This is a genomic window from Streptomyces sp. NPDC003284, from assembly GCF_053589675.1.
Map to the genome: position 1 here is coordinate 56,917 of NZ_JBSFSI010000027.1, position 47,436 is coordinate 104,352.

Consider the following 47,436-nt stretch of genomic DNA (forward strand, 5'->3'; position numbering starts at 1 on the left):
CGGCAGATGGCCGCCGCCCCTGAAAGTCACCCAACGCCAGCTGTTGGGTCTGAACGTCTACGGGCCGAGCTCACACCCCGCGTCACGGCGGCCGCTCGTGCGGACCGGTTACCCCTACTAGTGCACGCACGTCACGGAAGTCCACCCGTGGGAAGGCTCTGTCCGCCGTATCATGACGGCACACGGGAAGGAGCACCGTCCATGAGTGTCGACGCGATCACGCACACCGAGTTCCCCGCGGGATACGTGGTGTTCTTCGGCGCCGACGGAAAGATCATCATGACCCCGCAGAGCGAAGAGCACTCCAGCACGATCAGGTCGATGCAGATCGACTCTCTCGCCCTCGGCCGTCATGCGAAGGTCACCTCGGACGTCTACATCGACTTCCCCGCCGACGAGAACTCCGCCCCCGACCTGGCCATCCTGCGCGAGGACGCGCGCAAGGAGGGCAAGCGCTACAGCTTCGAGGACGTCCTGTTGATCTCGGAGGTCGTGTCCACGTCCTCGGCACGCAAGGATTACGACGACTGCACCGCGAAGTACGGCCGGTACGGCATCCCCGTCTACCTCGTCGTGGATCCCTACGCCCGGGAAGTCGTCCTGCACACCGAGCCCACCTCCAGCGGCTACAGCACCGCCCACACTCGCGCATACGGCACAGGCAAGCTCTCCATCCCCCTGGCCGACGGCCGCACCTTCACCCTCGACCTCGACGAACTGCCCCTGCCGAACCCGGAGCCCGACACTCACTGAGTCTGAGAAAACACGCCCCGAAGCAGGAAGAGGCCCGGCAGCCGGTCGGCCGCGCGCAGGATCATCGAAACCGGACTGAATAGCTCCACTCATTGGGGCGCCCGGGGTCTGGTGATCATTCCCGGTGCTTCCCTGTCCTTCCGGCCTCATTCTGGCCCCAGGAAGGCCCGGCGGCAGGCTGGGCCGGGCCCCGTCGGGCAGGACCCCAGTTCTGAACCCATCCCCCGGCCGAGCAGATCGAGGCCGCGTCTCGCGAGTACGAGGGCGCCATCGGCCAGGCCCGCCGCACCGACCGCGGCGAGCGCGCCGCGAAGAAGGTCCTCGACAAGCTGCCCGCCAGCACCTACGGCACATGGCGCGTCTTCCGCACCCCGTCCTCGCGGTAGGCCCCGGACCTCGCCGAGATCACCCGCATCTTCAAAGCCCACGGCCTTCGGCCCCGTCTCGATGAGGCCCGCACCCCGAGCCGCAAGGTCGAGCTTGCCAAAAAGACGCATTCTACGCGCTTCGCATCAGGGCGGTAATCGGTCTCGGGGGCGGCGTCCCTCGAACGGAGAAGAGCACCTGTTCCGCCCCTGCCAGGGCGACTACCACTGAAAGCAGAACGCCTCGGCCGGTGATTACGTCAACGGCCTTGAGGTCTGTACCCAACTCCTGCATTGGAGGAGCACGGCCATGGCGAAAACAGCAACAAGCGTTACTCCCGTCGGCGTCACCAAGCACCTACCTTCTGTGCCTCCACAGTCCGGAGCCCTCATTGTCGACGCAGAAATGCAGCCTCGTGTCGAGCAGAACTCCCCCCGCATCATGGCTGCCATCAACGACCCCACCACCGGGTTCGAGGTGCTCACCGCTGCGCATGGCATCCAGGTCGTGGAGTTGGAAGGTCCATTCGACGGCCTGTACGGGCACTACCTGCAGCACAAGGACGGCACCCGTCTCCTCGCTGTCCCCGCCGGACAGGACCCTTCCACCCGCCTGTGGGCCGCCCGCGCCCTCCTCGCCCACCAGGGCGTGATGGCGGTATGACCTTCTCCGACTTCGACGAGGTCACCGCCGCTACTCCCACCGCGTTCCTCGGCCGGCTCGCCGCCGTCCTCCCCGAGGCGGTCGACGAGGCGATGCGGAAGGCCCTACAGGACGTGTACACCCCGGAGAAGGCCAAGGAACTCGCGGACGGCATCTTCCTCCGCCTCCGCCAGCTATACACCGGCAACGCCACGGAGGTGACGCTGTGACCGCCACGATCCCCCTCGACCTCGCCCTCACGGTCCGACGCGGGACCACCTCCCCCGGCAAGGCCGCCGACATCCGCGACCTCAGCCCCGCCGACGGCACCGCCGCCCTCGTCTACGACAGGCACCGTGCCGACCCCGGCACCGCCGTCTGGTTCGCCCGCATCTTGCTGCGCCAGCACGGGTACGCCGTCCGCGAGGTGATCCTCGACGGCATGGGCCCGGGCATCACCGCCCTGTTCCGGGAAGCGTCCCGGCTCCGCCTGGACGTCCACCTGGGCAGCGGCAAAGGCACTCCCAGGGTCGTCACCTACGACAACAGCCCGGCCGCATACCAAGTCCCGGCTGGCTGGGACCTGGCGGACGCCACGGACCGGCTGCCCGCCGCGCATGCGGCGGCCCGCCCTCACGTTGTCCGCGTACTGCGCGCCATCGACGTGGAGAAGGAGAACAACGGCGGGCGTATGGACAAGGCCCTCGACGTGGCAGCCGGGATGATCCTGGAGACCGGGAACCCCGACCAGGTGTGGGACACGCTCACCCGGGTCCTCTGCGAGACCGGGTCCGAGCGGGCGGAGGTGCCGGCATGACGACCGCCGTCAACGCCCGTATCATCGGGCAACTCCAGGAAGGGCACGCCGCGATGAACGCGGCTGGGCTCGGCAGCCCCGCACTGGACGACTTCAACAACCTGCTCATCAAAATGATCGCCGAGGCTCCCGACCCAAAGTTCCGTCTCCGCGAGATCGTCGAGCTCCTCGCCCGAGAACGCGGCATGACTGCCGAGTCTGCCTGAGCAGCACCCCGTAGCTGGCCCCGGGCTCAGCGACTCCACCGCTGGCCCAGGGCCTGGGAGTGTCAAGTTCAGGACAGCCCCGTACTTCGCGGCAGGCCGCTGGATCGTCAACCACGTCGATCGTCTGATCGCGGGTCTGGGACGGCCGCCCGTCCAGTGACTTGGACGGTACGGCGAACGTCGTGAGTTACGCGCGGCGAACAGGTGATCCGGTCACGGTTCTCTGGAGGGCGGGCGTGACACGCGACTGACTACGGCCCCAGCCAACGTGGGCATGTCTCTGCAGCAACCACGTCTCCGGCCCAAGATTGCTAGGGGTTTCTGCCTGATCGCAGCGCCGCCCAAGTGGAGGTGACGAGCTTTAGAAACGCGTCGCCCTTCGCCAGGGAGATCTCCGCTACCGAGTGGGCCAGCCGGAGCGCAGTGACGGCGTCCTCCGTCCCAAGTGCTGAGCGCCGGGGCGGCGCGTGCGCCGTGTTCGGGGGTGTGTGCGCCGTGTGCTCTGGTTTGGGCTGATGTTCGAACGCCGTGGAGGGATCGACCGTACCGAAGTGGGGCAGAACTCAACCGACGGCCCCTCCCCCCACGGTTCGTTCAGGGAGTTCCGCATGCTGCAAGGCATCGACGTGAGCGCGTACCAGTCCTCCACCTACGGCACGGACGGCCTCTCCTTCGTCTTCATCAAGGCGACGGAGGGCCGTACGTACGTCAATTCCAGGCTCACCGCCCAGACCAAGCACGGGCGCGACGCCCATCTGGTCGTCGGCTTCTACCACTTCCTGTGGCCCGGCAACATCGCGGCCCAGGCCGAGTACTTCGTCTCGCACGCCCCGGAGCAGCGGGGCGACATCCTGGCCGTCGACTGGGAGACCACCGGTGAGGGCACCCACGCCTCCAACGCGGAGAAGGACTCCTTCATCCGCAAGGTGAAGCAACTGCGCCCGCACAACCGGGTGCTGCTCTACACCAACCGCCACTTCTGGCTGAGCATCGACACCACCTCCTACGCGGGGGACGGGCTGTGGGTCGCCGACTACGTCTCCGCCGGCCACCCCCGCATCAAGGCCAAGTGGCGCTTCCACCAGTACACGGACGATCCCCACGACAAGAACGTGGCGAACTTCTCCAGTGCGTCGGCGCTGCGGGAGTGGGCCAAGGCGTGAGACCGGGAGCCCGGTCCGTGCGGCCGGGTGTCAGGCGCGGAAGTCCGCCGGGCGCTCGGGCGAGGCCGCGGCCAGCGCCTCGGTGACGGCGTCGACGCCCTCGCGCAGGCCGTAGACCGGGGTGCCGGGCTGCTGGCGCCAGGAGTCGTCGAGGGTGCCGGAGTCGACCGTGTCGAAGCCCAGTTCCCCGATCAGCGCCCGTACCTTCGCCTTGGCCGCCGGGTCGTCGCCGGCCACCGGCAGCGCGAGCCGGCCGGGGTCTCCGGCCGGGCGGTGCCGGTCCAGCAGGTCCTGGGCGTAGGTGCCGTTGAACGCCTTCACCACGGGGTGGCCGAGGTGGCGCTCGGTCCAGCGGCTCTCGGTCAGCCCCTCGTCCTCGATCCCGGCGATCCGGCCGTCGCGCTGCGGGTAGTAGTTGTTGGTGTCGATCACGACCGCGCCGTCCGCCGCCTCCTTCAGGAGTCCGGCCGGCAGGTCCGGGACCGCCTTCAGCGGGACGGTGACCACGACGACCTCGGCGCCGCGCGCCGCCTCCTCGGCCCGCACGGGCCGGGCGCCGGTCTCCTCGGCCAGCGCGGTGAGGGTCTGCGGGCCGCGCGAGTTCGCCACGGCGACGTCGTGTCCGAGGGCGGTGAGCCGCCGGGTGAGGTTGCCGCCGATGTTGCCCGCTCCGATGATGCCGATCTTCATCTCAGTTCGCCTCGCTCTTCCGGGGAGACCCCGGAGGCCGGTGTGGATGTCGGTGCCGTGCAAGCGGTCTCCAACCGGGGGACGGCGCGGACTATTCCGGGGACGGCGTGCCGGGCGGGCTCATGCCTCCGGGGTGGGCTCCGACTTCCCGGCTGTCCCTGCTCCCCCGGCCGCCCCCGCTCCGCCGGTCCGCTCGCGCAGCAGGCCGAGGGTGGCCTCCAGGTCGGCGCGGAGCACGGCCGCCGCCGTGTCCGCGTCGCCCGCCGCGACGGCGACGACGAGGTCGTGGTGGGTGTCGGCGCCGGTGTTGGGGTCGTGCACGCGCAGCCCGGTCAGTTCCAGCAGGGTGACGAGGCCGGAGCGCAGTACGGGGACGAACTCCTCGAACAGCGCGGTCAGGACCGGGTTGTGGGCGGCGGCGACCACCCCGCGGTGCAGCGCGATGTCGGCGTCCACGAAGGCCGCGTCGCCCTTCGCCGCCGCCGTGCGCCGGCCCGCCAGGGCGGCTTCCAGCGCGGCCAGGTCCTCGGGCGTGCGGCGCCGGGCCGCCAGGCGGGCCGCCTGCACCTCGACGCCCATGCGGACCTCGTAGACATCGGTGACCGCAGAGCGGCGCAGCCGGGCCGGCCAGTCCTCGGCGGGTTCGGTCGCGATCACGAAGACGCCCGCGCCGTGCCGGGGCCGCACCAGTCCGGCACCGGCCAGCGCGCGCAGCGCCTCGCGGACGGTGGAGCGGCCGACGCCCAGGTCCCTGGCCAGGGTGGTCTCACCGGGCAGCTTGGTGCCGACGGGCCACTGTCCGGCGGCGATCTGCGCACGCAGCCGCTCCGTGGCCTGTTCGACCAGCGGGCTGGGGCGGAGGGCGCCTGGGACCATCGGGTTCTCCCACGGGTGAGGGGGTGAGGGGCCGGCGCCGGGGTGCGCCGGTCCGGGGACTCCGGCGAATTATCACTTGTCTGAGGAGCTGAGGAGTCGCTAGCGTACCGCCATGACGTTCCGCGCTCCGCTTCTTCTCGTCCTTCTCGTTCTTCTCGGCTGCCGCGGCGGGGTCTGACACGACCGGCGCCCCGCCGCGGGGCGCCGTGCCGCCGGTCACCGTCCGACCCGCCGAAGGGCACCAGCAGACGATGACCACCACCCCGAGCACCACCACCGCGCATCCCACCGCCCCGTACGAGAGACCACCGTGGAACCCGCAGCGTCCCGGGCCCATGCCGTACCACCGCTACCGCCCCTTCCAGGAGCGGGTGCGCGTGCCCGTCCCGGCCGGGGGCCGCACCTGGCCGTCCGCCCGGATCGAGCGCGCGCCGCTGTGGGTCCCGGTCGACCTGCGCGACGGCAACCAGGCGCTGGCCGAGCCGATGGACACCCCGCGCAAGCGCCGCTTCTTCGATCTGCTGGTGCGGCTGGGGTTCAAGGAGATCGAGGTCGGCTACCCGTCGGCGAGCCGCACCGACTTCGACTTCGTCCGGCACCTGGTGACCAGCGGCGCCGTGCCCGACGACGTCACACCCGTCGTCTTCACCCCGGCCCGCCGGGATCTGATCGACCGCACCTTCGAGGCGGTGGCGGGGCTGCCGCGGGCCGTCGTCCACCTGTACATGGCGACCTCGCCCGTCTGGCGCGAGGTGGTGCTCGGGCGGGACCGGGACGGGGTGCGCGCGAGCGTACGGGAGGCGGCGGCGCACATGGCGCGGTGCGCGGACGCCCTGCCCGGCGGCGGCGCGCACCTCCGCTTCCAGTTCTCCCCGGAGACCTTCAACCTCACCGAACCGGACTACGTCCTGGAACTGTGCGACGGGCTCACCGAGCTGTGGGACGCGAGCCCGGACCGGCCGGTCACGCACAACCTCCCCGCCACGGTGGAGATCGCCACCCCGAACGTCTACGCGGACCAGATCGAGTACGTGCACCGCAATCTGTCCCGCCGGGACGCGGTGATCCTCTCGGTGCACCCGCACAACGACCGCGGCACCGGCGTCGCCTGCGCCGAACTCGCCGTGCTGGCGGGCGCGCAGCGGGTCGAGGGCTGTCTGTTCGGCAACGGCGAGCGCACCGGGAACGTGGACCTGGTGACCCTGGCGCTCAATCTGTACGCGCAGGGCGTCGACCCGATGGTCGACTTCAGCGACATCGACGCGGTGCGGGCGACGGTGGAGCACTGCAACCGGCTGCCGGTGCATCCGCGCCACCCTTACGCGGGCGACCTCGTCCACACCGCGTTCTCCGGCACCCACCAGGACGCGATCAGCAAGGGCCTGGACGCGCACGCCCGGCGTGCCGCCGAGACGGGCACCGCGCCGGAGCTGGCGCCGTGGTCGGTGCCGTACCTGCCGATCGACCCGGCCGACGTGGGCCGGTCCTACGAGGCGGTGATCCGGGTCAACTCCCAGTCGGGCAAGGGCGGGGTGGCGTATCTGCTGCGCGCGCACGCGGGTCTGGACCTGCCGCGGCGGATGCGGCCGGAGGTGTCGCGGACGGTCCAGGAGGCCACGGACGGCAGCGGGCGCGAGGCGACGCCGACGGAGCTGTACGAGCTGTTCCGCACGACGTATCTGGCGGTGGACGGGCCGATGCGGCTGGACGCCTGGTCGGTGCACCGGGAGCCGTCCGGCGCGCACCGCTTCGTGTGCTCGCTGGCGTACGGCGACCGCACCGGCGACCACGAGGGCACCGGGGACGGGCCGGTGAGCGCCTTCGTGGACGCGCTCGCCGGGGCCGGACTCGCCGTGGCCGTGCTCGACTTCGCCGAGCACCGGTCGGCGGCGCCCGGCGAGGAGGGCGGCGCCGAGGTGACGACCGCGTACGCCGAGTGCCGGGTGAACGGTGCGACGGCGTGGGGCGCCGGGCGGGACGCCTCGTCGCTGGCGGCCGCCGTGCACGCGGTGCTGGCCGCCGTGAACCGGGCCGCGCGGTGACGGGCGCGGGGTGAGGTGACGTGGAAGGGGCGCCCGGCGGTGGTCCGCCGGGCGCCCCTTCCGTACGGGTCACTTGTTCAGGAAGGCCCAGAACTCGTCGAAGGACAGGACCTTGTCGCCGTCGAGGTCCCGCGTCTTGATGATCGCCTCCGCCACCGACTCGGTGACGTTCCAGTCGCCTCCCTGCGCGAGGGCGGTCTTGAACTCGGCGGCGGTGACGAACCCGTCGCCGTCCGCGTCCAAACGGTTGAACTGCTCGCGTGCCTCGTCGATGTCCGCCACCGATCCGCCCCTCTGTGTCGCTTCGCGTCTGCTGTACGGCCGGATACGGCCGGATTCGGCCGAATGCCGTACCGGCCGCTGCCGTACTGACGCAGGTCAGATTAACGGTCCGGCCGGATCCGCGACGCCGCGGCCACCCGCGGGGGACACCGGGGGCGGGGTCAGCGGAAGACGCCCGTGTGGCCGAGCGAGTAGCGGCCGGGCTGCGGATAGACGGCGAGGCCGTGCGGTCCGCTGCCGACCTTGATGCGGGCCAGCTGCCTGCCGGTGCGGGTGTCGATGGCGTACACCTCGGAGTTGTAGCGGCCCGACAGCCAGAGCACCTTGCCGTCGGCGGAGACGCCGCCCATGTCGGGGCTGCCGCCGTGCGGCAGGCGCCACTTGGCGGTGAGCCTGTCCTTGGCGAAGTCGAAGACGGAGACGGTGCCCTCGCCGCGGTTGGAGATGTACATCACCCGGGAGTCGCGGCTGACGTAGAGGCCGTGGGCGCCCTTGCCGGTGTGCAGGAACGCGGGCTTGGCGAAGGTGTCGCCGTCCAGGATCCACAGTCCGTCGGCGACCATGTCGGCGATGTAGAACTTCCTGCCGTCGGGCGAGATCTTCACGTCCTGCGGCATGGCGCCGTGGACGTCCAGCTTCTGGTGCGCGACGACCTTCATGGCCGCGGTGTCGACCTTGAGGAGTTCGCCGCTGAACTCGCAGGAGACGATGAAGTAGCGGCCGTTCGGCGAGAAGTCGGCGTGGTTGACGCCGCCGCAGGCCACCGGGACGGACTTCACCACCTTCATGGTGTGCGCGTCGCGGAAGACGAGCCGGCGGTCCTTGGAGGCCATCACCACGGCGTACTTGCCGTCCGGGGTGAAGTACAGGTTGTACGGGTCGTGCACGTCGACCGGCTTGCCCGCCTTGCCCGTGCGCGGGTCGATGGGGGTCAGGGAGTTGCCGAGGTCGTTGTTGACCCACAGCGTCTTCAGGTCCCAGGACGGCACGACGTGCTGCGGCTGGCGGCCGACCGGGATGGTCTCGGTGACCTTGTACGTCTTCGGGTCGATGACGGTGACCGTGTTCGAGTTGGTGTTGGGCACGTAGACGCGCGAGGGGAAGCCCGCGACGGCCGGGGAGAGCCGGTTCGCGCGGTCGGCGGCGTAGACGTCCCTGGGGTCGAGGACCGGCGGCATGCCGGGCAGGGCGTCGGCCGCCACCTGCTCGGGCCGCTGGGCGGGCGCCCGGCTGGCCAGGGCCTCGTCGGTGCGGTGGTCCTGGCCGCCGCTGCCGCAGGCGGCCAGTGCCGCGAGGGCGGCGCACGACGCCCCGGCGGCGAGCAGCCGGGTGACGCGCGGGAGGCGGGAGGCACGGGGGGAACGGGCGAGGCCGTGGAGGGAAGGGGCGGGGCGAGGGGGCATCAGCTCAGCAGCTCCGTGGTGGTGACCGCGTGGAGGCCGCGGCGGTCGAGTTCGTCGAGGAGGGCGGGCAGGGCGGTGGCCGTGCCGGGGTAACCGAAGTGCAGGCTCACCACGGACCCGGGGCGGACGCCCGCCAGCACGGTGCGGGTGACGGCTGCGGCGCCGGGCGAGGTGTAGTCGAGCGAGTCGACGTCGTAGGAGAGCACGTGCGGGTAGCCGGCGGCGCGTGCCAGCCGGGCCACCAGCGGGGAGGCGGTGACGGCGCGCGAGGGCCGGAACCAGGTGCCGATCGAGCCGGTGAGCCGCTTGAGGCGGTCGGCGCAGCCGGTGATCTCGGCGCGCGCCTCGGCCTCGGGCATGTCGTTGACGGACAGGTGGCGCTGGGTGTGGTTGCCGAGGTCGTGGCCGCCGTCGAGGATCCGGCGGGCCATCTCCGGGTGCGCGTCCAGCCAGGTGCCGACGGCGAGCACGGTCACCCGGGCGCCGTGCCGTTCGGCGGTGGTGAGCAGCGTGCGGGCGAGGGCCGGGTCGCCCTGGCCGTGGAAGGTGAGGGCCACCCGGGGCCGGTCGCGCGGTCCGTGGCCGATCTGCGCGGGCTGCCCGGGAAAGGCGCGCGGGGCGGGGGCGGGCGCGGGTGACGCGGCGGGGTGTGTCGCGCCGCGCTCGGCGGGGCCGGACGCGTGGCGCGGGGCGGCGGACGCGGCGGGGTGCGGGGCGGTACCGGGCGCGCATCCGGCGGCGAACGCGCCCCCGGCGACAAGCCCGGCACCGGCCCGCAGCACGCCACGACGGTCGGTGGTGGTCACCCGCACCATTTAAGGGGCGCAAAGTAAGAAAACGGGCGATTCACACGGATGCCCGCCGGGCGCGGGGGTGGTGAACGGACGTCAGGCCGGTCGGGGCGGCCCGGCGGTACGTGCGGGGCGGGCCCTGCGGGTGCGTGGCGGGTACGTGCGGGTCGGGTATGTGGCGGACGAGCCCGGCAGAAGCGGATCCGGCCGAGACCCCGGCGGGTACGTGCCGGGCGAGCCCTACGGGTGGGTCGTGGGGCGTACTCCCCCCCCCGGCGACCGCCAGCAGCCGACCTGCGGCCCGACGCCGAACCCACCCCGCCGGGCGCGCATCTGCCGCGACCGGCGGATGCGCGTCGGACGGATCCGAGGGGCGGGTGCCGGGCGTGCCCGGTCGGAGAGGTGGCGCGTCGCGCCCGGTCGGTGGGGGGTGTGCGGCGGTCAGCGGTCCGCGGCGCGTATCTCGAACCAGGTGGTCTTGCCGCGGGGCAGCAGGTCGACGCCCCAGCGGTCGGACAGTTTGTCGACCAGGGTCAGGCCGCGGCCGCTGACGTCGAGGTCCTGGACGGGCATGAGGCAGGGCAGGCCGCGGGAGGGGTCGCGCACCTCGACGCGGATCCTGCCGGTGCGGCGGCGGACCCGCAGACCGAACACGCGGGCCCCGGTGTGCCGTACGGCGTTGCCCACGAGTTCGGAGACGAGCAGCACCGCGTCCTCGGCCAGCCTCGGGGACATGCCCCAGCGCAGGACGACGATCTGGACGAGCCTGCGGGCGACGGCCGCCGACTCGGGGCGGGACGGCAGCCGGACGTCCTCCTCGCTCGGGTCGCCGTACAACTCCAGTGCGGCCAGGGCGCGTTCGTCCGCCACCGCGGGAGACCAGCGCGCCACGGCCGCCGTGTGTTCCGGTCCCCGCGGCTGTTCGATGCCCTCCAGCCCCGCCATGCCCCCATCATGGCCGCCCCCGGCGCCCACCGTGGCCGTTCCCCGGGAATGCGCCCCTCGCACGCCCCCGCCGGTCCGCCTTCGCGCGGCATATGCCAGGCGCTCCGGGGCCGGGGCGGACCTGCCTGCCTGCCTTCCGGCCTGCGGGGGACGCTCCGGGCGGCGGCCCCGGTGCGGGGGCGGCGGCGCCACGCACCCGGAACCGTCGCGGGGCGGACCTGGACGCCCCTTCGAGCGATCCGCGAGCGGCCGTCAGGCCCAGGCCCAGGCCCCCGGGGTCAGAGGAACTTCGCCTTCCCCGGCCCCTCCGCCACGAAGCTGCGCATGCCGCGCTCACGGTCCTCCGTGGCGAAGAGGCCCGCGAACCAGGTGCGTTCGACGGCGAGGCCGGTGTCCAGGTCGGTCTCCAGGCCGGTGTCCACGGCCTCCTTGGCGGCGCGCAGCGCGATCGCCGGGCCCTGGGCGAGCCGCGCCGCCCAGGCGTGCGCCGCCTCGTAGACCTCGGCGGCCGGGACCACCCGGTCCACCAGACCGAGCGCGAGGGCCTCGTCGGCCCTGACCTGGCGGCCGGTGAAGATGAGGTCCTTGGCCCGGGAGGGCCCGATCAGCCGGGCCAGCCGCTGGGTGCCGCCCGCGCCCGGGATCAGCCCGAGCAGGATCTCCGGCTGGCCGAGCTTGGCGTTGTCGGCGGCGATGCGGTAGTCGGCGCACAGCGCCAGTTCGCAGCCGCCGCCCAGCGCGTAGCCGGTGACCGCGGCGACCACCGGCTTGGGGATGCGGGCCACGGCGGTGAAGGAGTCCTGGAGGGCACGGGCCCGCGACACCATCGCCGCGTGGTCCATCACCTGCATCTCCTTGATGTCCGCGCCGGCCGCGAACACCTTCTCGCCGCCGTAGATCACCACCGCGCGGACGTCCGCGCGGGCGGTGGCCTCCTCGGCGAGTTCCTTCAGCCGGTCCTGCGTGGCGACGTCGAGCGCGTTCATGGGCGGGCGGGCCAGGCGCAGCGTGCCGACGCCCTCGGCGACTTCCAGAGTTACGGTCATGCCCCGCAGGTTAGCGGTCGTTCACGCACGGGTCAGCCCCGGTGTGCGCGGCGGCACACCGGGGCCGGGGGACGGGTCCGCGCTCCCGGGTCAGGGGCGCGGGCGGCGGTCCGCTACGACTTCCACTTCTCCCACGACATGTTCCAGCCGTTGAAGCCGTTGTCCGGGGCGACGGTCTTCTCGTGGGCGTTCTTGACCTCGACCACGTCGCCGATCATCGAGTGGTTGAAGAACCAGGCGGCGGGCGTGGAGCTGTCCCCGCCGCCGCGCACGTCGCGCAGGCCGATGCAGCCGTGGCTGGCGTTGTAGTTGCCGAAGGCGTCGCCGCCCCAGTAGTTGCCGTGCGCGAAGGTGCCGGAGGTGGTCAGGCGGATGGCGTGCGGGACGTCCTTGATGTCGTACTCGCCGCCGTAGCCGACGGTCTCGCCGTTCATCCGGGTCACCGAGAGCTTCTCGCTGATGACCATGCGGCCGTTCCAGGTGTCGTAGCCGGGCTTGCCGGTGGTGACCGGGAGGGTCTTCACGGTCCTGCCGTCCTGGGTGACCTTCATCGTGTGCTTCTTGGCGTCCACGACGGAGACCTGGTTGCGGCCGATGGTGAAGGAGATGGTCTTGGACTGCTTGCCGTAGACGCCGGGGCGGCCCTCCACGCCGTCCAGGCTGAGCTTGACGGTGACCTTGGTGCCGGACTTCCAGTACTGCTCGGGGCGGAAGTCGAGCCGGTCGTTGCCGAACCAGTGGCCCTCGACGTCGACGGCCGGCTCGGTCTTGACCTCGATGGCCTTCTCTACGGCCTCCGGGTGTGTGATGCCCCGGGTGAAGTTGACGGAGAACGGCATCCCGACCCCGACGGTGGAGCCGTCCTCGGGGGTGAAGCTGCCGATGAAGGTGTTCTTCGGCGTCAGGGTGGTGAAGCTGCTGTCCTGGGCCGCCTGCCGGCCCTCGGCGTCCTTGGCGACGGCGTGGACCGTGTACTTGGTCGAGGCGGCCAGATGGGTCGACGGCGTCCAGGCGGTGCCGCCGGATATCTTCCCGGCTATCTCGGTGCCCTTGGCGTCCTTGACGACGACCTGGGTGAGCGTCCCCTTGCTCACGCCGACCTTCAGCGCGCCGCTGGTGTCGACGGACGTCGAACCGTCCTTGGGCGCGACGCTGAGGACGGCCTGCGACTGCTTGCTCTCGGCGGCGGCACCGGCGTCCTTGCCCGTGCCCTGGCCGTTCACGTCGGAGTCGCCGCCGCCGCAGGCCGTGACCGCGAGGAGCAGCGCGCCGGAGACCAGCGCCAGCGCCCCCGTGCTCCCCCGTCGTCCCCCTCGGCCCGGTCGCCGGCCCGTCCCCGCCGACGCCCCCGTAATAGGCCGCACGTTCACCTTCGTCTCCTCCCCCGGGCCGGTCAGGCCCGAGCCCCAGCGCCTACCGCGCACATCGGCGCATAGTAACCACAAGGTCATGAGCAGATCGTCAGCCGAATGTCACCGTTCCGTTCCAGGTTCAACAGCCTCCGGACACGGCGGCGGGGAAGGGGTCCGCCGGACCCGGTGCGGTGTGCCGCGCGTGCCGTCGACCGGTCGTCAGCAGGCGCCGCCCGCAGGTCACTTGACCGCGCTGCCCGCCGTCCAGTGCGCCCAGTCCATGTTCCAGCCGCCCAGGCCGTTGCTCGCGGCGACCGTCCTGTCGTCGCTGTGGGCGACCTCCACCACGTCCCCGACGAGGCTGCGGTCGAAGAACCAGCCCGCCGGGGTGTCGGAGGCGCCGCCCCTGACGTCCTTCAGGCCCACGCAGCCGTGGGAGACGTTCGCGCGGCCGAACGGGTCCGGCACCGACCAGTAGTTGCCGTGCAGGAACGTACCGGAGTCGGTGAGCCGCATGGCGTGCGGGACGTCGGCGATGTCGTACTCGCCGCCGAAGCCCACCGTCCGGCCGTTCATCCGGGTGACGTCCAGCATCTCCATCACCACCATCCTGCCGTTGTAGGTGGGGTGGTCCGGCGCCCCGGCGGTGACGGGCACGGTGGCCAGCAGGGCGCCGTCGCGGCGCACCTGCATGGTGTGCGCCGCCGCGTCGACCAGGGAGGTCTGGCTGCGGCCGACCGTGAAGGAGAAGGACTTGTGCTGGATCCCGTAGACCCCGCGGGCCGCCCGGACGTCGCGCAGCCGCAGGGCGACGGTCACCCGGGTGCCGGGCTTCCAGTAGTGCTCGGGGCGGAAGTCCAGGCGGCTGCCGCCGAACCAGTGCGGGCGGATCTCCACGGGCGGCCGCGCGGTGACCCGGACGGCGCGCTGGACGGCGGCCCGGTCGGTGATCTCCCGGCTGAAGGCCAGCGAGACGATCATGCCGGTGCCGACGACGGCGCGGTTCTCGGGGGTGACGTGGGCGACGAGGCGTTCCTCGGGGACGTAGGTGGTGAAGGCGGTGTGCCGGGCGGAGCGGCGGCCGTCGCCGTCGACGGCCACCGCGTCGACCGTGTACCCGGCGGCGAGGGCGAGCGTGTCGTCGTCGGGCCGCCAGGTCCGGCGGTCGCCGGAGAGGTGTCCGGGCACCGGGGTGTCCTGCCCGTCCCGGGACCGCACGACCCGGACGGACTCCAGGCGCCCCCCGGCGGCCAGCACCCGCAGCCGGGTGCCGGGCCGGACGCCCCGGGTGCCGTCGTCCGGCGAGACGCGGACCGTGTCCGTGCGCTCGGGGGGCTGGCCCGGGACGCCCCGGGGAGCGTCCGAGGTGCACCCGGCGGCCCCGGCCGCGAGCAGTGCCGCCCATGTCAGTACGGCGGCCAGCGCGGCCCCCGCGCGCCGTGCGCGCCCTTGTACGTGCCTCACGTGTACGTGCCTCACGCGCTGCCCAACGACCGGCCCGCTCCGGGGAAACGTGAGTGCGAGCCGCGCGCTGGGCAGAACAGTGGGGAGAGGGCCGCCGCCCGGCAGCCGCGCCGGACGGAGCCACGGAAGGAACGGAGCCGCACGGGCCGCACGAGGCGCAGAAGCCGTAGGGGCCGCACGAGCCGCATCAGCCGAGAACGAGGGGCCGACCTGGTGTCCAGCGCAGCCGGGCAGGAGGCGGTGGCGGACGGGCACGCCACCGGGAACGGGCACACCGCCGGGAGCGCACCCGCCGACCGCGACGGGCGCGGTGCCGAGGTGCGCGGTGGTGGCGGACGGGCCGGTGAAGGGGCGGGTCCGGCCGTCGCCGTGAGCGGCGGGCGGCGGGCCGGTCCGCCGCCCGCCGGACCCGTGTGGCCGGGCGGCCCGGCCCCGCTGGGCGCCCGCTTCCGGATCGGCCCGGACGGCGTCGCCGGGACCAACTTCGCGCTGTGGGCGGGCGGCGCCGAGGCCGTGGACGTCTGCCTCTTCGACGAGGACGGCCGAGAGACCCGCGCCCGCCTGCCCGAGCTGACGCACGAGATCTGGCACGGCTTCGTCCCCGGTGTGCGGCCCGGCCGCCGCTACGGCTTCCGGGTGCACGGCCGCTGGGACCCGTGGACCGGCGCCCGCTGGAACCCGGCGAAGCTGCTGCTCGACCCGTACGCGCGCGCGGTGGACGGCGAGTTCCGGCTGCCGCCGGAGGTCTACGGGCACGTCCGGGACTGGCCGGACCAGCAGGTCGCCGACACCGTGCGCGACGACCGCGACTCGGCGCCCTTCGTCCCCAAGGGCGTGGTGGTCGCGGACGACGGCGACCGGCCGGGCGACCACCGCCCCGGCACACCGTGGGCGGACACGGTCGTCTACGAGCTGCATGTGCGCGGCTTCACCAGGCTGCACCCGGACATCCCGCCGGAACTGCGCGGCACCTACGCCGGTCTCGCCCACCCGGCGGCGATCGCGCACCTGGTGAAGCTGGGCGTGACGGCGGTGGAGCTGCTGCCGGTGCACCAGTTCGCCCACGAGGACCATCTGCTCGCGAGGGGCCTGCGCAACCACTGGGGCTACAACTCGATCGGCTACTTCGCCCCGCACGGCGGCTACTCCGCCTCGGGCACCGCGGGCCAGCAGGTCGGCGAGTTCAAGCGGATGGTGCGCGCCCTGCACGCGGCCGGTATCGAGGTGATCCTCGACGTGGTCTACAACCACACCGCCGAGTCCGGCCAGTACGGTCCGACGCTGTCCCTGAAGGGCGTCGACAACCAGCGCTCCTACCGCCTCGCCCCGGACGCCCGCCGGTACGCCGACTTCACCGGCTGCGGCAACACCCTGGACACCACGCAGCCGCAGGTGCTGCGCCTGATCACCGACTCGCTGCGGCACTGGGTGACCGAGATGGGCGTGGACGGCTTCCGCTTCGACCTGGCCGCCGCGCTGGCCCGCTCCGCGCACGGCGTCGACATGCGCTCCCCCTTCCTCGCCGCCCTCGCCCAGGACCCGGTGCTGCGCGAGGTCAAGCTGATCGCCGAGCCGTGGGACATCGGCTCCGGCGGCTACCAGGTGGGGGCGTTCCCGCCGCCGTGGGCGGAGTGGAACGACCGCTACCGCGACGCCGTACGGGACTTCTGGCGCCACGCCCTGCCGGACGTACGGGAGATGGGCTACCGGCTGTCCGGCTCCAGCGACCTGTACGCCTGGGGCGGGCGCGGCCCCTGCGCCTCGGTCAACTTCGTCACCGCGCACGACGGTTTCACCCTGCGCGACCTGGTCTCCTACGACCGCAAGCACAACGAGGCCAACGGCGAGGGCAACCGGGACGGCACCGACGACAACCGCTCCTGGAACTGCGGGGCGGAGGGCGAGAGCGACGACGAGGAGATCCGGGCGCTGCGCCGCAGACAGCTGCGCAACCTGCTGGCCACGCTGCTGCTGTCCACGGGCGTGCCGATGCTGGTGGCGGGCGACGAGCTGGGCCGCACCCAGCGCGGCAACAACAACGCGTACTGCCAGGACAACGAGACCGGCTGGCTGGACTGGACGCTCCTGGACGACCCGGGCTGGCGGGCGCTGTCCGAGCTGACCGCCCGGCTGATCGCGCTGCGCCGCGCGCACCCGGTGCTGCGCCGCCGGACGTTCTTCTCCGGGCGCGCGCAGGCGCCGGACGGGCTGCGGGACGTGGCCTGGTTCACCGCGGGCGGCACCGAGATGACGGAGGGCGACTGGTACGCGCCCGCCGCCACGCTGGGCATGTATCTGTCCGGCCGGGACATCCCGGGCGGCGACGAGCGGGGCGAGCCGGTGCGCGACGACAGCTTCCTCGTCGTCCTGCACGCCGGTCCGGGCCCGGTGGAGTTCACGCCGCCGGGGGCGCCGTGGGCCGAGCGCTACGAGGTGGTCGTGGACACCGGCGGCGAGGAGCAGGCCGAGGCTCCCGGCCGGGTCCTGCGGGCGGGCGCGCCGGTCACCGTGCCGGGGCGCACGGTGCTGCTGCTCCGGGTCGCCGCCTGAGAAGGCCGCGGCGGCCGGGGCGGCCGGGGCGGGTCAGCCCAGGATCCCCCGGTCGTAGGCGACCGCGACGGCCGCCGCCCGGTCCTTGACGCCGAGCTTGGCGTACAGGTGGGTGAGGTGGGTCTTGACGGTGGCCTCGCTGATGAACAGCTCGCGCGCGATCTCCCGGTTGGAGGTGCCCCGGGCGACCAGCACCAGCACCTCGCGCTCGCGCGCCGACAGCGGTTCGCTGCCCGCTGCGGGGGCGCGGACCGCGGAGACCAGCCGGGAGGCGACGGCCGGGGAGAGCACCGAACGGCCCTCGGCGGCGGCCCGGACGGCGGCCAGCAGGTCGTCGCGCGGGGCGTCCTTGAGCAGATAGCCCGTGGCGCCCGCCTCGATCGCGGGCAGGGTGTCGGAGTCGGTGTCGTACGTCGTCAGCACGAGCACCTTGGCGCGGGCGCCGCGGCGGGTCAGCTCCCGGATGGCGTCGACGCCGGGCCCGCCCGGCATCCGCAGGTCCATGAGGACGACGTCCGGGTCGAGCGCGGCGGCCTTCGCCACCGCCTCCACCCCGCCCGTCGCCTCGCCGAGCACGGTGAATCCGGGGGCGGCCTCGAACATGCCGCGCAGACCGTCCCGTACGACCGGGTGGTCGTCGACGATCAGCAGCGAGATGGGGGTGTCATCGGTCATCGCCCACCAACGGTACGCGAGCCGAGACGGCCGTGCCGTGGCCCGGCTCCGACTCGATGGTGAGGGAGCCCGCGATGCGTTCGGCGCGGGCCCGCATGCCGTCCAGGCCGAACCCCCCGGCCCGGGTGCGGGCGGGCACGGCGAGCGGGTCGAAGCCGCGGCCGTCGTCGCGTACGTCGAGGGAGATCTCGTCGCCCATGTAGGACAGGGTGACGCCGACCCGGGTGGCGCGGGCGTGCCGGGCCGCGTTGGACAGGGACTCCTGGGCGATGCGCAGCAGCGTCGCCGAGACCTCGTCGTGCACCTGCTCGCTGGTGCCGGTCAGGGTGAAGTCGGCCCGGCAGCCGGTGCGTTCGCCCCACTCGGTGACGGTGTCGCGCAGCGCCTCGGGCAGCCCGGCGTCGGCGAGGGCGACCGGGGCGAGGTTGTGCACCGAGCGGCGGGCCTCGCCCAGGCTGTGCCGGGCCAGCTCCATGGCGCGCTCCACGTGCGCGCGGGCGGCGGCCCGGTCGGTGGTGTTCGTCACCACCCGCAGCTGGGCGATGATGCCGGTCAGGCCCTGGGCGAGGGTGTCGTGGATCTCGGCGGCCAGCCGGCGGCGCTCGTCGGCGACGCCCGCCTCGCGGGCCTGCACGAGGAGCTGGGCGTGCAGCGCGGCGTTCTCGTCGAGTGCCTGCTGGAGGGCGGTGTTGGTGCGTTCCAGCTCGGCGATGGTGGACGCCTGGGCGCGGCCCCGGGCCTCCTCCTGCTCGGCGAACCGGGTGAAGACCGCGACCAGGGCGATGTTCGCGCCGAGCACGACGAGGAAGCCCAGCCACAGGATCGTGCCGTGCGGCGGCATGCCCCCGATCTCGCTGCCGGCCATGGTGACGGCGGTCAGGCACAGGCCGGGCAGCACGAGCCTGGGCGGCAGTTGCCGGGCGGCGGTGTAGTAGCCGGCCACGGCGTAGAAGGCGAAGAACGGGTTGAGCCAGGTCAGGACGAAGCCGAGCGCCCAGCGCACGAAGTACAGGCAGGCGCTGACCCGCCCCGGCTCCGGCCGGGTCCGCGACCAGCGCCGCCAGCCCACCTGGAGGGCCAGCGCGACACCGGTCAGGACCAGGGCCAGCCAGATCTCCGTCCGGCTCATGCCGATCCCGGCCGCCGCGCCCGCCGAGGTCAGCACGGCCACGCCGAGCAGCGCGTACGGCCCCCATCCGTCGAAGGTCGCGCGCGGCTGCTTCCACTCGGCACTCGTCATGCGCCCAGTGTCCGGTACGGCGCCGGACGGGGCGGGGCCGCCGGTCATTCCCAGCGGAACCAGCGGGCGGCACCGGCGGTGAGCAGCACCGTCCAGGCGGCGAGCACGGCCAGGTGCGTCCAGCCCGGCCAGTGTCCGGCGGCGGCCTGGTCCAGGGCCTGGGCCGCCGCGCCGAAGGGGGTGTAGCCGACGGAGCGGGCGAGCACGTGGGGCATGGCCCGCACCGGCACCCACAGTCCCGCGCAGAACATCATCGGGAAGAGCACCGCGCTGCCCACCGCACCGGCGATCTTCGTGGTGCGCGAGAGCGCGGAGATGACCGAGCCGAGCGCGAGGGCGACCGCGACGGCCAGCAGCAGGGCGAGCGCGTAGCCGAAGGGCTGCTCGGGCAGGCGGACGCCGAAGGCGATCCGGCCCACGAGCAGGGCGAGCACCGCCGAGCACAGGGCCACGCCCGCGAAGACCACCATGTGCGCGGTGAGCAGCACCACCGGCCGGACCGGGGTGGCCGACATCCGGCGCAGGATGCCGCGCTCGCGGTAGCCGGTGAGGACCTGCGGCATGGCCTGGAGCCCGCCGAGGATCAGCCCGAGCAGCACCGCGACCGGTACGTAGGTGTCGACGAGCCGCAGCCCGCCGAGCGAGTCGTCGTGCTCCCGGAAGGACGGGACGGAGCCGAGGATGCCCAGCAGCAGGGTGGGGAACAGCAGGATCCAGAAGATCGCGCCGGGTTCCCGGCGGAACAGCCGGGCCTCGGTGCGCAGTACGGCGGGGTCGAAAGCGGCGGAACTCATGCGGCGGCCTCCGTCAGGTCGAGGAACGCGTCGTCGAGCGTGGCGTCGCTGACGCGGAGCTGGTGGGCGGTGACGTGGTGGCGGGCGAGCAGCGTGATGACGGCGTTGACGGTGGCGTCGGTGCCGGACAGCGTGATCCTGCCGTCCTTGAACGCCACCGAGGCCAGTTCGGGCAGCGCGTTCAGGTCACCCTCGTCCACCGGCGCGGACGGGGTGAAGCTGATGACGGTGGCGCCGGCCGAGCGCCGGATCAGCCCCTGCGGGGTGTCCAGGGCGGCGACCCGGCCCTGGTCGATCACGGCGATCCGGTCGCACAGCCGCTGCGCCTCCTCCATGAAGTGCGTGACGAGCAGCACGGTGACGCCGCTCGCCCGGACGTCCTCGATGAGCTGCCAGGTGTCGCGCCGGGCGCGCGGGTCGAGCCCGGTGGTCAGCTCGTCCAGGACGACGACCCGGGGGTTGCCGATGAGGGCCAGCGCGATGAACAGCCGCTTCTTCTGGCCGCCGGACAGCTTGGCGAAGCGGGTGGTGAGCTTCGGGGCCAGCCCCAGCCGCTCGGCGAGCGGGCGCCAGTCGGCGGGGTGCGGATAGAAGGAGGCGTACAGCTCCAGCGCCTCGCGGACGGTCAGCTTGGCCTGGAGCTCGCTCTGCTGGAGCTGGGCGCCCAGCACCCGGGCGACCTGCTCGCGTTCGGCCACCGGGTCGAGTCCGGTGACCCGGACCCGCCCGGAGTCGGGGACACGCAGCCCCTCGACGCACTCGACGGTGGTGGTCTTTCCGGCGCCGTTGGGGCCGAGGACGCCGAAGATCTCACCCTCCTCGACGGCGAAGGAGACGCCGTCGACGACGGCCCGGCCGCCGTAGGACTTGCGCAGTTCGCTGACTTCGATGATGGACATGGCACCAGCGTCGCGGCGGACGGGGCCCGCGCACATCGCCCGACGCGCTCGAAGCGGCATCAGCCGATCGGTTGACGGGGCGCCGCGATGGGTTGATGCGGCGCTACGACCACCCGGCCCGGAGGGCAGGAGCGGTGGCCCCAGGGGCTGGATCCGGGCGGGCGGACCCGGAGGGGCCAGGACGGGGCAGCGGACCCGGAGGGCCAGAGCCTGGCAGGTGAACCCAGTTGGGGCCGGGACCCGGCAGGCGGCGCTGGAGGGGGCGGGTCCCGGCGGGCGGAACCGGCGGGCGGAACCGGCGGGCGGAACCGGGGGCCAGGGCCGGGCAGGCGGAGCCGGACGGGAGAACCAGCGGGACCGGGACCGGGACCGCACGGCAGAACCGGCAGCCCCAGGGGCCGGATCCGGGCGAGTGGACCTGGCGGGACCTGGGCCGGGCGGGCGGAACCTGCACGGATGGGGCCGGATTCGGGTGGGCGGGGCCGGGGGAGCGTGCGCAGGTCGTAGGACCGGCGGCGGAGTGCGGCTCGGCCAAAACTCGGTGGGCGTTGTCAGTGGTGGTCCGTAGTCTCCGAAGTGATGACCACGACACCCGCCCCCGCAGAGGTCAGCTCCGACCGTCCCGCCGATCCGTCCGATCCCTCCCGTCCCTCCGGTTCCGCCGGACCCACCGGACCCGCTGGTCCTTCCGGGCCGCCGGGGACCGGGGAGCGGTCCGCCGTCCGTGCGCTGCTGCGGCTGTGGCCGTTCGTGCGCCCGGTGCGCGCCCGGCTGTCCGTCGCCGCGGGCGTCGCGATCGTCGCCTCCTGTGTGGGGCTGGTGATCCCGCTCGTCCTGAAGTGGCTGGTGGACGGGCCGGTCGCCGACGGGGACCGGGGCGGGGTGTGGCTCGGGGCGCTGTACCTGCTGCTGCTCGGCGTGGCCGAGGCGCTGCTGTTCGGGCTGCGGCGGTGGCTGGTGGCGCGCCCGCTGTCGCGGGTCGAGGCGCGGATGCGGGCCGCTCTCTACGAGCGGCTCCAGCGGCTGCCGATCGCCTTCCACGACCGGTGGGCGTCGGGCCAGTTGCTCTCCCGGGGCACCACCGACCTGATGCTGCTGCGCCAGTTCCTCGCCTTCCCCCTGACGTTCCTGCTCGTCAACGGCGTGACGATCCTGGTGGGCATGGTCATCATGCTGCTCCAGGAGTGGTCGCTGGGCCTGGTGATGCTGGCCCCGGCCGTGCCGCTGGTCGTGCTGAGCGCGCTCTTCGAGAGGCGGTACGCGCGGGTGGCGCGGCGCGCGCAGGACCAGGTCGGGGACCTGACGACGGTGGTCGAGGAGAGCGTGCTCGGCATCCGCGTCATCAAGGGGTTCGGCCGGCACCGCAGCCAGGCGCGCGCGTTCCGCGAGCTGTCGGCCACCCTGCGCGGCACCGAGCTGAGCAAGGCGCGGCTGCTGGCGACGATCTGGGCGGTCATCATGGCCCTGCCCGAGGTGGCCATCGGCGCCACGCTGGTGGTGGGCGCCGTGCAGGTCTCGGACGGCTCGCTGTCGGCGGGCACCCTGGTCGCCTTCCTGTCCACGGCCCTCGCGCTGCGCTGGCCGGTGGAGTCGATCGGCTTCCTGCTCGCGATGAGCCAGGAGGCGGCGACCGCCACGGAACGCTACTTCGAGGTGCTGGACGAGCGGCCGGAGTCCGCCGGGCCCGCCCTGCCGCCCGCGGACGACACCGCGGACGGCACCGTGGCCGACACCGCCGACGACGGCGGCACGCGCGCAGGCGGCCTGCGCTTCGAGGACGTCCGCTTCCGCTACCCGGACGCGCCGCCCGGCTCCCCGCCGCTGCTGGACCGCGTCGACCTGCACATCCGCCCCGGTGAGTCGATGGCCCTGGTCGGAGCGACCGGAAGCGGCAAGACCACGCTGACCGCGCTCGTCCCCCGGCTGCACGAGCTGACCTCCGGCCGGATCACCCTGGACGGCACGGACATCCGCGCGCTGGACCGGGAGACGCTGCGCGCCCTCGTCTCCGTCGCCTTCGAGGAACCCACGCTCTTCTCCGCGAGCGTCGCGGAGAACGTCCTCATGGGCACCGGGGACGGTACGGACGCGCCGGGCGGCGACGAGCTGGACCGCGCCCTGGCCGTGGCGCAGGCGGACTTCGTGCACGCGCTCCCGCAGGGCACCGCCACCCAGGTCGGCGAGCAGGGCCTGAGCCTGTCCGGCGGCCAGCGCCAGCGCCTCGCGCTGGCACGGGCGGTCGTGGGCGGGCCGCGCTTTCTGATCCTGGACGACCCGCTGTCCGCGCTCGACGTGCACACCGAGGCCGCCGTGGAGGCGGCGCTGCGCCAGGTGCTCACCGGCACCACCGCCCTGATCGTGGCGCACCGCCCCTCCACGGTGCTGCTGGCCGACCGTGTCGCCCTGCTGTCCGGCGGCCGGATCAAGGCCGTGGGCACCCATCAGGAACTCCTGCGCACCGACGCCGAGTACGCGCATCTGATGGCGGGCGGACGGCCCCCCGGCTCCCCCGGCGAACCGAGCGGACACGACACCGCGGAGCAGCACACGGTCCGGCAATCGGATCAGCACACGGACCAGCACACCGACCAGGAGGACGACGAGCGATGACGGCCCCGACGACGTCCGTCCCGGCCACCGGGGACCCCGGGGACCTGCCGCAGGCCGACGGCACCGACGGCCCCGGCGGCCCCGGCGACTCCTTCGACAAGGACGTACTGCCCGCTCCCCCGGGTGCCACCGGCGCCCTGCTGCGCTCGCTGCTGGCGCCCATGAAGGCCCGGGTCGCCGTCACCACCCTGGTGCTGCTGCTCCAGCAGGCGGCCGTGCAGGCGGGCCCGCTGCTGGTGGCGTACGCCATCGACACGGCCGTACCGGCGTTCCGCGCCCACGACCACGGGCCGCTCATGGCGGTGGCCGCGGGCTATCTGCTGTGCGCGCTCGCCTCGGGCGCCCTCCAGTGGGTGTTCGTCGTGGCCGCCGCCCGGGTCAACCAGGACGTGCTGCTGGACCTGCGCGGCCGTATCTTCCGGCACGCGCAGGCGCTCAGCGTGGGCTTCCACGAGCGCTACACCTCCGGACGGCTCATCTCCCGGTCCACCACGGACGTGGAGTCGCTGCGCGAGCTGCTCGACGAGGGCCTCCAGGAGCTGATCACGGTCGTCCTGTCCTTCGTGTCCATCGCGGCGCTGCTGCTCTGGCTGGACCTCGGGCTCGGCGCGGTCGCGGTGGCCTCGTTCGGGCCGCTGTACCTGCTGGTGCGGCTCTACCAGCGGCGCGCGGGCCGGGTGTACCGGGAGCGGTCCACGGCGATCGCGGCGGTCATCGTGAAGTTCGTGGAGACGATGAACGGCATCCGGCCGGTGCGGGCGTTCCGCCGGGAGGCGGCCAACGACGCCGCTTTCGCCGGTCTCAACCGGCGCCACGAACGGGCCAACGGCGACGCCCTCCTGGAGATGGCCCGCTATGTCGTCGGCTCCCGCCTGGTGGCGAACACGGCGGTCGCGCTGATCGTGCTGTGGGGCGCCTGGCGGGTGGCGGACGGCTCGCTGGCGCTGGGGGTGCTCGCGGCGGCCGTGCTGTACCTGCGGCGGCTGTACGACCCGATCGACCGGCTGGGCATGTTCCTCAACTCCTACCAGTCGGCGGCGGCCTCCCTGGAGAAGATCGCGGGCCTGCTCGCGCAGACCCCGTCGGTGCCGGAGCCGTCCGCGCCCCGGCGGCTGCCGCCGCTGAGGTCGGCGCTGCCGGGCCGCGAGGTGGTCTTCGACGGGGTCCGCTTCGCCTACCGCACCGGCGGCGAGGTGCTGCCCCGCTTCGACCTGACGCTCCCGGCCGGGCAGACCGTCGCCGTGGTCGGCTCCACCGGCGCGGGCAAGTCGACCCTGGCCAAGCTGCTGGCCCGGTTCTACGACCCGAGCGAGGGCCGGGTGCTGCTGGACGGGACGGACCTGCGCGAGCTGGCCGTGCCCGAACTGCGGCGCGGGGTGGTGATGGTGACGCAGGAGGCGTTCCTGTTCTCCGGGACGGTCGCCGAGAACATCGCCCTCGGCCGTCCCGAGGCGAGCCGCGAGGAGATCGAGCGGGCCGCGAAGGCGATCGGCGCCCATGACTTCATCAGCGCCCTGCCCGACGGCTACGACACCGACGTACGCAAGCGCGGCGGCCGTATCTCCGCCGGGCAGCGCCAACTGGTCTCCTTCGCGCGGGCGTTGCTGGCCGATCCGGCGGTGCTGATCCTGGACGAGGCGACCAGTTCGCTGGACGTGCCCGGCGAGCAGGCCGTGCAGCGCGCGATGGCCACGGTCCTGCGCGGCCGTACCGCCGTGGTGATCGCCCACCGGCTGTCCACGGTGGAGATCGCCGACCGGGTCCTGGTGATGGAGCACGGCCGGATCGTGGAGGACGGGCCGCCGTCCGCGCTCGTCGCGGGCACCGGCCGGTTCGCCCGCCTGCACCGGGCCTGGCGGGACAGCCTGGCCTGAGCGGGCGGGCGAGTGGGCGAGTGGGCGGGCGGTGCCCTGCCGCTTCCCAGAGGGTCGGGGCTACTTCCCGGCGGGCGTCCGTCCTACTTCTCGGCGGGCGTCCGGCAGGTCAGGTCACCGGTCGGGAGCCTGCCCGTGGTCAGGTAGGCCGTGGCGGTCCGGTCCGCGCAGGAGCCGCCGAGGCCGTAGACGCCGTGCCCCTCGCCGCCCGCGACCGTGACCATGCGGGAGCCGCTCAGCACCCGGTGCAGGTTCCGGGCGCCGGGCAGCGGCGTCTGGGAGTCCCACTCGTTCTGGAGGATCAGGGCGGCGACGCCGTTGTCCACCGTCGTGCCGGGCTCGCTGCCCTGCTCCCAGAAGGCACACGGCTTGATGGTGGAGGCGATGTCGCCGTAGAGCGGGTAGCGCGCCTTGTCGCGGATCGCGTCGCGGCGGTAGCGCTCGGGGTCGCGCGGCCACGAGGTGCGCGTGTCGGCGCAGATGAAGGCCCAGGCGCTCGCGGCCTCGTTGTCGGCGGGGGCGGTCGCCGAGGGGGCCGGGTCCGGGGTGGGCGCGGCCGGGCCGGAGGGGGCGGGCGGCACCTCGCCCCGGGCCGCCTTCGTCAGTTCGGCGGCCTTCTCGGCGGCGACGCGGACATGGACGAACGCGGGGCGCAGCTCGGAGCGGATGCCGTCGCCGGTCAGGAGCCGCCCGCCGGAGTCGACGGGGGCGCGGTCGGCCCGGCTGACCAGGTCCCAGAAGCTCTGCCGGACCGCGGCCGGGGTGGCGCCCAGGTGGTAGGTGGCGTCCCGGCGGGCGGTCCACGCGCACCACCGGGTGAAGGCGGCCTCGGCGCCCCGCGCCATCTCCTGGAAGGTGCCCCGCCAGATCAGCGCGGGGTCGGCCGCGCTGTCCAGCACGAACCGGTCGGCCCGCCGGGGGAACAACTGCGTGTAGACGGAGCCGAGGTAGGTGCCGTAGGAGTAGCCGAGGTAGGAGATCTTCTTCTCGCCGAGCACGGCACGGACGACGTCCATGTCGCGGGCGACGTTGCGGGTGGTGAGGTGCGGCAGCAGGCCGCCCGCGGCGGCCCGGCACTTGTCGGCGACCGTACGGGCCCAGCGCACGTCCTTCGCGAACGTCGCGTCCCGGTAGGGGCGTTCGTCGTTCTGCTCGTCCTCGGTGAGACCGCAGCCGAGGGGGGTGCTCCGTCCGACGCCGCGCGGGTCGAAGCCGATGAGGTCGTAGCGCTGCCGCACGTCCCGAGGCAGGTCCAGCTCGGGGGCGACCGGCAGGTCGAGGCCCGAGCCGCCGGGGTTGAGCAGCAGGACGCCGCGGCGCTCCTTCGGGTCGCCCGCCGCCAGCCGGGATATCGCGAGGTCGATCGTCCGGCCGCCCGGATCGGCGTAGTCCAGGGGCACCTTGACGGTCGCGCACCGGAAGGCGGCCGACTGGTGGGCGTCGCAGCGCTGCCAGTGGAGCCGCTGCCCGGTGTAGGGCCGCAGGGCGTCCGGGGACGCGGCCGGCCGCGGCGCGGCCGCCGTCCGGGGTGCGGCGGCGGCCGTCACGGGCGGCAGCGCGCCCAGGAGGGCCGTCGCGGCGGTGGCGGCCAGCAGGGCGGCCGTCCGCCGTCGGGTGGCCGTCCGCCGTCGGGTGTGGGTCATCGTGCTCGTCCTTGCCGGGCGGTGACGGCCGTGCGGCTCGTCCGCCCTCGTCTGTGTGTGGGAGGGGGCCGGTGGGCCGGGGCGCCGGTCAGTGCCCGCCGAGCTGGTCGCGGACGCACTGCGTGTACTGGTGGAAGCTGTCGGGCCGGTAGCACTTCTGGGTGTGGTCGGCGTACCAGAGCACGAGGACGGCGACCAGGACGGACACCACGACGGCGACGGCCGAGGTGACCAGGCCGGTGACCGCCATGCCCCGGCCGGTGCCGGTCCGGTCGGCCGTCCGCAGCGCGACGGCGCCCAGGACCAGTCCGACGACACCGAGCGGGCCGCCGATGACGACGACCGACGTGGTCAGCGCGGCGACGCCCAGCACCATGGCGGTGACGGTCAGGCCGTTGCCGCCCCTGCCGCCGGTCCCGGTCCGCGCGCCCGGTCCGGGGCCTGCGGGGTGGTGCGGTGTCCTCGTCGCGTATGTGTCCATCGGTCGTCCTCCGGTCGGCTCGGTCAGGGCACGATCCTGTCCTCGAAGGCCGTGGCCGCACATCGCGAAGAAGCGGGAAACGGTTCTCCCCCGATCGGGGGAGAACGCCGGTGACCTGGGCAGTCATACTGGCCGCACCATGACCAGGGGACTCCGGCCGCTGCTGCGCGGCTCCACGTACACGGGCGCGCTGTTCGCGTGCTGCGGCGCGCTGGCGAGCATCGCGCCGCTGCCGTTCGTCGCCCTGCTGTCGCCCGTCTGGCGCTTCGCCCCCTACGGCGCGCAGATCGTGCTCGACCTGCTGGTCTGGGCGGTGCTGATCGGCACGGCCGGGCTGGCCCGCCCCACCCGGCGGGTGCTCGTCGCCTGCGCCCGCCGGGGGCTGCGGGTGCCGCTGCCCGACCCGGCGGCTGTGCGCCGTCCGGCGGGCGCCCATGACGGCGGGCCCGCTTCCGCGCCCCCGGCCGGGCCGTCCGGTGCCGACCGCTGGCGGACCCCGCTGTGGCTGCTGCTGCACGTGGCGCTGGGCTGGGCGGGCGCGCTGGTGGGCGGCGGCCTGATCGTCGCCGGGCTGATCCTGCCGGGCAACTGGCTGGGCGCCGAGGGCGGTCTCGTCCTGTTCGGCCGGTCGGTGCGGGTGACGGGCGGCTGGGGCAGCTGGCCGGCGGCGCTCGGCTGCCTGCTGCTGGCGGCGACGGTGTGCGCGGTGGTGACCGGCACCCTGCGCCGGGCGGCGCCCAGGCTGCTGGGGCCCTCGGCGGCCGAGCGGCTCGCGCTGGCCGCCGAGCGGGAACTGCGGCTGGCCGAACGCAACCGGCTGGCCCAGGAGCTGCACGACTCCATCGGGCACACGCTGACGGCGACGACGATCCAGGCGGCGGTGGCGGGCGAGATGCTCGGCGCCGACCCGGCGGCGGCGCGGGCCGCGCTGCGCGGCATCGAGGAGTCGGCGCGCGCCGCGCTGGAGGACCTGGACTACGTCCTGGGCGTGCTGCGTGAGCAGGAGGCGGGCACGGCGCCGGTGCGCACCCTGGCCGACCTGCCCGAGCTGCTGGACCGGCTGCGGCACGCGGGGGCGGTGGTGGAACCGGAGCTGTCGGGCGCCCTCGCGCAGGTGCGCGGGACGCTCTCCCGGGCGGCGTACCGCATCGTCCAGGAGGGGCTGACGAACGCGCTGCGGCACGGGGCGGGCGGTCCGGTCGCGGTCCGGGTGGCGGCCGGTGCGGACGTACTGGAACTCGACGTGGTGAACCGCACCGGGGCGGCTGCCGGACCGGGCGCGGGATCCTTCCCGCCCTCCGGGCGCGGGCTGTCCGGGCTGGCCGAGCGCGTACGGCTGCTGCACGGCGAGATCCAGGCCGGCCCGGACGGGCCGGACCACTGGCGGCTGGCGGTCCGGCTGCCGGTACGGTGGCCGGCATGACCGGTTCCGGCGCGGACGCGCACGCCCCGACCGGCCCCGGCGCCGGATCCGCCGCCGCGCCCGTCACCCTGCTGATCGCGGACGACGACGAGGTGACCCGCAGCGGGCTGCGCACGCTGCTCGCGGCGCAGCCGGGTCTTGCCGTGACCGGGGAGGCGGCCGACGGCGCCGAGGCGGTCGAGCGGGCGCGGCTGCTGCGGCCGGACGTGGTGCTGATGGATGTGCGGATGCCGCGCCTCGACGGCATCGAGGCCACCCGGCGGCTGCTGGCGGAGCCCGCTCCGCCGAAGGTCGTGGTGATCACCACCTTCGAGAACGACGGCCATGTCACCGCCGCGCTGAGCGCGGGGGCCGCCGGTTTCGTCCTCAAGCGGTATCCGGTCGGGCGGATCGCGGAGGCGGTGCGGGTGGTGGCGGCGGGCGAGGCGATCCTCTTCCCGGCCGCGCTGCGCCGCATGGTCGCGGCCCGCCCGCTGGGCTCCGCCGAGGCACTGCCGCGGGCGGCCCTGACCGGGCGGGAGGAGGAGGTGCTGCGGCTGATGGCCACCGGGCTGTCCAACCCGGAGATCGCGCGGGCGCTGACGGTGAGCCAGGAGACGGCGAAGACCCACGTGGGCAACGTACTGACCAAACTCGGCGCGCAGAACCGCACGCACGCGGTGGTGATCGCCTACGAGTCCGGTCTGGTGGTGCCCGGCTTCACCGGCTGACGCGGCCTCACCGGCCGACACGCGCCGGACACGGCAGGAATCAGGCGAGACAGGGAGGGGGCTCCAGTGATCGACGCCTACGCGGACCCGGGCACGCCCGACAGCCGGGGCGGCTGGTGGTATCTGTGGTGGCTGGTCACCCGGCAGCCGGGGCGGTCGCTCGCCGGGGCGCTGCTGGCGAGCGTGTGGATGGTGCTGCTGGCGGCGACGCCGTATCTGATGTCCCGGGCGGTCGACGACGGGCTCCAGCGCGGGGACATGGGGGCGCTGGCCCTGTGGTCGGGCGCGCTGTTCGCGGTCGGGGCGGTCAACGCCTGGCTGAGCATCCTGCGGCACCGCACGATGACCCGGGTGCGCATGGACGCCAACTTCCGCACCGTCAAGGTCGTCGTCGGCCAGGTGGTGCGGCTGGGCGCGGCGCTGCCGCACCGGGCGGGCACCGGGGAGGTGGTCACCATCGGCGTCGGCGACGTGCAGACCATCAGCCAGAGCCTGACCGTGGTCGGCCCCGGCGTCGGCGCGGTCGTCGTCTACGCGGCGGTGGCGGGGCTGCTGCTGTCGGTGTCCGTGCCGCTGGCCGCCGTGGTGCTGCTGGGGGCGCCGCTGACCGCGCTGCTGGTGGGGCCGCTGACCCGGCGGCTGCAACGTGCCGAGGGCGAGTACCGGGAGCGGCAGGGCGTGCTGACCGCGCGCATCGGCGACCTCGCGGGCGGGCTGCGGGTGCTGGGCGGCCTGGGCGGCAAGGGGCTGTTCGCGGACGCCTTCCGGCACGACTCGCGGCGGCTGCGCGAGCAGGGCTACCGGGTGGGCGCGGTGACGAGCTGGCTCCAGGCGCTCGGTGCGGGGCTGCCGGTGCTGTTCCTGGCCGTGGTGACCTGGCTGGCGGCCCGGCTGGCCGCCCGCGGCGAGATCACCGTGGGCGAACTGGTGTCGGTGTACGGCTATGTGGCGGTCCTGGTGACCCCGGTGTCGTTCTTCGTCGAGGCGGGCTACCAGCTGAACCGGGGTGTGGTGGCCGCGCGCCGGGTCGTACGGCTGCTGCGGCTGGAGCCGCAGGAGGACAGGGGCACCCTGCCCCCGCCGCCGCGGCCCGCGGAGCTGTACGACCCGGAGTCGGACGTCCGGGTGCGGCCGGGCCGGCTGACCGCGCTGGTCTGCGCGAGCCCCGCCGACGCGGCGGCCGTCGTGGACCGGCTCGGCCGCTACACGCCGTCGGCGGCGACCTGGGACGGGACCCCTCTGGACGCGTACGCGCTCGCCGGGGTGCGCGAGCGCGTCCTGGTCGCCGACAACGAGGCCGACCTGTTCGCGGGTCCGCTGCGGGAGGTGGTGTGCGGCGCCCGGGAACTCCGGCGAGGCCGGGAACCCCGGGACCCCCGGGAACACGCTCCGCGGGAGATCGCGCGGGCGCTGCACGCGGCCGCCGCCGAGGACATCGTGCAGGGGCTCGACGACGGCCTGGAGACGGCCGTGGCCGCCCAGGGCCGCAGCCTGTCCGGCGGCCAGCGCCAGCGGATACGCCTGGCGCGGGCGCTGCTGGCCGATCCTGAGGTGCTGCTCGCCGTGGAACCCACCTCGGCGCTGGACGCGCACACCGAGGCAGCGGTGGCGGCCCGGCTGCGGGAGACGCGCGCCGGGCGGACGACCCTCGTCACCACCACCTCCCCGCTGGTCCTGGACCACGCGGACACCGTGCTGCACCTGGTCGAGGGCAAGGTCGCGGCGACGGGCTCGCACCGCGCGCTCCTCGCCCGCGAACCGGGCTACCGGGCGCTGGTGGCACGTGACACGGAGGGGCACACGGAAGGGGATACGGAAGGGGACACGCAACCGGACGCCGAACCGCCCGTCGCGGGCACCGCGCAGGAGGCCGCGCGATGACGGCGGACGGCACCGAGGGCCAGGGCCAGGGCCGGCTGCCGGTCGCCGGGCGCGCGCGGGTCCGCCGGGCCGCGCTGCGTCTGGTCGCGGCGGACGGGCGGGCGTTCACGGGCGTCCTCGTCCTGAACGTGCTGGCAGCGGCGGCGGGGCTCGCCGGTCCGTGGCTGCTCGGCCGGATCATCGACCAGGTGCGCTCCGGCGGCGGGGTGCACGGCGTGGACCTGCTGGCCGCGGGGCTCCTGGCGGCCGCGCTCACGCAGGTGCTGCTGGCGCGCTGGGCCCGGTACGCGGGCCACCGCTTCGGCGAACGCACCCTGGCGCGGGTGCGCGAGGAGTTCGTGGACCGGGCGCTGGCCCTGCCCGCCGCGGTGGTCGAGCGGGCCGGCACCGGCGATCTGACCACCCGCGGCACCGCGGACGTGGCCGCGGTGGGCACCACCTTGCGCACCGTGGGCCCCGAGCTGTTGGTCAGCACCGTGCAGGCGGTGTTCGTGCTGGCCGCCGTGTTCCTGCTGAACCCGCTGCTCGGGGTGATCGGCCTGCTGGCGCTGGCGCCGGTCGGGTGCGCGCTGCGCTGGTACCTGCGCCGGGCCAGGGACGGCTATCTGCGCGAGGGCGCGGCGGGCTCCGAGGTCGCCGAGGTGCTGGCGGCGACGGCCCGGGGAGCCCGTACCGTCGAGGCGTTCGGGCTGGCCGGGCGGCGGATCGCGGCGAGCCGCGACGCGCTGGAGGAGTCCCGGCGCGCCCGGTTCCACACGCTGTTCCTGCGCAGCGTGTTCTTCCCGGCCGTCGAGGTGTCCTACGTGCTGCCCGTGGCCGGAGTGCTGCTGGCCGGCGGGGCGCTGCACGCGCACGGCGCGGTGACGGTGGGCGCGGTGGTGGCCGCCGCCCTGTATCTGCGGCAGTTCACGGAGCCGCTGGACCAGATCCTGATGCATGTCGAGCTGCTCCAGAGCAGCGGCGCCTCCTTCGCCCGGGTGGAGGGCCTGGCGGAGGCCCCGCGCCCGGTCCCGGCGACCGCCGACGCCCCGGCGGACGACCGTATCGACGTGGCCGGGGCCCGGTACGCGTACGAGCGCGGCGGCGAGGTGCTGCGCGGCGTCGACCTGTCGGTGCGGCCCGGGGAGCGGCTGGCCCTGGTGGGGCCGTCCGGGGCGGGCAAGACGACGCTGGCCAGGCTGCTGGCGGGCGTGGACGCGCCGACCGCGGGCACGGTGACGGTCGGCGGCGTGCCGGTCGCCGCGCTGGAACCGGAGACGCTGCGCCGCCAGGTCGTCCTGGTCACCCAGGAGCACCATGTGTTCCTGGGCAGCGTCCGGGACAATCTGCGGATCGCCGAACCGGAGGCGGCGGACGAGCGGTTGTGGGCGGCGCTGGCCGCGGTGGGCGCCGACGCCTGGGTGCGGGAGCTGCCGGACGGCCTGGAGACCGAGCTGGGCGCGGGCGCGCGGCCCGTCGACGGTTCCCGGGCCCAGCAACTCGCCCTGGCCCGGGTCGTGCTGGCCGATCCGCACACCCTGATCCTGGACGAGGCCACCGCGCTGCTCGACCCGGCCACGGCCCGCCACACCGAGCGCGCGCTGGCCGCCGTGCTGCGCGGCCGTACGGTCATCGCCGTCGCGCACCGGCTGCACACCGCCCATGACGCCGACCGGGTGGCCGTGCTGGAGGACGGCCTGCTGACCGAACTGGGCACCCATGACGAGCTGGTGGCGTCGGGCGGCGCGTACGCGGCCCTGTGGCACACGTGGCACGGGGACACGGAACCGAGCGGGGGCACGGAACCGGGCGGGGGCACGGAACCGGGCGGGGAGGCGGACGCGCGGTCCTAGGTCCGCGGTGGTCGAATTCCCGCCGTCTCCCCGTCGCCTTCCCACCGTCTACCCGCCCTCTCCCCGTCGTCCGCCCGGAGGGCAGGGCGAGCGCGGGGGTGCCGCAGGTGCCGCGCGGCACGGGACCGCGGGTGCCGGGACGGTCAGGGCAGCTCGGGCGGGGTCCAGTCGGCGTGCCGGAGGACGGCCCGCATCGTGACGGTGTCGGGGGCCAGCCGGAGGGCGGCGTTGCGCAGGGCGACGGCCGCCGGGTGGGCCAGCCGCTGCCCCATCCGGCCGGCCCGGCGGGCGGCGAGGGCCACGGCCTGGCTGCGCGGGCGGCGCTCGGCGTCGTAGCGGGCCAGCGCCTGGGCGGTGGACGGCTCCGCGGCGAGCGCGGCGGCGAGGGTGACCGCGTCCTCCAGGGCCTGGCAGGCGCCCTGGCCCAGGTGCGGGGTCATGGCGTGGGCGGCGTCGCCGAGCAGGGCGACGCGGCCCACGGTGAACGCGGGCAGCGGGACCGTGAGTTCGTGGATGTCGTGGTGCAGTACGGCCTCGGGCCGGGTGGCGGCCAGCAGCGCCGGGACGGGCTCGTGCCAGTCGGCGAAGCGGCGGCGCAGCGCGGCGAGCGGGTCGGCGGGGCGCACACCGGGCGGCGCGTTGAGCACCGCGTGCCATTCCGCGCGCCCGTCACGGAAGGCGATGTGCCCGAACTCGGCTCCCCGGCCCCAGGTGAGCGCGAAGTCGGTGCGCAGCTCCACCGGGTGCGCGGTGACGGCGCGCAGCACGGTCGAGCCGCTGTAGACGTGGCCGGGGTGGTCCGGGAAGAGGCGGTGGCGCAGTCGGCTGCCCACGCCGTCTGCGGCGACGACCAGATCGGCGTCGAGCACATCTCCCGTGCCGGTGACAGTGGCGGTAGCGGTGCCGGTGACAGATGCGGTGGCGGTGGCGCTTTCGCCGCCGTCCCCGGCCAGCAGCACCCGCACTCGCCCGCCGTCGCTGTCGTCGACGGACCGCACCTCGGCGCCGGTGCGCAGGCACCCCTCGGGCAGCGCGGCGCGCAGGGCGCGGTGCAGGTCGGCGCGCGGGATGCCGACGAGGGGTGTGCCCAGCTCGCGTTCGAGGACGGTGCCGTCCATCCGGGCCAGCCAGCGGCCGCCGGGGGCGCGGGTGCCGCCGGTGTACTGGGGCCGGGCGGCGGCGCGTACGGCCTCGCCCGCGCCGAGGGCGTCCAGGGCGCGCATGCCGTTGGCGTGCAGGGAGATGCCCGCGCCCACGTCGGCGAGGACCGGGGCGCGTTCGGCGACCACCACCTCCCAGCCGACCGCGCGCAGGCCGATCGCCGCGGCCAGCCCGCCGATGCCGCCGCCCACCACCACCGCGGTGCCGCCCATGACGGTTCCCCTCTCCCGTGGCGCACGCCCGTCGCCGGGCTTCTACATCTGTAGAAGAAGCGTACTCCCGCCCTCTACAGGTGTAGAAATAGGGGGTGCCCGAGCCCACCGACCAGCCGGCCGACCACCCCGCGGCCCACCCCACCGGCCACCCCACCGGCCGCCCTCTCCCCCGTACCGACCGGCGCACCGCCCTCGCCGACGCGGCCGTCGGCGTGCTGGCCGCCCACGGAATGCGCGGCCTCACCCACCGCGCCGTCGACCGCGCGGCCGGACTGCCGTCCGGCACCACCTCCGCCTACTACCGCACGCGCCGCGCCCTGCTCACCGCCCTGGTCCGGCGCCTGGTCGCCCTCGACCAGGCGGAGCTGGAGGAGGCGGCGCGGCGGGCGCCGGTGCCGCGTGACGCGGAGGACCTGGTGGCGGGCCTCGCCGCGCTCACCGCGCAGCGCCTGACGGGCGAGGGGCGGCAGCGCTCGCTGGCCCGCTACGCGTGCGCGATCGAGAGCGTGCACCACCCCGAGCTGCGCGAGATCCTCACCCCGCGCGAGAACACGGCACGGGAGGCCGTACGCGCCGTCCTGACCGCGCACGGCGTCCCGGAGACGGCCGCCGACGCCCGTACGGTCACCCTGCTGACCTGCGTGGACGGCCTGGTCTTCGACCGGCTGGTGCACGGCGGGCAGGTGTCGCCCGCGGAGCTGCGGGGCCTGGTGGCCGGTGCGCTGCGGACGGAAACCGCGGACGGCGCGGGCCGTTGATGCGAGGCTGGGGAAGATCGCGTACCCAGGGCCCGTCCCTCGACCCCGACGCAGGAGAATCCCCGGCATGGCCGTCATCCACCGCACCACCCTTGAGCCCACCAAGCTCGAACTGCTCACCGCCTGGCTGCCCTCGCGCCCGTGGTACGGCGGCGCCCCGCGGCCGGAGCTGAGCAACGCGGGCGGTTTCCGCCTGGACGACCCGAGCGGCGAGGTCGGCATCGAGTTCCTCGTCGTCAACGACACCTCCGGCCCGCGCCCGGCCGCCTATCTGGTGCCCCTCACCTACCGCGGCGCCCCGCTCGACGGCGCCGGGCACGCGCTGGTCGGCACCATGGAGCACGGGGTACTGGGCAGGCGCTGGGCCTACGACGGCTGCCACGACCCGGTGCTGGCCGCCCGGCTGGCCGCGCTGATCGAGGGCACGGCCCCGGCGCAGGCGCAGCGCGTCAGCGACACCCCGGACCACGAGATCGTCCGCTCGTACACGGGCACGGCCCCGGCCGCCGCCGTCTTCCCGGCGGTCACCGACACCCCGGAGGCCACCGAACTGACCGCGCCCGGGGGCACGGTGCTCCGGCTGGTCCGCGCGCTGAGCCCGGCCCCGGACGGCGCTCCGCTCCTCCCGCCGACCGCCGTCGGCCATGCCGCGGGCCCCTGGCAGCAGCCGGACGGCACCCGCGTCCAGGGGCTGTTCGCGGTCCTGCACACCGGCGCCGACGACTGACCGCGCCCGGAGCACCACGTGCGAGCGCCCGCCGGCGGAACCGGCGGGCGCTCGCGCGTGCGGGAGGGGCAGAGCCCGCCCTGTCACCGGATGAGGCCGCGCAGCACGGGCACGCTCGCGCCGGAACTGGTCAGTCCGGCGATGACCGCGGCGGCCACCGGGGCGCCGGTGCGGGCGGTGAGGAAGCCCATGACGAGTCCGATGACGACCGCCGCGAGCAGGACGACGGTGGTGTGCAGGGAGAGGAACGGCGGGGCCGGGGGCTGCTCCGGGGAGGAACCGGCGGGCTGGGGTGTCCGAGTCGTGGTCATGCTCCGACTGTGCCGCCCACCGGGCCCTCGGGGCGGCGGACCGAACAAGTCCGGAGAAGCCCGGTCGACGGGCCCGCGCCGCCGTACGGCGGCGGCGCTCGGCGTACGCGTACCACCGTCCCGCGCCGTTCGGAAATGTTCCGCCGGATTCGGTGCCGTACGGCCCGGCTCCTCTAACCTGGCTCGTCACGACGCGATGCCGGGGGGACGGCGGTCATGGAACACACACATGAGGCGCACGCGGACAGGGGCCACGAGCCGCATGCGGCCGGGCGTCACGAGCCGCAACCGGCCGGGGACACGGGCACCCGCGCGGACCCGGGCACGGAGACCGTCGAGGAACTGCTGCGCGAGCAGTCCCGGCTGCTGCGGGAGCTGAAGGTGCGGGCGGGCGACCCGTCCCTGCGGACCATCGAGAGGCGGGCCGCGCAGCTCTTCGCCGACGAGCGCGCCTCCCTGCCGCCCGCCACGCAGAGCACCCTGTTCAACGGCGGCTACACCGGGCTGAACAAGCTGGTCTGGCTCGTCCGGGCGCTGATGTCCTGGGACCGGTACGGCAAGGAGTGCGCGCCGCCGGCCTACGGGGCGGCCGCACTGGATCCGTGGCACGAGCGGTGGGTGGCCCTCACCCAGGCGCGGGCGGCCCGCAGGAGCCACCGCGCCGCGAGCGCCCGTACGGCCGCCACCGCGGACCCCGCGGACCCCATGGACCCCGCATGCCCCGCGTACCCCGGGGACCCCGCGGACCCGCCGCCGCCCCACACCCACCCCGCCGACCCCGGGCCACCCGACGCCCCCGGGCCTCCCGCCTCGATCCGGCCGCCCACCGGCGCCCGGCCCCGGGGCAACCGCGAACCGCTGCCCACGGCCACCCCCGCCGGGACCGCGCGCCCGTCCGGCCCTCCCGCCCCGGAGACCGGCCGCTCTCCCGCCCCGGGCGGCGGATGCCTCGCCCTGCGGGCCGTCGCGCACACCATCGGGCGGGGCCACCTCATGGGGCTGCCCCCGCTGGAGGCGAGCGATCTGGTCGTCGCGGTGGCGTTCTCCCCCGGCGAAGCCCTGCTGGCCACCAGCAGCCGGGACGGCTGGGTGAACCTGTGGGATCCGGTCAGCCACGTGTCGCTGGCCAGGCTGCCGACCGGCCGTCAGGACGCCACGACCGCGCTGGCCTTCTCGCCCGACGGCCGCCTCCTGGCCGCCGGGGGCCCCGGCACACTGGTCCGGCTGTGGGACCCGGCCACGCGCGCCGTGACCGGACCGCCGCTCACCGGGCGCCACGGGACGGTGCGCGCGGTGGCCTTCTCGCCGGACGGCGCCCTGCTGGCCGCGGCCTGCGAGGACGGCGCGGTCCGGCTGTGGGACCCGGTCACCCACGAGCCGGTGGGCGAGCCCCTGACCGGGCACCGGGACGCCGTGCACGCGCTGGCGTTCTCCCCCGACGGCACCCTGCTGGCGACCGTCTCGCGCGACACCACGGTCCGGCTGTGGGACCCCGCCACCGGCGCCCCGGCGGGCGAGCCGCTGCGCCATCAGGGGGCCGTCGTCACGGTCGCGTTCTCCCCGGACGGCACCCTTCTCGCCACCGGCGGCCGGGACACCACGGTCCGGCTGTGGGACCCGGTCACCCACGAGCCGGCCGGTGAGCCGCTGCACCACCCGGGCGCGGTCTTCGCGGTGGCGTTCTCCCCGGACGGCACCCTGCTGGCCACCGGCGGGCGCGACGGCACGGCACGGCTGTGGGACCCGGCGACCGGCCGGCCCGCGGGCCGGCCCCTCACGGGGCATCAGGGCGCGGTCTACGCGCTCGCGTTCTCCCCCGACGGCACCCTTCTCGCCACCGGGGCCGGTGACCGGACCGTCCGGCTGTGGATGACTCCGGTGGCGGCCCGCCGTATGACCGGGGACGAACCGGCCCCGAGCGGCCCGGCCGACACCGCCCCTGCCTCCTGAGGCACTGATCGGCCCAGGTCGGCCCCGTCCGGGCCCGGCCTGCTCCCGCCGTGCCGCCCGTCCGGCGTCCGGTCCGTATACCGAACATGAACTTCCGGACAACGAACGTTTTCCAGCCAACTTAATGACGCGCTCCTGACAAGCCACGGCCACTCCTGCCAATCTTCCCCTCGGCCGTTCACCGTCACCCCACAGCACCCCCCACTTCTTCACGACGGTGACGCGGCCCGCACCTCGCACGTCGCACCTGGTTCCGCGTTCTCCGCAGTTCTGCCCGGACGGCTCACCGCGCGTCCGGACCTCCCCCCTGGCCGCGCGACCCGTGGCCACGCAGAAGGAGTCAGTGTTGAGTAGCAGCAGCTCTCGCAGACGCACCTCCCACATCACCCACCGCCGGGCCGCGGGCATCGCCCTGGCCGGTGTCGCCGCGCTCGTCGCCACCGCCGTCCAGTCCGGCGCCGCGAGCGCCGCGCCGACGCCGCACGCGGTCAAGCTCTCCCCGGCGCACGTCGCCGTGAAGCTCACCGCCTCGCAGCGCGCCGAGCTGATCCGGGACGCGGACGGCGCCAAGGCCCGCACCGCCAAGGACCTGGGCCTGGGCGCCCAGGAGAAGCTGGCCGTCAAGGACGTCGTCAAGGACGCCGACGGCGCGGTCCACACCCGCTACGAGCGCACCTACGCGGGCCTGCCGGTCCTCGGCGGCGACCTGATCGTCGACAGCGCGGCCTCGGGGAAGACCGAGCGGGTGCTCAAGGCGACGAACGCGGCGGTGAAGGTCGCGAGCCTCACCCCGAAGGTGGCGAAGGCGGCCGTCGAGCAGCACGCGGTGCAGCGGGCCAAGGCGCTGGGCAGCAGCAAGGCGTCGGTTGACCAGTCCTCCCGCAAGGTGATCTGGGCGGCCACCGGCAAGCCGGTGCTGGCCTACGAGACGGTGATCGGCGGCTTCCAGGACGACGGGACCCCGAACCAGCTGCACGTCATCACCGACGCGAGCACGGGCAAGGAGCTGTTCCGGTACCAGGGCGTCGAGACCGGTGTCGGCAACACCCAGTACAGCGGCCAGGTCTCGCTGACGACGACCCAGTCGGGCTCGACGTACACGCTGACCGACGGGGCGCGCGGCGGCCACAAGACGTACAACCTGAACCACGGTTCGTCCGGCACCGGCACGCTGTTCTCCCAGTCCAACGACACCTGGGGCAACGGCACGACGTCGAACGCGGCCACCGCCGCCGCCGACGCCCACTACGGCGCCGCCATGACGTGGGACTTCTACAAGGACACCTTCGGCCGCAACGGCATCAAGAACAACGGCCAGGCCGCGTACTCCCGCGTCCACTACGGCAACGCGTACGTGAACGCGTTCTGGGACGACAGCTGCTTCTGCATGACGTACGGCGACGGCGCGGGCAACAACGACCCGCTGACCGAACTGGACGTCGCCGGGCACGAGATGAGCCACGGCGTCACCTCCAACACGGCCGGCCTCAACTACAGCGGCGAGTCGGGCGGTCTGAACGAGGCGACCTCCGACATCTTCGGCACCGGCGTCGAGTGGTACGCCAACAACGCCACCGACAAGGGCGACTACCTCCTCGGCGAGAAGATCGACATCAACGGCGACGGCACCCCGCTGCGCTACATGGACAAGCCCAGCAAGGACGGCGCGTCCGCCGACTCCTGGTACTCGGGCGTGGGCAACAAGGACGTGCACTACTCGTCCGGCATCGCCAACCACTTCTTCTACCTGCTGAGCGAGGGCAGCGGCGCCAAGACGATCAACGGCGTCAACTACGACTCGCCCACCGCGGACGGGCTGCCGGTCACCGGCATCGGCCGGGACAAGGCCCTCCAGATCTGGTACCGGGCGCTGACCACCAAGTTCACCTCGACCACCAACTACGCCTCGGCCCGCACCGGAACGCTCGCGGCGGCCGGTGAGCTGTACGGCACCTCCAGCACCGAGTACAAGGCCGTGCAGGACGCCTGGGCGGGCGTCGCGGTCGGTTCGCGCCCCGGCGGCGGCGACCCGCCCGGAGGCGGCTCCTCGTTCGAGAACACCGCCGACGTGAACATCCCGGACTACGGTGCGGCGGTCACCTCGTCCATCACGGTCTCCGGGCGGACCGGCAACGCGCCGTCCAACCTCCAGGTCTCGGTGGACATCGTGCACTCCTGGAGCGGTGACCTCCAGATCGACCTGGTCGCCCCGAACGGCGCGACGGCCCGGCTGAAGAACAGCGGCTACGACTCGACCCCGGACGTGCACCAGACCTACACGGTCAACGCGTCCTCGGTGGCGGCCAACGGCACCTGGAAGCTGCGCGTCCAGGACAAGGGTCCCGGCGACACCGGGTACATCGACGGCTGGAAGCTGACCTTCCCGTAGAGCCGGGCGAGGCGCCACCCGGTGGGGCACTGCGGTCCCCCACCGGGCCCGGACTCCCCGAGGGCCGGGCGCCGTTCCGGAGACGAAGCACCCGGGGCGGCGTCCGTTCACATGGTCGAAACACGAATCGGACAGTCATTTTTCGGCCAACATCACCTCGGGGTCCTGACATGTACGCGCCCTTGATGTCACTCTCTCTGCACCCGCCGCACGAGCACAGCAACCGACCTTCCGTCCGGCCGGCACCCCCACGCCGGCCGGGCTCCCCCACATAAGGAGCTTGTGTGACTCCCCGCCTCATGCGTCACAAGCGCACCACGCTGGCCGTCGCCACCGCCGTCGCCGCCGGAGCCCTGCTCAGCACCGCCGTGACCACCAGCGCCTCGGCGCAGTCCCCGGTCACCCCGGCCGCGGCCCCCACCGCGCTCACCGCCTCCGCCCGCACCGCCCTGCTCCAGCAGGCGCAGGCCGACGCGTCCGGCACCGCCCGGCAGATAGGTCTCGGCGCCCAGGAGAAGCTGGTCGTCAAGGACGTCGTCAAGGACGCCGACGGCACGGTCCACACCCGCTACGAGCGCACCTACGCGGGCCTGCCGGTCCTCGGCGGCGACCTGATCGTGCACACCGCGAAGTCCGGTGCCACCGAAGGCGTCACCAAGGCCAACAACGCGGCCCTCAAGGTCGCCTCGCTCACGCCGAAGGTCGCCGCGGCCAAGGCCGAGCAGCAGGCCGTGGGCCTCGCCAAGGACGCCGGTTCGGCGCAGACCACCGCCGACCAGGCCCCGCGCAAGGTGATCTGGGCGGGCAACGGCACGCCCGTCCTCGCCTACGAGACGGTCGTCGGCGGCCTCCAGGACGACGGCACCCCGAACCAGCTGCACGTCATCACCGACGCCGCCACCGGCAAGAAGCTCTACGAGTACCAGGGCATCGAGACCGGCACCGGCAAGACGCTGTACTCGGGCCAGGTGACCCTGACCACCACCAAGTCCGGCTCCACGTACCAGCTGACCGACGGCTCGCGCGGCGGTCACAAGACGTACAACCTGGCCCGCAAGACGTCCGGCACCGGCACGCTCTTCACCGACGCCGACGACGTCTGGGGCACCGGCACCGCCTCCAGCTCCACCTCCGACCAGACGGCCGCGGCCGACGCCGCCTACGGCGCGCAGGAGACCTGGGACTTCTACAAGAGCACCTTCGGCCGCAACGGCATCAAGAACAACGGCCAGGGCGCCTACTCCCGCGTCCACTACGGCAGCAACTACGTCAACGCCTTCTGGGACGACAGCTGCTTCTGCATGACGTACGGCGACGGCTCGGGCAACACCCACCCGCTGACCGCGCTGGACGTCGCCGGACACGAGATGAGCCACGGCGTCACCTCCAACACCGCGGGCCTCAACTACAGCGGTGAGTCCGGCGGTCTGAACGAGGCGACCTCCGACATCTTCGGCACCGGCGTCGAGTGGTTCGCCAACAACGCCGCCGACAAGGGCGACTACCTGATCGGCGAGAAGATCGACATCAACGGGGACGGCTCCCCGCTGCGCTACATGGACAAGCCCAGCAAGGACGGCGCCTCGGCGGACTCCTGGTCCTCCACCGTCGGCAACAAGGACGTGCACTACTCCTCCGGCGTCGCCAACCACTTCTTCTACCTGCTGGCCGAGGGCAGCGGCGCCAAGACGATCAACGGCGTCAGCTACAACTCGCCGACGTCCAACGGCGCCAAGGTCACCGGCATCGGCCGGGACAAGGCCCTCCAGATCTGGTACAAGGCGCTCACCACGTACATGACGTCGACCACCAACTACAAGGCCGCCCGCACGGCGACGCTGAACGCGGCGTCGGCCCTGTACGGCGCCTCCAGCGCCGAGTACGCGGCGGTCGGGGCGGCCTGGTCCGGGGTCAACGTCAACTGACCCACCGGCCCCACGACACCACGGGCGGCACCCGGGACTCGCGTCTCCCGGGTGCCGCCCTACCCTTGGATCCCATGGCTCCCCAGGACTTCACCTACGAGGAGGTCGGTGCGACCCGCGAACAGGGCCACTGCCCGCCCGGCTTCCGCCCGCTGCACGTGCGCACCCGCATCGGCGAGGGCGAGGAGGTGTTCCGGCGGGCCGCCGAGGCCGTGCTCACCTGGGAGCTGCACCGCGCCGCCGGAGTGCGCATCGACAGCCCCGCCGAACGCGCCGCCCCCGGCGCCGAGGTCACCGTCACCCTCGCCGGGCTGATCAAGGCACCCTGCCGGGTGGTCTGGACCACCGAGGAACCGCGCCGGGCCGGATGGGCGTACGGCACCCTGCCCGGCCACCCCGAGAGCGGCGAGGAGTCCTTCGTCGTCGACCGCACCGGCGACGGCACGGTCTGGCTGACCGTGACCGCCTTCAGCCGCCCCGCCAGGTGGTACGCCCGCGCGGGCGGCCCGGCCACCCGCGGCTTCCAGCACGCCTACGCCCGCCGCTGCGGCACCGTGCTGCGCCGCCTGTGCGCCGGTCTGGAGGACGGCACCTGACCGCCTGGCCGCCTGACCGCCTGGCCATCTGACCACCGGCCCGCGCGGGCCGGCCCGTTCCGCCCGCGCCGTCAGCGCAGCAGCACCCCCGCCCCGTCGCCGCCCGCGTCCTGCGGGGGCACCGTGACCAGGCCGAGTTCGGCGGACGAGGCGAGCAGGCGGTGGTCCGGGAGGATCCGGACGGTGTAGCCGTAGGGGCCGGTGCGGTCGAGCGAGAGCGGGCCCTCGTAGACCCAGCGGCCGTCCGCGTCGGGGGCGCCCGCCGGTTTCAGCGCGGCCACGGACGCGTCCGTGATGCGGTCCTCCTCGTCGACCCGCCCGGACACCGCCTGCACCTGCACGTCCTCGGGACCGAGGGACCCGAGGCCGACCCGCACCCGCAGCCCCAGGGTCGCGCCCAGCTCCGCGGTGGCCGTGGACGCGGACCGCCCGGGGCGCTCGGCCGGCGGGCAGGACGTCTCCACATGGTCGACGCTCACCTCGTGCCAGCCCGCCCGCACCCGCGCCTTCCAGGCCGCCAGCTCGCGCGCCGCCGAAGCGTCCAGGGCGCGGTGCGCGTGCGCGGCCGGGGTGTACAGCCGCTCGACGTACTCCCGGACCATGCGTCCGGCCAGCACCTTCGGGCCCAGCAGCGTCAGCGTCCGGCGGACCATCTCGATCCAGCGGTCGGGCAGCCCGGCCCGGCCGCGCTCGTAGAAGCGGGGCGCGATGCGCCGCTCCAGCAGCTCGTACAGCGCGGCGGCCTCGACCTCGTCGCGGTGGTCGGCCTCCTCCCCCACCGTCGCGGGCAGCGGCGCCCCGCCGTCCGCGGTGGGGATGGCCCAGCCGAAGTCGCTCTGGTACCACTCGTCCCACCAGCCGTCCAGCACCGACAGGTTGAGGCAGCCGTTGAGCGCGGCCTTCATCCCGGAGGTGCCGCACGCCTCCAGCGGGCGCAGCGGATTGTTCAGCCAGACGTCGCAGCCGTGGTACAGCTTCTGCGCCATCGCCATGCCGTAGTCCGGCAGGAACACGATCCGGTGCCGCACCCGCGGGTCGTCGGCGAAGCGCACCAGCTCCTGGATGAGCCGCTTGCCGCCGTCGTCCGCCGGGTGCGCCTTGCCCGCGACCACGATCTGCACCGGCCGCTCGGGATGCAGCAGCAGGTCCATCAGCCGGTCCCGGTCGCGCAGCATCAGCGTGAGCCGCTTGTACGAGGGGACCCGGCGCGCGAAGCCGATGGTCAGCACCTCGGGATCCAGCACGCCGTCGACCCAGCCCAGCTCGGCCGGGCCCGCGCCGCGCTGCCGCCAGGCCGCCGCCACCCGGTGGCGCACCTCGCCCACCAGTTGCTCGCGCAGCTCGCGGCGCAGCTCCCAGATGTCCTCGTCGGGGATGTCCGCCACCGAGTCCCAGCGGTCGGAGCCGCCCACGGACAGCGCGTCCTCGGCCCGCTGGGCACCGATCTGCCGGGCGCCGAGCCGGAACACCTCGGGCGCCACCCAGGTCGGGGCGTGCACCCCGTTGGTGACCGAGGTGATCGGCACCTCCTCGGGCCCGAAGCCCGGCCAGAGACCGGCGAACATCTCCCGGCTGACCTGCCCGTGCAGCAGGGACACCCCGTTGGCGCGCTGGGCGAGCCTGAGTCCCATCACCGCCATGTTGAACAGGTTGGGCTCACCGCCCGGGTAGGTCTCCATGCCCAGCCCGAGGACGCGTTCGACGTCGATGCGGGGCAGTTCGGCGTCGGGCCCGAAGTGCCGGGCGACCAGCTCCCGGTCGAAGCGGTCGATGCCGGCCGGGACGGGCGTGTGGGTGGTGAAGACCGTGCCCGCGCGCACCGCCTCCAGGGCCGCGTCGAAGTCCAGGCCCCGGTCGTCCAGCTCCGCGATCCGCTCCAGACCGAGGAAGCCCGCGTGCCCCTCGTTGGTGTGGAACACCTCCGGCCCGGGATGCCCGGTGAGGCGGCAGTACGTCCGCACCGCACGCACCCCTCCTATACCCAGCAGCATCTCCTGGAGCAGACGGTGCTCGCTGCCCCCTCCGTACAGCCGGTCGGTCACCTGGCGCTCGCCGAGGTCGTTCTCCTCGACGTCGGAGTCGAGCATGAGCAGCGGGATCCGGCCAACCTGGGCCAGCCAGATCCGGGCGTGCAGGGCCTTGCCGCGGGGCAGGGCGAGCGAGACCCTCGCGGGGCTGCCGTCGGCCTCGCGGAGCTGGGTGACGGGCAGCTCGTTGGGGTCGAGGACCGGGTAGTGCTCCTGCTGCCAGCCGTCCCGGGACAGGGACTGCCGGAAGTAGCCGTGCCGGTACAGCAGCCCGACCCCGATCAGGGGTACGCCCAGGTCACTGGCGGCCTTGAGGTGGTCGCCCGCGAGGATGCCGAGGCCGCCGGAGTACTGCGGCAGGGCCGCGGTGATGCCGAACTCGGGGGAGAAGTAGGCGATGCCGGCGGGCAGTCCCGCGGGCTGCGCCTGGTACCAGCGCTCGCCGGTCAGGTAGTCGCGCAGGTCGTCGGCGGCGGCGGTCAGGCGGCGCAGGAAGCGCCGGTCGGCGGCCAGCTCCGCCAGCCGGGCCGGGGGCACACAGCCCAGCAGGCGGACCGGGTCGCCACCGCAGGAGGCCCAGTGCTCCGGGTCGGCGGACTGGAAGAGGTCGCGCGTCTCCGCATGCCATGACCAGCGCAGATTGCGGGCCAGCTCGCTGAGCGGTCGTAGGGGTTCGGGGAGAACGGGACGGACGGTGAACCGACGGATCGCCTTCACATTCCACCTCGGCGCGTTCGCTGATGGACGCACGGCACGGTGCGCTTCGCCGCCAGGACGCACGGCACTGTGCGCCCCGTCACACAGCACCGTACCGGTGACCGTACGGATGTCGCCGCGCTCTACGCCGCCGGGTGGCTCAAGACAAGGCCAACTTTGTGTGTGGACATACGCGCGGGTAGTTAACAAAGTCCCGGATTGCTCACCCGAAGGGGGTGGGAAGGCTCCTGCGGTACGCCCAAACTCTTCCGGTACACCCGGAAGACGGACCCCGCAGGACCCACCTCCCCCACGCACATCCGCCCACACCCTCGTTGATGCGGACAGGAGCGGTCATGCCCAGCAGGCAGCAGCACCCGGCACCATCCCCGGCAGGCGGCAGGAAAGGCGCCCGGCGCCCCCGCGCGGCGAGCCCGCCCGCCCCCACGGAACAGTCGGCCCAGTCGGCTCAGGCAGCCCAGTCGGCTCAGGCGGCCTCGGAGGACCCGGCCGTCCCGGCCGTCCCGGCCGTCCCGGAGGAGGCCGCGCCCCCGCCACCGGCCGCACCGAAGCCCACACCGAAGCCCACACCGAAGGCCGCACCGGACGTCGCGCCCACCGCCGTCGGACGGATCCCCGTCCTCGACGTGCGGCCGGTCGTCCAGCACGGCCGCAGGCCCGCCAAGGCGGTGACCGGGGAGTCCTTCCAGGTCACCGCCACCGTGTTCGGCGAGGGGCACGACGCGGTCGCGGCGAACGTGGTGCTGTGCGATCCGGCGGGGCGGCCGGGGCCGTGGACGCCGATGCGCGAGCTGGCCCCGGGCACCGACCGCTGGGGCGCCGAGGTCACCCCGACCGCGACCGGCCGCTGGACCTACCACGTCGAGGCATGGGCCGACCCCGTCACCACCTGGCGGCGGCACGCCCGCATCAAGGTCCCGGCCGGGATCGACACCGAGCTGGTGCTGGAGGAGGGCGCGCTGCTGTACGGGCGGGCCGCCGCCGGGGTGCCGAAGGGGCCGGAGCGGGACACCGTGCTGGCCGCCGAGGAGGCGCTGCGGGACACCCGGCGCCCGGCCGCGTCCCGGCTGTCGGCGGCGTTGACGCCGGAGGTGGACGCGGTCCTGGCCCGCCACCCCCTGCGCGACCTGGTCACCGCCTCCGCACCCCTCCCGCTCCAGGTCGAACGCGAACGCGCCCTCTACAGCGCCTGGTACGAGTTCTTCCCCCG

The 47,436-nt window shown here is 74.2% G+C and carries 39 protein-coding genes; 21 read left to right on the forward strand and 18 right to left on the reverse strand.

What is annotated here, in order from left to right:
* Positions 1 to 201: 201 nt before the first annotated feature.
* From ACWDYF_RS34260 to ACWDYF_RS34285, 6 genes are all read left to right on the forward strand, one after another.
* A complete protein-coding gene (locus ACWDYF_RS34260; protein WP_389473760.1) occupies positions 202 to 753 on the forward strand; it encodes a Uma2 family endonuclease in 552 nt (183 codons plus the stop codon).
* Positions 754 to 1,524: 771 nt separating this feature from the next.
* A complete protein-coding gene (locus ACWDYF_RS34265) occupies positions 1,525 to 1,782 on the forward strand; it encodes a hypothetical protein (RefSeq protein WP_389473758.1) in 258 nt (85 codons plus the stop codon).
* Complete coding sequence (locus tag ACWDYF_RS34270; protein WP_389473756.1) at positions 1,779 to 1,991, forward strand: hypothetical protein; 213 nt, start codon at positions 1,779 to 1,781, stop codon at positions 1,989 to 1,991. Before ACWDYF_RS34265 ends, ACWDYF_RS34270 begins: the two co-directional genes overlap by 4 nt.
* Complete coding sequence (locus tag ACWDYF_RS34275) at positions 1,988 to 2,578, forward strand: hypothetical protein (RefSeq protein ID WP_389473755.1); 591 nt, start codon at positions 1,988 to 1,990, stop codon at positions 2,576 to 2,578. Before ACWDYF_RS34270 ends, ACWDYF_RS34275 begins: the two co-directional genes overlap by 4 nt.
* Positions 2,575 to 2,784 carry a hypothetical protein gene (locus tag ACWDYF_RS34280; protein ID WP_389473753.1) on the forward strand — a complete coding sequence of 70 codons (210 nt, stop codon included), beginning with the start codon at positions 2,575 to 2,577 and terminating at the stop codon, positions 2,782 to 2,784. The genes ACWDYF_RS34275 and ACWDYF_RS34280 overlap by 4 nt, the downstream gene beginning before the upstream one ends.
* 608 nt (positions 2,785 to 3,392) lie before the next feature.
* Positions 3,393 to 3,947 carry a GH25 family lysozyme gene (locus ACWDYF_RS34285; protein ID WP_381742750.1) on the forward strand — a complete coding sequence of 185 codons (555 nt, stop codon included), beginning with the start codon at positions 3,393 to 3,395 and terminating at the stop codon, positions 3,945 to 3,947.
* Positions 3,948 to 3,977: 30 nt separating this feature from the next.
* Here ACWDYF_RS34285 and ACWDYF_RS34290 read toward each other — a convergent pair whose 3' ends face one another.
* Positions 3,978 to 4,637 (reverse strand): NADPH-dependent F420 reductase, encoded by a 660-nt coding sequence (locus ACWDYF_RS34290; protein WP_389473750.1) that lies wholly within the window; start codon positions 4,635 to 4,637, stop codon positions 3,978 to 3,980.
* A gap of 120 nt (positions 4,638 to 4,757) precedes the next feature.
* Positions 4,758 to 5,513, reverse strand: coding sequence for a FadR/GntR family transcriptional regulator (locus ACWDYF_RS34295; RefSeq protein WP_389473748.1), 756 nt, complete (start codon positions 5,511 to 5,513; stop codon positions 4,758 to 4,760).
* A gap of 251 nt (positions 5,514 to 5,764) precedes the next feature.
* Here ACWDYF_RS34295 and leuA point away from each other — a divergent pair, with 251 nt between their 5' ends.
* Positions 5,765 to 7,555, forward strand: a complete 1,791-nt coding sequence (gene leuA / locus ACWDYF_RS34300) for a 2-isopropylmalate synthase (protein ID WP_389473746.1) — start codon at positions 5,765 to 5,767, stop codon at positions 7,553 to 7,555.
* Positions 7,556 to 7,624: 69 nt separating this feature from the next.
* Here the strand turns inward: leuA and ACWDYF_RS34305 are convergent, their stop codons facing one another.
* From ACWDYF_RS34305 to ACWDYF_RS34335, 7 genes are all read right to left on the reverse strand, one after another.
* A complete protein-coding gene (locus tag ACWDYF_RS34305; protein WP_018568589.1) occupies positions 7,625 to 7,837 on the reverse strand; it encodes an EF-hand domain-containing protein in 213 nt (70 codons plus the stop codon).
* Positions 7,838 to 7,998: 161 nt separating this feature from the next.
* Entirely contained in the window at positions 7,999 to 9,240 is a 1,242-nt protein-coding gene (locus ACWDYF_RS34310) for a YncE family protein (protein WP_389470179.1), read from the reverse strand.
* Positions 9,240 to 10,055 carry a polysaccharide deacetylase family protein gene (locus ACWDYF_RS34315; RefSeq protein ID WP_381742743.1) on the reverse strand — a complete coding sequence of 272 codons (816 nt, stop codon included), beginning with the start codon at positions 10,053 to 10,055 and terminating at the stop codon, positions 9,240 to 9,242. Before ACWDYF_RS34315 ends, ACWDYF_RS34310 begins: the two co-directional genes overlap by 1 nt.
* 417 nt (positions 10,056 to 10,472) lie before the next feature.
* Positions 10,473 to 10,976 carry an ATP-binding protein gene (locus ACWDYF_RS34320; RefSeq protein ID WP_018568586.1) on the reverse strand — a complete coding sequence of 168 codons (504 nt, stop codon included), beginning with the start codon at positions 10,974 to 10,976 and terminating at the stop codon, positions 10,473 to 10,475.
* A gap of 278 nt (positions 10,977 to 11,254) precedes the next feature.
* The gene (locus ACWDYF_RS34325; RefSeq protein WP_381742741.1) at positions 11,255 to 12,022 is read right to left on the reverse strand and encodes an enoyl-CoA hydratase/isomerase family protein; all 768 of its coding nucleotides are present in this window, start codon (positions 12,020 to 12,022) and stop codon (positions 11,255 to 11,257) included.
* Between the two features lie 113 nt (positions 12,023 to 12,135).
* The gene (locus ACWDYF_RS34330) at positions 12,136 to 13,392 is read right to left on the reverse strand and encodes a L,D-transpeptidase (RefSeq protein ID WP_389470252.1); all 1,257 of its coding nucleotides are present in this window, start codon (positions 13,390 to 13,392) and stop codon (positions 12,136 to 12,138) included.
* A 222-nt stretch (positions 13,393 to 13,614) separates the two neighbouring features.
* The gene (locus tag ACWDYF_RS34335; RefSeq protein ID WP_389470183.1) at positions 13,615 to 14,838 is read right to left on the reverse strand and encodes a L,D-transpeptidase; all 1,224 of its coding nucleotides are present in this window, start codon (positions 14,836 to 14,838) and stop codon (positions 13,615 to 13,617) included.
* A gap of 213 nt (positions 14,839 to 15,051) precedes the next feature.
* Between ACWDYF_RS34335 and glgX the strand changes: the two genes are divergently transcribed.
* The gene (glgX, locus tag ACWDYF_RS34340) at positions 15,052 to 17,388 is read left to right on the forward strand and encodes a glycogen debranching protein GlgX (RefSeq protein WP_389470186.1); all 2,337 of its coding nucleotides are present in this window, start codon (positions 15,052 to 15,054) and stop codon (positions 17,386 to 17,388) included.
* Between the two features lie 33 nt (positions 17,389 to 17,421).
* On the opposite strand, the gene ACWDYF_RS34345 is transcribed toward glgX, so the two are convergent.
* Genes ACWDYF_RS34345 through ACWDYF_RS34360 form a run of 4 tightly spaced genes read right to left on the reverse strand, consistent with a single transcriptional unit; the run spans position 17,422 to position 20,996 of the window.
* Entirely contained in the window at positions 17,422 to 18,063 is a 642-nt protein-coding gene (locus tag ACWDYF_RS34345; RefSeq protein ID WP_018568581.1) for a response regulator, read from the reverse strand.
* Complete coding sequence (locus tag ACWDYF_RS34350; RefSeq protein WP_381742735.1) at positions 18,053 to 19,303, reverse strand: sensor histidine kinase; 1,251 nt, start codon at positions 19,301 to 19,303, stop codon at positions 18,053 to 18,055. Before ACWDYF_RS34350 ends, ACWDYF_RS34345 begins: the two co-directional genes overlap by 11 nt.
* Positions 19,304 to 19,347: 44 nt before the next feature.
* Positions 19,348 to 20,097 carry an ABC transporter permease gene (locus ACWDYF_RS34355; protein ID WP_389470190.1) on the reverse strand — a complete coding sequence of 250 codons (750 nt, stop codon included), beginning with the start codon at positions 20,095 to 20,097 and terminating at the stop codon, positions 19,348 to 19,350.
* Positions 20,094 to 20,996, reverse strand: a complete 903-nt coding sequence (locus ACWDYF_RS34360; RefSeq protein WP_389470192.1) for an ABC transporter ATP-binding protein — start codon at positions 20,994 to 20,996, stop codon at positions 20,094 to 20,096. The genes ACWDYF_RS34355 and ACWDYF_RS34360 overlap by 4 nt, the downstream gene beginning before the upstream one ends.
* Positions 20,997 to 21,575: 579 nt before the next feature.
* On the opposite strand from ACWDYF_RS34360, the gene ACWDYF_RS34365 reads away from it, so the two are divergent.
* Complete coding sequence (locus ACWDYF_RS34365) at positions 21,576 to 23,606, forward strand: ABC transporter ATP-binding protein (RefSeq protein ID WP_389470195.1); 2,031 nt, start codon at positions 21,576 to 21,578, stop codon at positions 23,604 to 23,606.
* Positions 23,603 to 25,480, forward strand: coding sequence for an ABC transporter ATP-binding protein (locus ACWDYF_RS34370; protein ID WP_389470199.1), 1,878 nt, complete (start codon positions 23,603 to 23,605; stop codon positions 25,478 to 25,480). Before ACWDYF_RS34365 ends, ACWDYF_RS34370 begins: the two co-directional genes overlap by 4 nt.
* An 83-nt stretch (positions 25,481 to 25,563) precedes the next feature.
* Here the strand turns inward: ACWDYF_RS34370 and ACWDYF_RS34375 are convergent, their stop codons facing one another.
* The gene (locus ACWDYF_RS34375; RefSeq protein WP_389470201.1) at positions 25,564 to 27,123 is read right to left on the reverse strand and encodes an alpha/beta hydrolase; all 1,560 of its coding nucleotides are present in this window, start codon (positions 27,121 to 27,123) and stop codon (positions 25,564 to 25,566) included.
* An 88-nt stretch (positions 27,124 to 27,211) separates the two neighbouring features.
* Positions 27,212 to 27,604: a DUF4190 domain-containing protein gene (locus ACWDYF_RS34380; RefSeq protein ID WP_389470204.1), complete on the reverse strand. Its 393-nt coding sequence runs from the start codon at positions 27,602 to 27,604 to the stop codon at positions 27,212 to 27,214.
* Positions 27,605 to 27,743: 139 nt separating this feature from the next.
* On the opposite strand from ACWDYF_RS34380, the gene ACWDYF_RS34385 reads away from it, so the two are divergent.
* The 4 genes from ACWDYF_RS34385 to ACWDYF_RS34400 all read left to right on the forward strand — a co-directional run bounded on the left by ACWDYF_RS34385 (position 27,744) and on the right by ACWDYF_RS34400 (position 33,450).
* Entirely contained in the window at positions 27,744 to 29,027 is a 1,284-nt protein-coding gene (locus tag ACWDYF_RS34385) for a sensor histidine kinase (protein WP_389470207.1), read from the forward strand.
* On the forward strand, positions 29,024 to 29,737 hold the full coding sequence (locus ACWDYF_RS34390) for a response regulator (RefSeq protein WP_389470210.1): 714 nt from the start codon (positions 29,024 to 29,026) through the stop codon (positions 29,735 to 29,737). Before ACWDYF_RS34385 ends, ACWDYF_RS34390 begins: the two co-directional genes overlap by 4 nt.
* Before the next feature lie 66 nt (positions 29,738 to 29,803).
* Positions 29,804 to 31,618: an ABC transporter transmembrane domain-containing protein gene (locus tag ACWDYF_RS34395; protein ID WP_389470213.1), complete on the forward strand. Its 1,815-nt coding sequence runs from the start codon at positions 29,804 to 29,806 to the stop codon at positions 31,616 to 31,618.
* The gene (locus tag ACWDYF_RS34400) at positions 31,615 to 33,450 is read left to right on the forward strand and encodes an ABC transporter ATP-binding protein (RefSeq protein WP_389470215.1); all 1,836 of its coding nucleotides are present in this window, start codon (positions 31,615 to 31,617) and stop codon (positions 33,448 to 33,450) included. Before ACWDYF_RS34395 ends, ACWDYF_RS34400 begins: the two co-directional genes overlap by 4 nt.
* A 143-nt stretch (positions 33,451 to 33,593) precedes the next feature.
* Here ACWDYF_RS34400 and ACWDYF_RS34405 read toward each other — a convergent pair whose 3' ends face one another.
* Complete coding sequence (locus ACWDYF_RS34405; protein WP_389470217.1) at positions 33,594 to 34,823, reverse strand: FAD-dependent monooxygenase; 1,230 nt, start codon at positions 34,821 to 34,823, stop codon at positions 33,594 to 33,596.
* 215 nt (positions 34,824 to 35,038) lie between these two features.
* On the opposite strand from ACWDYF_RS34405, the gene ACWDYF_RS34410 reads away from it, so the two are divergent.
* Entirely contained in the window at positions 35,039 to 35,584 is a 546-nt protein-coding gene (locus tag ACWDYF_RS34410) for a TetR/AcrR family transcriptional regulator (protein ID WP_051576244.1), read from the forward strand.
* 67 nt (positions 35,585 to 35,651) lie between these two features.
* Entirely contained in the window at positions 35,652 to 36,311 is a 660-nt protein-coding gene (locus ACWDYF_RS34415) for a maltokinase N-terminal cap-like domain-containing protein (RefSeq protein ID WP_389470220.1), read from the forward strand.
* Between the two features lie 83 nt (positions 36,312 to 36,394).
* On the opposite strand, the gene ACWDYF_RS34420 is transcribed toward ACWDYF_RS34415, so the two are convergent.
* Positions 36,395 to 36,622, reverse strand: coding sequence for a hypothetical protein (locus tag ACWDYF_RS34420; protein WP_381742718.1), 228 nt, complete (start codon positions 36,620 to 36,622; stop codon positions 36,395 to 36,397).
* 216 nt (positions 36,623 to 36,838) lie between these two features.
* On the opposite strand from ACWDYF_RS34420, the gene ACWDYF_RS34425 reads away from it, so the two are divergent.
* From ACWDYF_RS34425 to ACWDYF_RS34440, 4 genes are all read left to right on the forward strand, one after another.
* On the forward strand, positions 36,839 to 38,572 hold the full coding sequence (locus ACWDYF_RS34425; RefSeq protein WP_389470224.1) for a WD40 repeat domain-containing protein: 1,734 nt from the start codon (positions 36,839 to 36,841) through the stop codon (positions 38,570 to 38,572).
* 346 nt (positions 38,573 to 38,918) lie between these two features.
* The gene (locus ACWDYF_RS34430; protein WP_389470226.1) at positions 38,919 to 40,961 is read left to right on the forward strand and encodes a M4 family metallopeptidase; all 2,043 of its coding nucleotides are present in this window, start codon (positions 38,919 to 38,921) and stop codon (positions 40,959 to 40,961) included.
* 284 nt (positions 40,962 to 41,245) lie between these two features.
* Positions 41,246 to 42,886: a M4 family metallopeptidase gene (locus ACWDYF_RS34435; protein ID WP_381742713.1), complete on the forward strand. Its 1,641-nt coding sequence runs from the start codon at positions 41,246 to 41,248 to the stop codon at positions 42,884 to 42,886.
* A gap of 74 nt (positions 42,887 to 42,960) precedes the next feature.
* Positions 42,961 to 43,482 carry a DUF1990 family protein gene (locus tag ACWDYF_RS34440; protein WP_389470230.1) on the forward strand — a complete coding sequence of 174 codons (522 nt, stop codon included), beginning with the start codon at positions 42,961 to 42,963 and terminating at the stop codon, positions 43,480 to 43,482.
* A 71-nt stretch (positions 43,483 to 43,553) separates the two neighbouring features.
* Here the strand turns inward: ACWDYF_RS34440 and ACWDYF_RS34445 are convergent, their stop codons facing one another.
* Positions 43,554 to 46,226: a glycosyltransferase family 1 protein gene (locus ACWDYF_RS34445; RefSeq protein ID WP_389470233.1), complete on the reverse strand. Its 2,673-nt coding sequence runs from the start codon at positions 46,224 to 46,226 to the stop codon at positions 43,554 to 43,556.
* 335 nt (positions 46,227 to 46,561) lie between these two features.
* Between ACWDYF_RS34445 and ACWDYF_RS34450 the strand changes: the two genes are divergently transcribed.
* Positions 46,562 to 47,436 (forward strand): maltotransferase domain-containing protein (locus tag ACWDYF_RS34450; protein ID WP_389470236.1); only part of this gene is annotated, 875 nt, incomplete at its 3' end.

Coding starts and splice junctions, on each gene's coding strand:
- ACWDYF_RS34260 (WP_389473760.1), top strand. CDS start 202: ATGAGTGTCGACGCGATCACGCACACCGAGTTCCCCGCGGGATACGTG.
- ACWDYF_RS34360 (WP_389470192.1), bottom strand. CDS start 20,996: ATGTCCATCATCGAAGTCAGCGAACTGCGCAAGTCCTACGGCGGCCGG.
- ACWDYF_RS34290 (WP_389473750.1), bottom strand. CDS start 4,637: ATGAAGATCGGCATCATCGGAGCGGGCAACATCGGCGGCAACCTCACC.
- ACWDYF_RS34385 (WP_389470207.1), top strand. CDS start 27,744: ATGACCAGGGGACTCCGGCCGCTGCTGCGCGGCTCCACGTACACGGGC.
- ACWDYF_RS34370 (WP_389470199.1), top strand. CDS start 23,603: ATGACGGCCCCGACGACGTCCGTCCCGGCCACCGGGGACCCCGGGGAC.
- ACWDYF_RS34380 (WP_389470204.1), bottom strand. CDS start 27,604: ATGGACACATACGCGACGAGGACACCGCACCACCCCGCAGGCCCCGGA.
- ACWDYF_RS34350 (WP_381742735.1), bottom strand. CDS start 19,303: ATGACGAGTGCCGAGTGGAAGCAGCCGCGCGCGACCTTCGACGGATGG.
- ACWDYF_RS34295 (WP_389473748.1), bottom strand. CDS start 5,513: ATGGTCCCAGGCGCCCTCCGCCCCAGCCCGCTGGTCGAACAGGCCACG.
- ACWDYF_RS34345 (WP_018568581.1), bottom strand. CDS start 18,063: ATGACCGATGACACCCCCATCTCGCTGCTGATCGTCGACGACCACCCG.
- ACWDYF_RS34390 (WP_389470210.1), top strand. CDS start 29,024: ATGACCGGTTCCGGCGCGGACGCGCACGCCCCGACCGGCCCCGGCGCC.
- leuA (WP_389473746.1), top strand. CDS start 5,765: ATGACCACCACCCCGAGCACCACCACCGCGCATCCCACCGCCCCGTAC.
- ACWDYF_RS34285 (WP_381742750.1), top strand. CDS start 3,393: ATGCTGCAAGGCATCGACGTGAGCGCGTACCAGTCCTCCACCTACGGC.
- ACWDYF_RS34415 (WP_389470220.1), top strand. CDS start 35,652: ATGGCCGTCATCCACCGCACCACCCTTGAGCCCACCAAGCTCGAACTG.
- ACWDYF_RS34440 (WP_389470230.1), top strand. CDS start 42,961: ATGGCTCCCCAGGACTTCACCTACGAGGAGGTCGGTGCGACCCGCGAA.
- ACWDYF_RS34365 (WP_389470195.1), top strand. CDS start 21,576: ATGACCACGACACCCGCCCCCGCAGAGGTCAGCTCCGACCGTCCCGCC.
- ACWDYF_RS34310 (WP_389470179.1), bottom strand. CDS start 9,240: ATGCCCCCTCGCCCCGCCCCTTCCCTCCACGGCCTCGCCCGTTCCCCC.
- ACWDYF_RS34420 (WP_381742718.1), bottom strand. CDS start 36,622: ATGACCACGACTCGGACACCCCAGCCCGCCGGTTCCTCCCCGGAGCAG.
- ACWDYF_RS34315 (WP_381742743.1), bottom strand. CDS start 10,055: ATGGTGCGGGTGACCACCACCGACCGTCGTGGCGTGCTGCGGGCCGGT.
- ACWDYF_RS34270 (WP_389473756.1), top strand. CDS start 1,779: ATGACCTTCTCCGACTTCGACGAGGTCACCGCCGCTACTCCCACCGCG.
- ACWDYF_RS34325 (WP_381742741.1), bottom strand. CDS start 12,022: ATGACCGTAACTCTGGAAGTCGCCGAGGGCGTCGGCACGCTGCGCCTG.
- ACWDYF_RS34355 (WP_389470190.1), bottom strand. CDS start 20,097: ATGAGTTCCGCCGCTTTCGACCCCGCCGTACTGCGCACCGAGGCCCGG.
- ACWDYF_RS34280 (WP_389473753.1), top strand. CDS start 2,575: ATGACGACCGCCGTCAACGCCCGTATCATCGGGCAACTCCAGGAAGGG.
- ACWDYF_RS34425 (WP_389470224.1), top strand. CDS start 36,839: ATGGAACACACACATGAGGCGCACGCGGACAGGGGCCACGAGCCGCAT.
- ACWDYF_RS34265 (WP_389473758.1), top strand. CDS start 1,525: ATGCAGCCTCGTGTCGAGCAGAACTCCCCCCGCATCATGGCTGCCATC.
- ACWDYF_RS34375 (WP_389470201.1), bottom strand. CDS start 27,123: ATGACCCACACCCGACGGCGGACGGCCACCCGACGGCGGACGGCCGCC.
- ACWDYF_RS34405 (WP_389470217.1), bottom strand. CDS start 34,823: ATGGGCGGCACCGCGGTGGTGGTGGGCGGCGGCATCGGCGGGCTGGCC.
- ACWDYF_RS34320 (WP_018568586.1), bottom strand. CDS start 10,976: ATGGCGGGGCTGGAGGGCATCGAACAGCCGCGGGGACCGGAACACACG.
- ACWDYF_RS34400 (WP_389470215.1), top strand. CDS start 31,615: ATGACGGCGGACGGCACCGAGGGCCAGGGCCAGGGCCGGCTGCCGGTC.